General features: G+C 67.7%; 55 protein-coding genes (1 of these 55 cut by a window edge). 23 read left to right on the forward strand and 32 right to left on the reverse strand.

Translation table 11 applies throughout. The features are described 5' to 3' along the window. Window positions 1–46: 46 nt before the first annotated feature. Window positions 47–583, forward strand: a complete 537-nt coding sequence (locus tag AC1RSI_RS09735) for a hypothetical protein (protein ID WP_492322672.1) — start codon at window positions 47–49, stop codon at window positions 581–583. Here AC1RSI_RS09735 and pyrF read toward each other — a convergent pair whose 3' ends face one another. Beyond that, a complete protein-coding gene (gene pyrF / locus AC1RSI_RS09740; protein ID WP_447941261.1) occupies window positions 584–1,315 on the reverse strand; it encodes an orotidine-5'-phosphate decarboxylase in 732 nt (243 codons plus the stop codon). It abuts the gene before it with no gap. An 88-nt stretch (window positions 1,316–1,403) separates the two neighbouring features. Between pyrF and AC1RSI_RS09745 the strand changes: the two genes are divergently transcribed. Then, window positions 1,404–2,099, forward strand: coding sequence for a MarC family protein (locus AC1RSI_RS09745; protein ID WP_035310495.1), 696 nt, complete (start codon window positions 1,404–1,406; stop codon window positions 2,097–2,099). 4 nt (window positions 2,100–2,103) lie between these two features. Here the strand turns inward: AC1RSI_RS09745 and AC1RSI_RS09750 are convergent, their stop codons facing one another. Then, complete coding sequence (locus AC1RSI_RS09750) at window positions 2,104–2,514, reverse strand: metallopeptidase family protein (protein WP_035310497.1); 411 nt, start codon at window positions 2,512–2,514, stop codon at window positions 2,104–2,106. 127 nt (window positions 2,515–2,641) lie between these two features. On the opposite strand from AC1RSI_RS09750, the gene AC1RSI_RS09755 reads away from it, so the two are divergent. Beyond that, window positions 2,642–4,990 (forward strand): sensor histidine kinase, encoded by a 2,349-nt coding sequence (locus AC1RSI_RS09755; protein WP_291754833.1) that lies wholly within the window; start codon window positions 2,642–2,644, stop codon window positions 4,988–4,990. On the opposite strand, the gene AC1RSI_RS09760 is transcribed toward AC1RSI_RS09755, so the two are convergent. Together AC1RSI_RS09760 and AC1RSI_RS09765 are read right to left on the reverse strand one after the other, a co-directional pair. Beyond that, on the reverse strand, window positions 4,987–6,636 hold the full coding sequence (locus AC1RSI_RS09760) for a M28 family metallopeptidase (protein WP_291754830.1): 1,650 nt from the start codon (window positions 6,634–6,636) through the stop codon (window positions 4,987–4,989). The two genes, AC1RSI_RS09755 and AC1RSI_RS09760, sit on opposite strands and share 4 nt — an antisense overlap. 39 nt (window positions 6,637–6,675) lie before the next feature. Next, entirely contained in the window at window positions 6,676–7,890 is a 1,215-nt protein-coding gene (locus AC1RSI_RS09765; protein WP_291754827.1) for a TIGR03862 family flavoprotein, read from the reverse strand. A 63-nt stretch (window positions 7,891–7,953) separates the two neighbouring features. On the opposite strand from AC1RSI_RS09765, the gene greA reads away from it, so the two are divergent. After that, on the forward strand, window positions 7,954–8,433 hold the full coding sequence (greA, locus tag AC1RSI_RS09770) for a transcription elongation factor GreA (RefSeq protein WP_035310353.1): 480 nt from the start codon (window positions 7,954–7,956) through the stop codon (window positions 8,431–8,433). Window positions 8,434–8,439: 6 nt separating this feature from the next. Here the strand turns inward: greA and AC1RSI_RS09775 are convergent, their stop codons facing one another. The 12 genes from AC1RSI_RS09775 to AC1RSI_RS09830 form a co-directional block, all read right to left on the reverse strand. Next, complete coding sequence (locus AC1RSI_RS09775) at window positions 8,440–8,853, reverse strand: helix-turn-helix domain-containing protein (RefSeq protein WP_291754822.1); 414 nt, start codon at window positions 8,851–8,853, stop codon at window positions 8,440–8,442. 20 nt (window positions 8,854–8,873) lie between these two features. Next, entirely contained in the window at window positions 8,874–10,505 is a 1,632-nt protein-coding gene (lnt, locus tag AC1RSI_RS09780) for an apolipoprotein N-acyltransferase (RefSeq protein ID WP_291754819.1), read from the reverse strand. A gap of 2 nt (window positions 10,506–10,507) precedes the next feature. Then, on the reverse strand, window positions 10,508–10,972 hold the full coding sequence (gene ybeY, locus AC1RSI_RS09785; RefSeq protein ID WP_291754815.1) for an rRNA maturation RNase YbeY: 465 nt from the start codon (window positions 10,970–10,972) through the stop codon (window positions 10,508–10,510). Further along, window positions 10,969–11,955: a PhoH family protein gene (locus tag AC1RSI_RS09790; protein WP_035310351.1), complete on the reverse strand. Its 987-nt coding sequence runs from the start codon at window positions 11,953–11,955 to the stop codon at window positions 10,969–10,971. The genes ybeY and AC1RSI_RS09790 overlap by 4 nt, the downstream gene beginning before the upstream one ends. Further along, the gene (gene miaB, locus AC1RSI_RS09795) at window positions 11,955–13,340 is read right to left on the reverse strand and encodes a tRNA (N6-isopentenyl adenosine(37)-C2)-methylthiotransferase MiaB (protein WP_492322673.1); all 1,386 of its coding nucleotides are present in this window, start codon (window positions 13,338–13,340) and stop codon (window positions 11,955–11,957) included. The genes AC1RSI_RS09790 and miaB overlap by 1 nt, the downstream gene beginning before the upstream one ends. Window positions 13,341–13,417: 77 nt before the next feature. Continuing rightward, a complete protein-coding gene (locus AC1RSI_RS09800) occupies window positions 13,418–13,915 on the reverse strand; it encodes a Fur family transcriptional regulator (RefSeq protein ID WP_008259871.1) in 498 nt (165 codons plus the stop codon). Window positions 13,916–13,942: 27 nt separating this feature from the next. Continuing rightward, entirely contained in the window at window positions 13,943–14,386 is a 444-nt protein-coding gene (locus AC1RSI_RS09805; protein WP_291755484.1) for a GNAT family N-acetyltransferase, read from the reverse strand. Further along, complete coding sequence (gene tsaB, locus AC1RSI_RS09810; protein ID WP_492322671.1) at window positions 14,383–15,063, reverse strand: tRNA (adenosine(37)-N6)-threonylcarbamoyltransferase complex dimerization subunit type 1 TsaB; 681 nt, start codon at window positions 15,061–15,063, stop codon at window positions 14,383–14,385. Before tsaB ends, AC1RSI_RS09805 begins: the two co-directional genes overlap by 4 nt. 10 nt (window positions 15,064–15,073) lie before the next feature. Beyond that, window positions 15,074–15,481, reverse strand: a complete 408-nt coding sequence (locus AC1RSI_RS09815) for a helix-turn-helix domain-containing protein (RefSeq protein ID WP_040349165.1) — start codon at window positions 15,479–15,481, stop codon at window positions 15,074–15,076. A gap of 45 nt (window positions 15,482–15,526) precedes the next feature. Further along, window positions 15,527–16,111, reverse strand: a complete 585-nt coding sequence (locus AC1RSI_RS09820; RefSeq protein WP_492322670.1) for a helix-turn-helix domain-containing protein — start codon at window positions 16,109–16,111, stop codon at window positions 15,527–15,529. A gap of 56 nt (window positions 16,112–16,167) precedes the next feature. Then, the gene (locus AC1RSI_RS09825) at window positions 16,168–16,725 is read right to left on the reverse strand and encodes a NifU family protein (protein WP_008263738.1); all 558 of its coding nucleotides are present in this window, start codon (window positions 16,723–16,725) and stop codon (window positions 16,168–16,170) included. Between the two features lie 38 nt (window positions 16,726–16,763). After that, the gene (locus AC1RSI_RS09830; RefSeq protein WP_035309425.1) at window positions 16,764–18,311 is read right to left on the reverse strand and encodes a helicase HerA-like domain-containing protein; all 1,548 of its coding nucleotides are present in this window, start codon (window positions 18,309–18,311) and stop codon (window positions 16,764–16,766) included. 108 nt (window positions 18,312–18,419) lie between these two features. Between AC1RSI_RS09830 and AC1RSI_RS09835 the strand changes: the two genes are divergently transcribed. The 3 genes from AC1RSI_RS09835 (at window position 18,420) to AC1RSI_RS09845 (ending at window position 25,281) form a co-directional block, all read left to right on the forward strand. Next, entirely contained in the window at window positions 18,420–19,550 is a 1,131-nt protein-coding gene (locus tag AC1RSI_RS09835) for an AI-2E family transporter (protein ID WP_035309423.1), read from the forward strand. Window positions 19,551–19,897: 347 nt separating this feature from the next. Next, window positions 19,898–24,769: an NAD-glutamate dehydrogenase gene (locus tag AC1RSI_RS09840; protein WP_447941258.1), complete on the forward strand. Its 4,872-nt coding sequence runs from the start codon at window positions 19,898–19,900 to the stop codon at window positions 24,767–24,769. A 44-nt stretch (window positions 24,770–24,813) separates the two neighbouring features. After that, window positions 24,814–25,281 (forward strand): universal stress protein, encoded by a 468-nt coding sequence (locus AC1RSI_RS09845; protein WP_008263601.1) that lies wholly within the window; start codon window positions 24,814–24,816, stop codon window positions 25,279–25,281. 37 nt (window positions 25,282–25,318) lie between these two features. Here AC1RSI_RS09845 and AC1RSI_RS09850 read toward each other — a convergent pair whose 3' ends face one another. Together AC1RSI_RS09850 and timA are read right to left on the reverse strand one after the other, a co-directional pair. Next, a complete protein-coding gene (locus AC1RSI_RS09850; protein WP_447941257.1) occupies window positions 25,319–26,428 on the reverse strand; it encodes an MltA domain-containing protein in 1,110 nt (369 codons plus the stop codon). Then, window positions 26,428–27,111, reverse strand: coding sequence for a TIM44-related membrane protein TimA (timA, locus tag AC1RSI_RS09855; RefSeq protein ID WP_052005059.1), 684 nt, complete (start codon window positions 27,109–27,111; stop codon window positions 26,428–26,430). Before timA ends, AC1RSI_RS09850 begins: the two co-directional genes overlap by 1 nt. A 147-nt stretch (window positions 27,112–27,258) precedes the next feature. Between timA and secB the strand changes: the two genes are divergently transcribed. Continuing rightward, window positions 27,259–27,789, forward strand: coding sequence for a protein-export chaperone SecB (gene secB / locus AC1RSI_RS09860; RefSeq protein WP_035309417.1), 531 nt, complete (start codon window positions 27,259–27,261; stop codon window positions 27,787–27,789). A 35-nt stretch (window positions 27,790–27,824) separates the two neighbouring features. On the opposite strand, the gene dnaQ is transcribed toward secB, so the two are convergent. Genes dnaQ through AC1RSI_RS09885 form a run of 5 tightly spaced genes read right to left on the reverse strand, consistent with a single transcriptional unit; the run spans window position 27,825 to window position 31,532 of the window. Continuing rightward, window positions 27,825–28,550 (reverse strand): DNA polymerase III subunit epsilon, encoded by a 726-nt coding sequence (gene dnaQ / locus AC1RSI_RS09865; protein WP_008262038.1) that lies wholly within the window; start codon window positions 28,548–28,550, stop codon window positions 27,825–27,827. Window positions 28,551–28,556: 6 nt separating this feature from the next. Next, on the reverse strand, window positions 28,557–29,207 hold the full coding sequence (coaE, locus tag AC1RSI_RS09870) for a dephospho-CoA kinase (protein ID WP_008263609.1): 651 nt from the start codon (window positions 29,205–29,207) through the stop codon (window positions 28,557–28,559). Beyond that, complete coding sequence (locus AC1RSI_RS09875) at window positions 29,204–30,034, reverse strand: shikimate dehydrogenase family protein (protein ID WP_008260314.1); 831 nt, start codon at window positions 30,032–30,034, stop codon at window positions 29,204–29,206. The genes coaE and AC1RSI_RS09875 overlap by 4 nt, the downstream gene beginning before the upstream one ends. Beyond that, window positions 30,031–30,654 (reverse strand): Maf family protein, encoded by a 624-nt coding sequence (locus tag AC1RSI_RS09880; protein WP_008261380.1) that lies wholly within the window; start codon window positions 30,652–30,654, stop codon window positions 30,031–30,033. Before AC1RSI_RS09880 ends, AC1RSI_RS09875 begins: the two co-directional genes overlap by 4 nt. After that, on the reverse strand, window positions 30,651–31,532 hold the full coding sequence (locus AC1RSI_RS09885) for a pyruvate, water dikinase regulatory protein (protein ID WP_008262696.1): 882 nt from the start codon (window positions 31,530–31,532) through the stop codon (window positions 30,651–30,653). The genes AC1RSI_RS09880 and AC1RSI_RS09885 overlap by 4 nt, the downstream gene beginning before the upstream one ends. Window positions 31,533–31,982: 450 nt before the next feature. On the opposite strand from AC1RSI_RS09885, the gene hemE reads away from it, so the two are divergent. From hemE to AC1RSI_RS09940, 11 genes are all read left to right on the forward strand, one after another. Continuing rightward, window positions 31,983–33,041, forward strand: coding sequence for a uroporphyrinogen decarboxylase (hemE, locus tag AC1RSI_RS09890; protein WP_035308336.1), 1,059 nt, complete (start codon window positions 31,983–31,985; stop codon window positions 33,039–33,041). Further along, window positions 33,038–34,099 (forward strand): ferrochelatase, encoded by a 1,062-nt coding sequence (gene hemH / locus AC1RSI_RS09895; RefSeq protein ID WP_035308334.1) that lies wholly within the window; start codon window positions 33,038–33,040, stop codon window positions 34,097–34,099. The genes hemE and hemH overlap by 4 nt, the downstream gene beginning before the upstream one ends. Continuing rightward, entirely contained in the window at window positions 34,096–34,563 is a 468-nt protein-coding gene (locus tag AC1RSI_RS09900) for a CopD family protein (protein ID WP_035308333.1), read from the forward strand. The genes hemH and AC1RSI_RS09900 overlap by 4 nt, the downstream gene beginning before the upstream one ends. 204 nt (window positions 34,564–34,767) lie before the next feature. Then, the gene (gene rho / locus AC1RSI_RS09905; RefSeq protein WP_008263632.1) at window positions 34,768–36,201 is read left to right on the forward strand and encodes a transcription termination factor Rho; all 1,434 of its coding nucleotides are present in this window, start codon (window positions 34,768–34,770) and stop codon (window positions 36,199–36,201) included. Between the two features lie 40 nt (window positions 36,202–36,241). After that, the gene (locus AC1RSI_RS09910; RefSeq protein ID WP_035308330.1) at window positions 36,242–36,466 is read left to right on the forward strand and encodes a DUF6489 family protein; all 225 of its coding nucleotides are present in this window, start codon (window positions 36,242–36,244) and stop codon (window positions 36,464–36,466) included. Between the two features lie 48 nt (window positions 36,467–36,514). Beyond that, window positions 36,515–37,822 carry a tRNA uridine-5-carboxymethylaminomethyl(34) synthesis GTPase MnmE gene (gene mnmE / locus AC1RSI_RS09915; protein ID WP_291755469.1) on the forward strand — a complete coding sequence of 436 codons (1,308 nt, stop codon included), beginning with the start codon at window positions 36,515–36,517 and terminating at the stop codon, window positions 37,820–37,822. Between the two features lie 104 nt (window positions 37,823–37,926). Then, on the forward strand, window positions 37,927–39,819 hold the full coding sequence (mnmG, locus tag AC1RSI_RS09920; protein ID WP_291755460.1) for a tRNA uridine-5-carboxymethylaminomethyl(34) synthesis enzyme MnmG: 1,893 nt from the start codon (window positions 37,927–37,929) through the stop codon (window positions 39,817–39,819). Continuing rightward, on the forward strand, window positions 39,819–40,451 hold the full coding sequence (gene rsmG, locus AC1RSI_RS09925) for a 16S rRNA (guanine(527)-N(7))-methyltransferase RsmG (RefSeq protein ID WP_035308325.1): 633 nt from the start codon (window positions 39,819–39,821) through the stop codon (window positions 40,449–40,451). The genes mnmG and rsmG overlap by 1 nt, the downstream gene beginning before the upstream one ends. 4 nt (window positions 40,452–40,455) lie before the next feature. Beyond that, window positions 40,456–41,253, forward strand: coding sequence for a ParA family protein (locus AC1RSI_RS09930; protein ID WP_035308345.1), 798 nt, complete (start codon window positions 40,456–40,458; stop codon window positions 41,251–41,253). Window positions 41,254–41,297: 44 nt separating this feature from the next. Next, the gene (locus AC1RSI_RS09935) at window positions 41,298–42,179 is read left to right on the forward strand and encodes a ParB/RepB/Spo0J family partition protein (protein ID WP_198004257.1); all 882 of its coding nucleotides are present in this window, start codon (window positions 41,298–41,300) and stop codon (window positions 42,177–42,179) included. Window positions 42,180–42,219: 40 nt separating this feature from the next. Then, the gene (locus AC1RSI_RS09940) at window positions 42,220–42,402 is read left to right on the forward strand and encodes a hypothetical protein (protein ID WP_035308321.1); all 183 of its coding nucleotides are present in this window, start codon (window positions 42,220–42,222) and stop codon (window positions 42,400–42,402) included. Window positions 42,403–42,439: 37 nt separating this feature from the next. On the opposite strand, the gene holA is transcribed toward AC1RSI_RS09940, so the two are convergent. From holA to AC1RSI_RS09960, 4 genes are all read right to left on the reverse strand, one after another. After that, window positions 42,440–43,492 (reverse strand): DNA polymerase III subunit delta, encoded by a 1,053-nt coding sequence (gene holA, locus AC1RSI_RS09945; protein WP_008260001.1) that lies wholly within the window; start codon window positions 43,490–43,492, stop codon window positions 42,440–42,442. Continuing rightward, window positions 43,489–43,980 carry an LPS assembly lipoprotein LptE gene (gene lptE / locus AC1RSI_RS09950; protein ID WP_035308316.1) on the reverse strand — a complete coding sequence of 164 codons (492 nt, stop codon included), beginning with the start codon at window positions 43,978–43,980 and terminating at the stop codon, window positions 43,489–43,491. Before lptE ends, holA begins: the two co-directional genes overlap by 4 nt. After that, the gene (leuS, locus tag AC1RSI_RS09955) at window positions 43,980–46,640 is read right to left on the reverse strand and encodes a leucine--tRNA ligase (protein ID WP_447941256.1); all 2,661 of its coding nucleotides are present in this window, start codon (window positions 46,638–46,640) and stop codon (window positions 43,980–43,982) included. The genes lptE and leuS overlap by 1 nt, the downstream gene beginning before the upstream one ends. Before the next feature lie 160 nt (window positions 46,641–46,800). Continuing rightward, window positions 46,801–47,253 carry a DUF3576 domain-containing protein gene (locus AC1RSI_RS09960; protein WP_008259790.1) on the reverse strand — a complete coding sequence of 151 codons (453 nt, stop codon included), beginning with the start codon at window positions 47,251–47,253 and terminating at the stop codon, window positions 46,801–46,803. 369 nt (window positions 47,254–47,622) lie between these two features. Between AC1RSI_RS09960 and AC1RSI_RS09965 the strand changes: the two genes are divergently transcribed. After that, the gene (locus tag AC1RSI_RS09965) at window positions 47,623–48,018 is read left to right on the forward strand and encodes an NtrZ family periplasmic regulatory protein (protein WP_008262093.1); all 396 of its coding nucleotides are present in this window, start codon (window positions 47,623–47,625) and stop codon (window positions 48,016–48,018) included. A 43-nt stretch (window positions 48,019–48,061) separates the two neighbouring features. Here AC1RSI_RS09965 and AC1RSI_RS09970 read toward each other — a convergent pair whose 3' ends face one another. Further along, window positions 48,062–48,709, reverse strand: a complete 648-nt coding sequence (locus tag AC1RSI_RS09970; RefSeq protein ID WP_154726439.1) for a thiamine phosphate synthase — start codon at window positions 48,707–48,709, stop codon at window positions 48,062–48,064. Here AC1RSI_RS09970 and AC1RSI_RS09975 point away from each other — a divergent pair. Further along, window positions 48,708–49,406, forward strand: a complete 699-nt coding sequence (locus AC1RSI_RS09975) for a YggS family pyridoxal phosphate-dependent enzyme (protein WP_154726438.1) — start codon at window positions 48,708–48,710, stop codon at window positions 49,404–49,406. The genes AC1RSI_RS09970 and AC1RSI_RS09975 overlap by 2 nt on opposite strands. 80 nt (window positions 49,407–49,486) lie before the next feature. Further along, a complete protein-coding gene (locus AC1RSI_RS09980) occupies window positions 49,487–50,173 on the forward strand; it encodes a response regulator transcription factor (RefSeq protein ID WP_154726437.1) in 687 nt (228 codons plus the stop codon). Here the strand turns inward: AC1RSI_RS09980 and yczE are convergent. Beyond that, window positions 50,170–50,772: a membrane protein YczE gene (yczE, locus tag AC1RSI_RS09985; RefSeq protein ID WP_154726436.1), complete on the reverse strand. Its 603-nt coding sequence runs from the start codon at window positions 50,770–50,772 to the stop codon at window positions 50,170–50,172. The two genes, AC1RSI_RS09980 and yczE, sit on opposite strands and share 4 nt — an antisense overlap. Before the next feature lie 60 nt (window positions 50,773–50,832). Here yczE and yczR point away from each other — a divergent pair, with 60 nt between their 5' ends. After that, window positions 50,833–52,284 carry a MocR-like transcription factor YczR gene (gene yczR, locus AC1RSI_RS09990; RefSeq protein WP_447941255.1) on the forward strand — a complete coding sequence of 484 codons (1,452 nt, stop codon included), beginning with the start codon at window positions 50,833–50,835 and terminating at the stop codon, window positions 52,282–52,284. 3 nt (window positions 52,285–52,287) lie between these two features. Here yczR and AC1RSI_RS09995 read toward each other — a convergent pair whose 3' ends face one another. From AC1RSI_RS09995 to AC1RSI_RS10005, 3 genes are all read right to left on the reverse strand, one after another. Then, complete coding sequence (locus AC1RSI_RS09995) at window positions 52,288–53,085, reverse strand: exodeoxyribonuclease III (RefSeq protein ID WP_035308307.1); 798 nt, start codon at window positions 53,083–53,085, stop codon at window positions 52,288–52,290. Window positions 53,086–53,321: 236 nt separating this feature from the next. Next, window positions 53,322–54,005, reverse strand: coding sequence for a LolA family protein (locus AC1RSI_RS10000; protein WP_154726434.1), 684 nt, complete (start codon window positions 54,003–54,005; stop codon window positions 53,322–53,324). Window positions 54,006–54,190: 185 nt separating this feature from the next. After that, window positions 54,191–55,114, reverse strand: the final stretch of a protein-coding gene (locus AC1RSI_RS10005) for an FtsK/SpoIIIE family DNA translocase (RefSeq protein WP_447941254.1). Its footprint extends 1,491 nt past the window's final position; only the last 924 of its 2,415 coding nucleotides appear in the window; its start codon lies beyond the right edge, outside the window; the stop codon is at window positions 54,191–54,193.

Consider the following 55,114-nt stretch of genomic DNA (forward strand, 5'->3'; position numbering starts at 1 on the left):
GGACGCCTCCTTCGAGTGCTGTTCAACACCTCACTCTGGCACATAGATGCCGTCGGGGGGCGTCCACCCCATCACCTATGGCTTCGGGCGCGACTATATCGGCTGGCGCCCCTATCAGCCGCAACGCCCGGTCGATTGCGACTGCCGCCCCGCCCCGCGCCCTGCCCATCGCGAAGACCGGTACGAAGGCCGTTATCAGGAGCGGTACGAACACTATGAGCAGCGCGGCTACGAACAAGGCGGCTATTACGAGCAGCAGCGCGCCTATGTGCAGGCCCCGATCCAGGTTCAGGGGCCGCCCGTCTATGTCGCGCCGCAGCGGATCTATGTCGCCCCCTCTCAGGTGAACATCGCGCCGCCCGAGATCGTGACCGGCCCGCCGGTCTATATCGAACAGCCGCCCGTCTATGTGCTGGCGCCGCCGGTCGAAATCGCCCCGGCCCAGATCCATGTCGCGCCGCCCGAAGTTCACGCGCCGCCGCCCGTCCAGGACTATTACGGCGACCTCCCGCCCCCCGGCTATGTCGCGCCGCAAGCCCCGCCGCGCCAGCATTACGCCCAAGAGCCGGGCGAGCGCGGCTGATCAGATCAGGGCGATGCTTTCGGCGACCGCCAGGGCGGCGGCCCGGGGATCGGCCGCCGCCGTGATCGGGCGGCCGATCACCAGATGGGTGGCGCCGGCCTGGAGCGCCGCTTCGGGCGTCGCGGCCCGGGCCTGATCGTCCAGGGCCGAGCCTGCGGGCCGGACACCTGGGGTCACGATCAAAAAGTCCGGACGGCCGGCCTCGACCGCGATCTCGCGCACGCGCGCCGCCTCATGGGGGCTGGAGACGACGCCGTCGATCCCCGCTTCCAGCGCCTGTCGGACCCGGCGCTCGACCAGGTCGGCCGGCGACAGGCTGTGATCGTCGGCGGCCAGATCCTCGGCCGTCAGACTGGTCAGGACCGTGACCCCCAGCACCTTCAAGCCCGACCCCGCCACGCCGCGCGCCGCCGCCGCCATCACCTGGGGCCGGGCGTGAACGGTCAGCAGGTCGCAGCCGGCGTCCGCCAGATTGGCCGCCGCCTTCTCGACCGTGGCGCCGATGTCGTGCAGCTTCCAGTCCAGAAAGACCTTGCGTCCCTCGGTCTTCAGGTCACGCGCCAGGTCCATGCCGCCCGCCGCGAACAGCTGCAGCCCGATCTTGTAAAAGCCCACCGCGTCCTGGACCCGCGCGACCAGGGCGGCCGCCTCGGCGATGGTCGGGACGTCCAGGGCGCAGATGATCCGGTCGTCGGGACCACGATTGGGGGCGACGGTTTGGGTCTGGGTCATCGACGGACTCGCGCTGAGCGGCTATGCGAGGACGCAAGGGGTGCGTCGGCGCGGCCGGCGTGTTGAATTTCAAGAGCGAGGCGAGGCGATGAACGCGGTCGATCTGGGTGTCAACCTGTTCGTGACCCTGTTCGCCCTGCTGGATCCCATCGGCAATCTGCCGATCTTCGCCGCCGCCACGGCCGGGGCGACGCTGCGCCAGCGGATTTCGGTCTCGGCCCTGATCTGCACCTTCGCCGCCGTCTTCCTGGCCTTCTTCCTGTTCACCGGCCTGGGCCTGCTGCAGTTCTTCGGCATTTCGCTGGCGGCCTTCCGGATCGCGGGGGGCATATTGCTGCTGCTCCTCGGCCTGGACATGGCGCGCGGCGACTTCCTGGCCCTGTTCGCGGACAAGGACGCCATCGCCGACAGCCAGGATGTGCGCGGCTACGCCCGTCGCCGGTTCCAGCGCCTGGTCGTGCCCTTCGCCATACCGTTGATGATCGGCCCCGGCGCCATTTCGGCGGTCATCATCCAGGCGGGCGAGGCGGCCAAGCTGGGTTATGCCGGAACCATGGGGTCGCTGGTCGCCATCGCGGCCGCCTGCGCCGTCTCCTTCGTCTGTTTCGCCATGACCGGATCGCTCAGCCGCCTGTTGGGCGAGGTGGGCATGGCCATCATCGTGCGCGTCCTGGGCCTGATCCTGTGCGCCCTGGCGATCCAGTTCATCCTGCTGGGTCTGGGCGAGGCCATCCCCGGCATGATCTCGGGGGCGGTGACGACCCCCTACCCGGCCACCAAATAAGGCTTCAGTCGGCGTCCTCCTCGATGGCGTGGATATCGTCGTCGGACAGGCCGAAATGGTGGCCGATCTCGTGGATCAGGACGTGGGCGATCAGTTCGGCCAGGCCGACGTCGCCGCGCTCGCACCATTCGTCCAGGATCGGACGGCGATACAGGAAGACCCGCGACGGCTCCGCCGCCGGTCCCAGGCTGTCGCGTCGGCCGATGTCCACGCCATGATACAGGCCGGTCAGTTCGAACGGATCCTCGATCTCCAGATCCGCCAGGGTCTGTTCGTCGGCGAAATCGTCGATGCGGAACATCACCTCGCCCGCCGCCGCCCGGAACTCGGCCGGCAGGGCGTCGAACGCCTCGCGCGCCAGTCGGGCGAAATCGTCGAGGGAGGGGGCGAAGAGATCGGCGGTCGCGTCGGTCATGCCTCCGCTATCGCCGTCTGGGGCCCGCCATGCAACGGGGCGCGATGACGCGACGAAGACTGACTTTTTCTGGCCGGGTTTGCGGTATGGTGAACGCCGAATCAGGTCGCGGGACCCAGGGACAAGAATGGCCGAGGCCGACATCGCCTATGTCGCCACTGCGGGCGCAGCCGGGCTAGCCCTGGCGGTCAGCGCCTGGGCTCTGCGTCTGCGCGCCAGGCTGAACGCCGCCACGGCCCTGGCTGAGGGCGAGCGGGCGGCGGCCGTCGCCGATCTCAGCCGCCACGACAGCATGTTGCGCGCCTTCGACGACGTCAGCCTGGCCCTGACCCCCGAAGGCGAAGCCAGCGGCGCCCCCATCGGCCCGCCCGAACTGATCGATCGCCTGACCGAGGCCAGCGGCGATACGGCGGGACACGCCCTGCTGACCCGGCTGAAGACCTCCTATGTGGTGCTGATCGACGGTCTGGTGACGGCCGGCAAGGCGTTCGAAGGTCTGATCGAACTGGGCGACGTCGAACCCTGGCGGATCGAGGGACGGGTGGCCGGCGGCGGCGCCTGGCTGAGACTGTCACCGGCGTCGCGCGTCATGCTGACCGGGGCCGACGCGACCGAGAGCGGCCTGGCCCTGCTGGGCGACGCCTCGCCGATCCCGACCTGGGTGGTGGACGGCGCCGGCAAGCTGGCCTGGGCCAACCGGGTCTGGCTGCACGAGATCGGCGCCGACAGCGTCGAGACGGCGCGGAACAAGGGCCTGTCGTTCGACCGGGGCGCCGACGCCCTGGTCGCAGAAGCCGGGCGGCTGGGCGTGCGCCAGGAGGGCTTCCGCTGGACCACCGGCGGCGGCCATCGCCGCGCCTGGCGGATCATCGCCGAACCGGCCGGCGGCGGCGCCGTCACCGCCTTCGCCATCGAGGTGACCGAGGCGGAGGAGACGCGCGACACCCTGCGTCGCCACGTCGACGCCCATGACGAGACGCTGAACCATCTGGCTGACGCCGTGGCCATCTTCGGCCCGTCCAAGCGGCTGGCCTTCCACAACACCGCCTTCCAGACCCTGTTCGACATCGACCCCGCCTGGCTGGACGAACGCCCGACCCACGCCGAACTGCTGGATCGGCTGCGTCAGCGCCGCCGCCTGCCCGAGGTCATGGACTATGCGGGCTGGAAGGCGCGCGAGCTGGAATTCTATGGCGCGTCCCAGGCCTCGCCCGACGACAGCTGGTCGCTTCCGGACGGCCGCACCCTGCGGGTCGTGCGCCAGCCCCATCCGCTGGGCGGCATATTGCTGATCTTCTCGGACATCACCGACGAACTGAACCTGAGAAGCCGGTTCAACGCCCAGATCCAGGTCCAGACGGCGACCCTGGACAAGCTGAACGACGCCGTCGCGGTGTTCGGTTCGGACGGACGACTGCGGTTGCACAACGAGGCGTTCGAGACCTTCTGGAAACTGTCGGCGGAACAGATCGCCGGCTCGACCGACTTCGACGCCCTGGCCGAACTGTGCAAGGCCGTCCTGCCCGATCCTGCCCTGTGGCTGGGTCTGAAGGCCCGCGTCGCCGATCCCGATCCCGAAAGCCGGGTCGCCATATCGGGCGAAGGCCGCACCATCGACGGCCGGATCGCGGCCTGGCAGACGCGCCCTCTCCCCGACGGCGCCACCCTGGTCGCCTTCTCGGACATCACCGCCCGGCGCGGTCTGGAACAGGCCCTGGTTCAGCGGGAACAGGCTCTGGCCGAGAGCCAGGCGTTGAAACGCGAGTTCGTCGGCAGCGTCTCCTATGAGCTGCGCACCCCGCTGACGACCATCGTCGGCTATTCCGAGCTGCTGGAGACCATGGGCGACCTGCCGGAACGCGGCCGCCAGCACGCCGGCGCCATCCGCGTCGCCGCCAGCCAGTTGGCCCGATCCATCGACGACGTCCTGGACATGGCCCAGATCGACGCCGGCGAGATGGAGCTGTCGCTGGGCGACGTGCGCGTTCAGGATCTGCTGGAGCAGGCCGCCGAACGGGTGCGCGCCAAGGTCGAGGGCCGGGGCGCGACCCTGACCGTGACCTGCCCGCCTAGTCTGAAGCCGATCCGCGCGGACGACCACCGTATCGGCCAGGCCCTGAACCACCTGCTGGAGAACGCCGCCCGCGCCGTGTCCGAAGGCGGCGCCGTGACCCTGTCCGCCGAGATGGGCCCGTCGGAAATGCGGGTGACCGTGTCGGATTCGGGACGCGGCATCCCCTATCACCTGCAGGCCCATGTCTTCGACCGGTTCGTGCGGCGCGAGCGCGGCGGCCCCGGCGTCGGCCTGGCCCTGGTCAAGGCCCTGGTCGAGCTGCACGGCGGCTGGGCCGAGGTCGAGAGCGAGCCGGGCAAGGGCGCCGCCTTCATCCTGCACCTGCCGCTGGGCGCCGCGACCAGCGCCGCCGCGCCCGAGCTGCAGCTCGTCGTGCCCTCCTTCCAGACGGCGGCCTCTTAGGGCCGCAGAGCCTTGGACTGATCCCGCGCGGGGCCGAACTCGGCGCCGGGGTTCCATTCGGGCCAGACGTCGGACTGGGCCAGGTCGCGGCCGACGGCGTAGATCAGGGCCACGTCCGCAGCGGCGGCGTCCATGCGCCAGGTCGCATCCCATGCGTCCGACGGCTGGTGATAGCGGTTCTGGACATAGTCGCGGCTGGCGGCGCTGGCGCCGGTGAAACCGGCGGCCGGGAACAGGGCCGGCACGCCCTTCAGGGCCAGGGGGAAGTGGTCCGAGCGATAGAAGGCGCCGGCCTGGGGCGCGGGATCGGCGATCAGGGTGCGGCCGGTCGCGGTCGCATGGCGGGCCAGAACCTCGTCCAGCTGGTTCTTGCCCTTGCCGATGACGACGACATTGGGGTCGATCTCCGTTCCCGGCAGCAGACTGTCGACATTGATGTTGGCCACGGTCGTCTCCAGCGGCCAGACCGGATTGGCGGCGTAATAGGTCGAACCCAGCAAGCCCGCCTCCTCGCCCGACCAGGCGGCGAAGACCACCGAACGTTTCGGACGCGGCGCGTCCGCGAAGGCGTGGGCCAGTTCCAGCAGGGCCGCCACCCCGGTCGCATTGTCCACGGCCGCATTATAGATCGTGTCGCCCGAGGCGTCGGGCGTGCCCACGCCGTAACCGTCCCAGTGGGCGCCGTACATGACGGTCTCGTTGGGTCGTTCGGAGCCGGGTATGCGGGCGATGAGGTTTTTGGTTTCCACCCGGTCGGCGATCTGTCCGAAATCGACGTTCATCGTCATCCCCGGCAGGACGACAGGTTTGAAGTCCGCGCTGCGGGCGCTGTCCTTCAGGGCGGCGAAGTCCAGGCCGGCGGCGGTGAACAGTTCTTCGGCCTTGGCGCGCTGGATCCAGCCCTGGAAGGGGGCGCGCTCTGCGTTCGGGTCGGCGCGGACGATGTCGAACTTGGGCGCGGCCGACGAGTTCTGCAGCACCGACCAGCCATAGCCGGCGCCGGCCGTCTCATGCACCACCAGCACGCCCGCCGCGCCGCGACGGCCGGCCTCGAGGAATTTATAGGTCCAGCGGCCGTAGAAGGTCATGGCCTTGTCGTCGAACTTGCCGGCCACCGGATCCCCCGCCGGGGCTTCGAAATCCGGATCATTGACCAGGACGATGAGGACCTTGCCCCGCACGTCCACGTCCTTGAAATCATCCCACTGGCGCTCGGGCGCAGTGGCGCCATAGCCGACGAAGACGACGGGGGCGTCGGTCACGGCGATATGGTCGGTGGGACGGTCGCTGGAGACCAGGACGTCCGGACCCCGCTCCAGTGCGATCGAGCGGCCCCCGACCTGGGCGGCGATGGTCGCAGGGCCGTCCTGGCGCGTGCGCGACAGATGGGCGATCTGGACGAAGGCCCCGTCCGGGCCGCCGCCCTCGGCCCCAGCGGCGCGGAATTGTTCGACCAGCCAGGCGACGGTCTTCTCCTCACCCGGCGACGCGGGGGCGCGACCTTGGAATTCATCCGAGGCCAGCACCCGCACCGCCTCGTTCATCCGGGCGGCGTCGATGTCGGGCGCGGCGGGATCGCCGGCCTGGGCCGAAGAACAGGCCATCATCAGGGCGAGGGCGGAAACGGCGGGCAGGGCGTGACGCATCGGGAACTCCTAACGGCGAGCCCTCGACCCTGCCCCCTCTCAGCCCCGCCTGTCGAGCCAGGCCATAAGGCCGCGCGCCGCCTGGACGCCCGAGGCGAAGCTGGCCTGAAGCAGATAGCCGCCGGTCGGGGCCTCCCAGTCCAGCATCTCGCCGGCGACGAAAACGCCCGGCCGGGCGGTCAGCATCAACCGTTCGTCCACCCCGTCCAGCGCCACCCCGCCGGCGGAAGAGATCGCGCGCTCCAAACCCTGTACGCCGGTCAAGGTCAGCGGCATGGCCTTGATCCGTTCGGCCAGGGCTCGGGGGGAAACAGGCAGGGGACCGGCTTCATACAGCAGGGCGACGGCGACCGGCTCCAGCCCCACAACCTTGCGCAGATGGTTGGACAGGCTGGCCTTGCCCCGGGGTTTCGACAGCCGGTCGGTCAGCTTGCCGACCGCGACATCAGGCTTCAGATCGATCTGGACATCAGCCCGACCGTCCGCCTCCACCGACGCCCGCAGCGCGGCCGACAGGGCGTAGACGGCGCCGCCTTCGAGGCCGTAGCGGGCGATCATGGCCTCGCCGCGCGCTGTCCTGCTCCCATGCGTCACAGCGACGCCCTTCAGCGGCTGACCGGCGAACCGGTCGCGGAACAGCGGGGACCAGGCGAGGTCGAAGCCGACATTGGCAGGGCGGAAGGGCGAGACGGCGATCCCGGCGGTCTCGAGCCAGGGCTTCCAGGCGCCGTCCGACCCCAGGCGCGGCCAGCTGGCTCCGCCCAGGGCCAGGACCACGGCGTCCGACCGTTCCAGCCGCTCTCCGTCCGGAGTCTCGAACACCAGAGCCCCGTCGCGCCAACCGACCCAGCGCGACCGGGTGCGGATCTCGACGCCCAGACCCTCCAGCCGCGTCAGCCAGGCCCGCAGCAGGGGCGAGGTCTTCATTGCGCGGGGAAACACCCGCCCGCTGGACCCGACGAAGGTCGGCTGGCCCAAGCCCTCGACCCAGGCGGTGAGGTCGGCGGGCGTGAAGGCGTCGATCCAGCGCGCGACCGGCGCCTGGGCCGAGCCATAGCGGGTCAGGAACCGATCCAGCGGCTCCGAATGGGTCAGATTCAGTCCGCCGCGACCGGCCATCAAGAATTTGCGCGCGACAGACGGCATCCGCTCGTGAACCACGACGCTCAGACCCGCCTGGGCGAGGCGTTCAGCCGCCATCAGTCCTGCGGGTCCGGCACCGATGACATGGACTTGACGTTTGGATTGGGTCATCCCCCGCTTTGCCCGCTCGCGGCGACGCTGGCTATAGGGACCGGCGTCGCTATGTTCCGAACCATGAGCGTTGCATTCACCCGAGAAGAAGATCTGGAAGCCACCGCCGCCGACCTGGCGGACCGGCCGATCTCACCCCACCCCAATCTGGTCACGCCCGAGGGCCTGGCCCTGATCGAAGCCGAACTGGCCGCCGCCCGCGCCGCCTATACCGCCGCCCAGGTGAAGGGCTCGATCGAAAGCGACCGCACCGCCATGGCGCGCGCGACGCGGGACCTGCGCTACTGGTCCGCCCGCCGCGCCTCCGCCCAACTGCAGGAGCCCACCGCAGACGACGGCGGAGTGCGCTTCGGCGGTTCCGTCTCCATCGAACGCGAGGACGGCCGGACCCAGACCTGGCGGATCGTCGGCGAGGACGAGGCGGATCCGGCCAAGGGCTCGGTCAGCCATGTCTCGCCGCTGGCCCGCGCCCTGCTGGGCAAGCGGATCGGGGACGAGGCCGTGGTGGCGGGACAGTCGGTGGAGATCACCGCCGTCGGCTGATCGGGCTCAGCCCGGCTTGTCGGCGCCCTCGCCCAGCATTTCGCGCATCATGTCCAGGATCAGCTTCTGGTTCCGGGTCGGCAGGCGCGGGGCCAGGCGGGCGATCTCGACACTGTGTTTCGTCGGCTTGTGCTCGTGGTCGAAGCCGGGCGCCTCTTCTTCCCCCACGCCCGGCTGGGCGTCGTGGAAACCCTGGAAGAAGAAGGGGATGTCCACCTTCATGAACTCGGCCATCTCGAACAGCTTCGAGGCCGAGACGCGGTTGGCGCCCTTCTCGTACTTCTGAACCTGCTGGAAGCTGACGCCGACCGCGCGGGCCAGGGCGGTCTGGGTCAGTCCCAGATCCAGGCGTTTTTCCTGAACGCGGCGGCCGACGTGGCGATCAACGGGATGCGGCTCCTCGAGCTTCTCACGCGCCATGCCGTCCCCGCCCACTCAAATCACTGACCGATTCGAGGAACCCTAGTTCTTAGAATCAGCGGCCACAAGCCGGCGAGCGCGGCGGCCAGCAGGGCCGCCAGAAAAGGCCAGTCGCCCAGTCGTCCATAGGGGGTGACGCCGGTCGGGCGCGGCAAAAGGGCGTCGATCACCCCCATGACGCCGGGGTCCAGACGCTGCCCCTCCACGATCCGGCCCCAGGGGTCGATCATGGCCGAAATTCCCGTCGGCGTCGCTCGGGCGATGGGCAGTCCGGTTTCTATGGCGCGATAGCTGGCCAGGTTCAGATGCTGGCGGGGACCCGAGGTCGCCCCGAACCAGGCGTCGTTGGAGGCGTTGACGATCCAGTCCGGCCGACCCGCCGCGCCGGGGGTGAAGCCGGGATAGAGGCTTTCATAGCAGATCAGGATCTGAGCGGGCGGCGCGCCTGGAATCTGGATCGGCGCCGGGGTCGGCCCGGCGGTGAAATCACTGGGCATATGCACCAGGCTGCGCAGGCCGATGGCGGTCATGACCGAACCCAGCGGCAGATATTCGCCGAACGGAACCAGCCGGTGCTTGTCATAGACGGCGGCTATCCGAAGACCGGGCCCGCCTTCATCGGCCAGGGCGAACAGACTGTTGTAATAGCGGCCGCCTCCCGGCGCCGTCAGATCCGCCTCGCCGCGCGCCAGCCCCATCAAAAGGGTCTGACCCGGCCGCAGGGCGCCGGCGATGGCCGTCGCATCTGTCGAGGCGAAAACCTCGTTGGCCGAGGCCGGCAGGGCGCCCTCGGGCCAGACCACCACATCCGGAACCCGGGCGCCGGGCTGGCCGGTCAGGGCCACATAGCGATCCACGATGGAGCGATAGGCCTCGGGCGACCATTTCGTCTCCTGTTTCACATCGGCCTGGACCAGGCGGACCAGGGTGTCGGTGAACTGCAGATCGGCCTGCGCCAGCCGCACAGCGCCGAAGACGCCGACCGAAACCAGGGCCAGGACGCCGAGTCCTGCCGAGATCAGACGGCTGCGCGGCGCGCCAGGGCCGACCAGAGGGGCCAGGGCGGCGGTGGCCGCGACCGTAACGAGGCTCAGTCCATAGACGCCGACGATCGAGGCGAATTGCGACATGCCGCCCCCTGCCCTCCAGGTCGCCCCGGCTGGGTTCCAGGGAAAACCGGTCAGGACATGGCCGCGCAGCCATTCGGCGGCGCAGAACAGGGCGGCGAACAGCAGGACCCGGACCACCCCGACGGGGGCGAGCCGGCGATAAAGGGCGCAGGCGGCCCCCCAGAACAGGCCGATCCCGGCGGGCAGCAGGCTGGCCGCGAAGGGCGCCATCCAGGCCTGCTCCGGATTGACGAAAAAGGCTTCCGCCACCCACCAGCAGCCGATGAAGAAATAGGCGAAGCCCGCCAGCCAACCCATCCAGAAGGCGCCGCGCGTCGTGTCCGACCGCTCGGACAGGATCATCAGCAGCGGATAGCCCAACAGGCCGAACAGCAGGCCGAACGGCGGATGGGCCAGGGCTGTTCCCGCCCCGGCCACCAGGGCCAGGCCGATGCGGATCAACCGCCAGGTCAGGGCGCGCCGCCGCTCGGGCAGGACGCGGATACGGGCGGCGAACCGGTCCAGGGCGGCGTCGGGAAACATGATCAAACGTCCTGCCCAAGGTCAGCGGATTCGGCGGCATAGGGATCGGCGACGCCCAGTTCGGCCAGGATCTCGCGCTCCTCGGCCTCCATTTCCTCGGCCTCCGCATCGTCCTCGTGGTCACGCCCCAGAAGATGCAGGACGCCGTGGACGACCAGATGGCTCAGATGGTCCGACAGGGTCTTGCCCTGGGCCTGGGCTTCGGATGCACAGACGCCGTAGGCCAGGACGATGTCGCCCAGGTGCGGGGCGGCGCTTTCGGGTGCGGGGAAGGACAGGACATTGGTCGGCCGGTCCTTGTCCCGGAACCGGGCGTTCAGTTCCCGCACCGCCTCGTCGTCGGTCAGAAGTACGACCACATCGCCCGCGACGGCGCCAAGCGCGGCCTCGGCCGCCTTCGTCACCACCGCCTCGGTTTCCGGCAGGGCGCCGGTCCAGGCCTCGGCCTCGACTTCGATCTCGATCATGCGGGGTCTTCGAGGTCCGGAGCTGGACGCCCTTTTGCGGCGTCGGCGTCATAGGCGCGCACGATCCGCTCGACCATGGCGTGACGAACCACGTCCGAGGCCTCGAACTTCAGGATGCCGACGCCCTTGACCCCGTCGAGAATGCGCAGGGCGTGGGCCAGACCGGAATCGCGCGGGTTCAGCAGGTCGATCTGCGACGGGTCGCCCGTCACCACCATCCGCGCCCCCTCGCCCAGGCGGGTCAGGACCATCTTCATCTGCAGGCGCGAGGTGTTCTGCGCCTCATCGACGATGACGAAGGCGTGGCTGAGAGTGCGGCCGCGCATGAAGGCGATGGGCGCGGCCTCGATCTCGCCCTTGTCGCGGCGGCGCTGCACGTCTTCGGCGCCGAGGATGTCGTTCAGGGCCTCCCAGATCGGGGCCAGATAGGGATCGACCTTCTCGTTCAGGTCGCCGGGCAGGAAGCCCAGTTTCTCGCCCGCCTCGACCGCCGGCCGGGTGATGACCAGCCGATCCACCTGGCCGCGCCGCAACAGGGAGGCGCCATAGGCGGCGGCCAGGAAGGTCTTGCCGGTGCCGGCCGGGCCGACACCGAAACTGAGTTCGCACCGGCCCAGCATGTCCAGATAGGCGGCCTGGGCCTTGGTCTTGGGCACGATGGCGCCGCGCTTGCCGCCCGGAAGCGACACCCCCGCCGCCGCCATGCCCGGCGTGCCCTTGCCGCCCCGCGCCTGGCCCAGGGCCGCGCGCACATCGGCCTCGGTGACCTCCGCGCCCAGGGCCGCGCGCTTGGCCAGATCCTCGATCACCTGGCGGGCGTCCGAGCGGTCGCGGGTGCCGCCGTTGACGGAGACCCCGCCGCCCGGCGCCTCGACCAGCACCTTGAAGGCGTCCTCGATCAGGGCGACGTGACGACTGTTCGGCCCGATGACGGCGCGCAGTTCGGCGTCGTTCAGGGGGACGAACTCGGATTCTCGCGCCATCAAGCGGCCTTTTCTGCTGGGGCCGCCGCTTCCGGGGCGACAAGCCGACCGGTCAGGCTGTTGTGCTGGCCGGCGATGATTTCGACCGGAACGATCCGGCCGATCAGATGATTCGCGTCATCGACGTGAACCGACTGAAGATATGGGGATCGTCCGACCGCTTGACGACGGCTGCCGTGACGGCCCTTGCGATCAAACAGCACATTCAGGGTCCGGCCCGCCTGCGCGGCGTTGAAGGCGATCTGCTGTTCGGTCAGCAGTTCGATCAGACGGTGCAGCCGATCCTTGGCGACCTCCGGCTCGACCTGTTTGCCCATGCCGGCGGCCGGTGTGCCGGGGCGGGGCGAATACATGAAAGCGAAGGCCGAGGCGTAGTTCACCCGCCGCACCAGATCCAGCGTGTCCTCGAACTCGCGGTCCGTCTCGCCGGGGAAGCCGACGATGAAGTCGCCGGCCATGGCGATGTCGGGTCGCGCGGCGCGGATACGGTCGATCAGGTCGAAATAGGTCTGACGCCCGTGTTTCCGGTTCATCAGCCGCAGAATCCGGTCGGAGCCCGCCTGAACCGGCAGGTGCAGATAGGGCATCAGGGCGTCCAGATCGCCGTGGGCCGCGATCAGGTCGTCCGACATGTCGTTGGGATGGCTGGTCGTATAGCGGATCCGGTCAAGGCCGGGGATCTCGGCCAGGGCGTAGGCCAGTTCGACCAGGCTGGACTTGCGGCCATCGGGCCGTTCGCCGTCATAGGCGTTGACGTTCTGACCCAGCAGGGTGACTTCGCGCACGCCGCGGCCGGCCAGGGCCCGCGCCTCCTCCAGCACAGAGGCCAGGGGCCGCGACCATTCGGCGCCGCGCGTATAGGGCACGACGCAGAAGGTGCAGAACTTGTCGCAGCCCTCCTGCACCGTCAGGAAGGCGGTCGGGCCTTCGGTCAGACGCGCGGCCGGCAGGGCGTCGAACTTGTCGTCCGGGGCGAAGTCGGCGCCGATCCGCTCGCCCCGCGCCCGCGCCGTGCGGGTCAGAAGTTCGGGCAGCTGGTGATAGGCCTGGGGGCCGACGACGATGTCGACCGCGGGCTGGCGCTTCATGATCTCTTCGCCCTCGGCCTGGGCCACACAGCCGGCGACCGCGATGGTCAGGTCGCCGCCGGTCTCGCGCTTGATGTCGCGAAGTTCGCGCAGCTTGCCCAGCTCGGAATAGATCTTCTCCGCCGCCTTCTCGCGGATGTGGCAGGTGTTCAGGATGACGAAATCGGCGGCCCGGACATCCTCGGTGACGGCATAGCCCAGAGGGCGCAGGACGTCGGCCATGCGCTCTGAATCATAGACGTTCATCTGACAGCCGTAGGTCTTGATGAACAGGCGCTTTGACGGCGCCTCCAGCATCGCTTCGGCTTCTTGAACCCGGATTTCGGTCATGCCGGGCTTATGATCGCCCGGACAGGCGACGACAAGGCCGAGGCTCAGCCCGCATCCACGTCTGCGGGCAGATCGGCGGGGTTTACGCGGGCGGCATGGCGTTTGAAGATCAGCCCCTCGCGCTTGGACGGTTCAGCGCCCTCGATCGGCACGCCGTACAGTTCCAGCTTGTGACCGATCAGTTCGAAGCCCAGCCGGTCGGCGATCTCGGTCTTCAGCTTCTCGATCTCGGCGTCGAAGAACTCGATCACCTCGCCCGTCTTGGTGTCGATCAGGTGGTCATGGTGGTCGTCGCCCGCCTCCTCATAGCGGCTGCGTCCGTCCCCGAAGTCGTGCTTCTCGACCACGCCCGCCTCTTCGAACAGGCGCACGGTGCGATAGACGGTGGCGATCGAGATGTGCGGATCGATCGAGGAGGCGCGGCGATACAGCTCCTCCACATCCGGGTGATCTTCCGCCGAGGACAGCACCCGGGCGATCACCCGACGCTGTTCGGTCATACGCATGCCGCGGTCGGCGCAGAGTTTTTCGATCCGGTCCATGACCCTAGAATAGGACGTCGGACCGTTTCAGGGAAGCGCCGGCTTTTCAGGATCTGCCGCGAGGTCCAGACTCAGGACCAGGGCGTCGGTCCGTCCCCCGTCCGGCGCGGTGTAATAGGCCTTGCGACGGCCCAGGGGCCGAAAGCCGGCTCGGTCGTACAGGGCGCGGGCGGCGACATTGTCTTCGGCCACCTCCAGAAACAGACGCGACGCTCCGGCCTGGGCGGCGGCCACCGCCCCCCGCCCTGTCAGACGCCCGCCCAGACCGGCCCGGCGCGCCTCGGGCCGGACCGCCAGGGTCAGGATTTCGGCCTCGTCCAGCACGACCCGAACCAGGATGAAACCGTCGGGTTCGACCACGGCGAAGACCCCGGCCTGGCCCAGAAGGTCCGCAAACTCGGTCTCGCTCCACGGCGCGGCGAAGGCCTGGGCATGCAGTCGCGCCAGCAGGGCCGGGTCGGCGGGCGTCATGGGACCGACTGGCGCGGCTGGCCCGGCAGACGGGTGGGCGGCGTGGCGTCCGGCGCGCGAAGATACAAGGGGCGGGGCGGATGGTCGGCGGGATCGGCCGCGGCGACCAGTCGCCCCAGGGCCTGGGCCGACGGCGCGACGCAGGGGTCCAGGGACGCCATGCTCAAGTCAGGAAAGGCCTCGACCAGGACGGCGGCGCCGGAGCCGACCAGTCGAACCTCTTTCCCCAGGGCGGTGATTCGTCGCGCCGCCTCGTCCAGCGACAAGGCCTCGTCCGGACCGACGGCCGCGCCGTCGATGAACAGCTTGGCGTAGACCTGGCCTCGTCGGGCGTCGATCAGGGCCGCGACCGGCGGTCCGGCCGAATCCACAGACGCGGCCAGTCCATCCAGGGCCGACACCCCGACCACCGGCCGATCCAGGGCCGCGCCCAGCCCCTGGGCGAAGGCCAGACCGACCCGCAAGCCGGTGAAGGAGCCGGGTCCGACAGTGACCCCGATCCGATCCAGGGCATCGAACCCCCCGCCGGCCTCGGCCATGACGTCGCGCACCAGACCGCCCAGGCGTTCCTGATGACCCTTGGCCATGGGTTCGAAACGAACGGCCAAGGGTCGCTCGTCCTCGAACACCGCCGCCGTGCAGGCGCCGAGCGCCGTATCGATCACCAGAAGTCTCATGGCGCGCCTTCTAGGCCGCGCGAGACAGAACCTCCACCAGTCGCGTCAGGGCCTGACGCACCGCGCGGTCTTCGATGCGGGAAAAACCGGCGGCCATCGCCCGGCCTTCCGGTGTCGCAGCCATGGTCCGCATCATCGACAGTTCGGGGATTTCGGCCTCGTCCGCCGGCTCGGGAAAGAAGGCTCCGACGGGCAGTCCAAGGGCCAGAGCCAGATTGTGCAGCCGCGAGGCCGAGATCCGGTTCTGCCCACCCTCGTACTTCTGAACCTGTTGGCAGCTGACCCCGATCAGGGCGCCCAGGGCGGTCTGCGACAGACCCAGGGCCGTGCGTCGTGATGCGATCCGGGCGCCGACGACGGCGTCCAAGGGTTCCGGCGCGCGGGCCGTCTGGCGAGCAGTAGGGGGCGTCCTGTCCATGCCGGAACGATCTCACAACCTTTCCGCGCATGCAACCTTTTCGTTTCATGATTCGCGGCGGGCGATCACGGCCGAGATGCGGGCCACGGACTGGCGGTCGATCACCTCCGCCCGGTCCAGCGCGCCCGCCCCCCGGACATGGAGGCGGTCGTCCTCGGACCGGTCAAAGAGGCGCGGGCGTAGATCGCCGTCCTTCATCTCGATGACGCAGCCTTGGCCGCTCCTGGGCCACAGGTCCGGTTGGTATTCGAGAATGACGCCCGGTTCGGCCCAGGGGGAGAGGGCGTCGTCGCGAACCTTCAGGTGTTTCACGACGACAGGCGGCGGGCCGTCGAAGCCGCGTCCCCGGCTTTCCAGGCCTGTCGCGGCCGGATTGACGTGCGGCGTCTGGGCGCCCGAAACGAGCAAGGCCAGGGCTTCGGGCGTGGCGTCCAGCGCCCCGGTCAGGCGACGCTGAACATCGGGCCGGAACAGGCCGGGCCGGCGACCGGATTCATAGAGGCCCCAGCCCTGGCTGGTCATGTCCAGACGCGCTCCGGCCTCGGCCTGGGACAGGCCACGCCGATGGCGCAGGGCGGCCAGGGCCTCGCCCAGACGAAGGACTTCAGGATCAGGAACGAAACGCGGCATGGAGGACGAGGATGGCGCCCCGCCGCACGTCTGGCGAGAACGAAAACGTCAGTCGGTCAGAGGGTCTGCTCGACGCGCGTCACCTCGGGCACATAGTGGCGCATCATCTGTTCGACCCCGGCCTTCAGCGTCGCCGAAGAGGAAGGGCAGCCGGAACAGGCGCCGCGCATCCGCAGGCTCAGCACCCCGGTCGCCTCATCGAAGGCGTCGAACAGGATGTCGCCGCCGTCCTGGGCCACGGCGGGTCGGATGCGGCTGTCCAGCAGGGCCTTGATCTCGGCCACGATCTCGCTGTCGTCCTCGGCATGGGTCTCGGTTTCAGACCCCGCGACGGTCAATGGCCGGCCCGAGACGAAATGATCCATGATGACGCCCAGGATCGGGGCCTTCATCTCCGACCAGTCCGGCCCGCGCTCCTGTCGGGTCACCGACACATAGTCGGCGCCGAAGAAGACGCCGTCGACGCCCTCGAGTTCGAACAGGGCCTCGGCCAGGGGCGAGGCGGTCGCCGCGTCGATGGTGCGGTAGTCCAGCACGGCGAGCGGAGAAACCTCGCGGCCCGGCAGGAACTTCAGCACATTGGGATTGGGCGTGGGTTCGGTCTGAATGAACATGGGCGGGAGATGCGCTCGCCCCCGCCCCGTTGCAAGACCTAGCGCCGCTTCAGCCCGCCCAGCAATCCCCGCAACAGTTCGCGGGTGAGGGTGGACCCGGCCGTGCGCAACACCGACTTGGTCAGGGCCTCCATCGGGGTCTGACGATTGGAGGTTCTGGCGCGCGGCGTCGTCCGGGCCCGTTCCCTGACGTCCGCCCTGACCGCCTTCTCGTTCGATTTCGCCTGAGCTTCGGCGGCCTTGGCGGCCTTGGCGGCGTCCGACTGCGCCCTGGCCTGAGTCTCGGCCCGATCGGTGGCGGCATGGCGGGCCGCGAGGATTTCCTCGGCGGATTCGCGGTTCAGCGTCTGGTCGTAGAGGCCGCGCACCGGGCTGGCGGCCATGACGGCGGCGCGCTCGGCCTCGGTCGCCGGGCCCAGGCGCGAGGCCGGCGGGCGGATCTTCGTGCGGGCCACGACGGTCGGGGCGCCTTTCTCGTCCAGGACCGAGACCAGGGCCTCGCCCACGCCCAGGCCCTGGATGGCCTCGGCCGTGTCGAAGGCGGGATTGGCGCGGAAGCTCTGCGAGGCGGCCTTCAACCCCTTCTGTTCCGACGGCGTATAGGCCCGGAGCGCGTGCTGGATACGATTGCCGAGCTGGGCCAGGACGCTGTCGGGAATGTCGGCTGGATTCTGGGTGACGAAATAGACGCCCACCCCCTTGGACCGGATCAACCGCACCACCTGTTCGACCTTGTCCAGCAGGGCGCGCGGGGCGTCGTCGAACAGCAGATGGGCCTCGTCGAAGAAGAAGACCAGGCGCGGCCGGTCGGGATCGCCCACCTCCGGCAGCTGTTCGAACAGCTCCGACAACAGCCACAGCAGGAAGGCCCCATACAGGCGCGGGCTGTTCATCAGCCGCGTGGAGTCCAGCACATTGACCTGACCGCGCCCGTCGAGGCCGACGCGGATCATGTCCTCCAGCTTCAGGGCCGGTTCACCGAAGAAGGCGTCGCCGCCCTGTTGCTCAAGCTGCAGCAGGGCGCGCTGGATGGCGGCGATGGAGGCGGGGGCGACATTGCCGACCTCGCGGCCGATCCGCTCGGCGTTCTCGCCCACATAGACCAGCAGACTGCGCAGATCGCCCAGGTCCAGCAGCAGCAGGCCCTCCTTGTCGGCGATATGGAAGACGACGGTCATCACGCCTTCCTGCACCTCGTTGAGGCCCAGCATCCGGGACATCAGCACCGGACCGATCTCTGACACGGTGGTGCGGATCGGGTGGCCCTTCTGTCCGTACAGGTCCCAGAAGACGGTCGGAGCCGCTCGCGGCGTCAGGGTCAGACCCATTTCGGTCGCCCGGGCGATCAGCTTCTCGTTCGGCGTTCCGACCTGGGAAATGCCCGAAAGGTCCCCCTTCACATCGGCGCAGAAGACCGGCACCCCGGCGTCAGAGAAGCCCTGAGCCATGATCTGAAGGGTGACCGTCTTGCCGGTGCCAGTGGCGCCGGCGACCACGCCGTGTCGGTTGGCGCGGTGAAACAGCAGGGCTTCCGGCTGGGCGGCGTCGGACTGGCCGAGGAATAGGCCGGCAGGGGCGTCGGACATGAAAAGTCTCCAGAGAACCGGCTAGGTCTAGCGCAGAGCCCCGCGCGTCGGAACCGTCGCTGTTCGTGCGTGTTGACGCCGCTCGGCCCGCCGCCGACAAGGATCGCCATGAAGAACCCCCTCACCATGCAGTCTTCGGCCGTATCGCGGAACGCCGCCGCCCTGATCGCGACCGTCGCGGCGGGCGCGGCCGTCTACTGGCTTCGGGACATACTGACGCCTCTGGCCATGGCCCTGTTCCTGCTGATCATGATCGACGGGGTGAAGCGGACCGTGGCGGCCCGGACCCCGCTGAACGACCGCTGGGCCGGTGTCGCCGCCCTCGTATTGGTGGTCCTGGCCTTCTTCGCCTCCATCGGCATCATCGTGAACGGTGCGGCGGGCTTCTTCGGCGAAGCCTCGGGCGTTTCGCAGAATATCGGGCCGCGCATCGATCAGATCATCCGCGACGTCTACGGCATGGCGCGCCTGAACAATCCGCCGACGGCCCAGGAGCTGATCAACGGCGTCGATATTCGCGGCTATGTCGCCTCCATCGCCATACAGGCCCAGGGCATCGCCTCCGGGGCCTTCTTCGTCATGGTCTACCTGGGCTTTCTCCTGGCCTCGCAGATCGGCTTCCGACGCAAGATCGTCACCATGTTCCCGCAAAAGCGCCAGCGCGACGAAGCGATCGCAGTGTTCGAACGGGTTCGCGGCGGGGTCGAGGGCTATATCTGGGTCCAGACCGTCACCGGCGCCATGATCTGCGTCGTGGCCTGGATCCTGATGCGCGCCGTGGGGCTTCAGAACGCCGAGTTCTGGACCTTCGTCATCTTCATCGTCGGCTTCATTCCGGTGCTGGGCGGGGCCGTGGCGGGACTGGCGCCCCCCCTGTTCGCCCTGGTGCAATTCCCCAGCTACTGGCCGGCCCTGATCCTGCTGGTCGGGCTTCAGACCATATTGTTCATCGTCGGCAATATGATCCAGCCGCGGATGCAGGGCGACAACCAGAACATCGACCCCGTCGTGGTCCTGCTGTCCCTGGCCTTCTGGGGCAAGCTGTGGGGCGTTGTGGGCATGTTCCTGTCCACCCCTCTGGCGGTCATGGCCATGGCGATCCTGGCTGAATTCCAGGGATCACGCTGGATGGCCATCCTGCTGTCGGGCGACGGCGAACCCTATGCCGACGAGGGCAAGTCGAACCGGAAGAAGGCGGGCGAGACCGAGACGGAAACAGAGGGCAGGGCCGGAGCCTGAACCTGCGGCGCCGCGCCACATCGAAAGCCGTGTTTTCGTCTCTTGAACCTCAAACAAGGCTTCCCATCTGATCCTTACCGCTGCGGGACATTCCCCTCCGAACCGCAGCGAAGCGACCGACGCACACTCCCCTCCCCGAGCGTCGTTCGCGCAGGCCGCCGAGTTCCCCCGCTCGGCGGCCTTCTCGTTTGTGGCGCCGCACAATTCTTCCAACCTGAACGCTGTTCATGAGAATCTTCGATCATCGGGGGCTTCCCGCGCGACCGGACCTGGCCTAGTCAACGCTGTGGCGCCTCGTCGCGCCGTGCCCCTTGCGGCCAAGGCCGCGTCGCCCGAGACTGTAGTCCATGACCGCCCTCGATCCGCGCCCCGTCCCGGTTCAGCCGATCTCCTCGGCCGCCCTGGAAACCTCATTCGCGCGGATTCTCGGCACCAGCCCCGGCAAGCCGGAGCAATCCTTCCTCGCCCAGGCGCACGAGGACTACGCCGCAGACGAGACCCCCGAGCTGGACGGCGAGGATCTGGCCGCGCTCCTGGCCGCCTCGTGGCGGGCGGCCAAGGACTATCCGGCCGGTTCAGCTCCCCTGATCACCGTCGGCCCCCTGGCCGGCGCCGACGGCCAGGCCCTGGACTATGACCTGGTCCGCATCGTCCAGACGGACGCCCCCTTCCTGGTCGACAGCGTCATGGGCGCCCTGGCCGAGGCCGGGGTCTCGGTGCGCGCCCTGTTCCACCCGGTGGTCAAGCTGGGTGATCGCCGTCTGTCGGTGATCATGCTGGTGATCGACGGCGCTCCGCAGGAGCGGCGTGACGCCCTGGGCGAGGGCCTGGCCGAGTGCCTGACCGACGTCCACGCCGCCGTGGCCGACCACGAGGCCATGACCGGCCTGATGCGTCAGGCCATGCAAAGGCTGGAGGCGACGCCGCCAAGCGTCGATCCGGCGGTTCTGGCCGAAAACATCGCCTTCCTCAAATGGCTGAAGAGCGATCATTTCGTCTTCCTGGGCGCTCGCGACTATAACTACCCCCTGAAGGCCGACGGCGACTACGAGGCCGAGGCTCCGTTGAGCCAGTCGAGCGCCGGTCTGGGCATACTGGCCGACCCCGACCGCACCGTTCTGCGTCGCGCGTCGGAACCCGCCGTCCTGACCCGTCAGATGCGCCGGCAGCTGGATCTGAGCGACCCCGTCACGGTGGCCAAGGCCAACGCCCGGTCCCGCGTTCACCGGCGCGCCTACATGGATTATGTCGGGGTCAAGCGTTACGGCGCGGACGGCAAGGCGACGGGCGAGACGCGGTTCGTCGGCCTGTTCACCTCCGACGCCTATGACCAGCTGGCGATCGAAACGCCCCTGATCCGCCGCAAGGTGGCCAATGTGCTGAGCCGTGCCGACAAGGCGCCTGGCAGCCATAACGAAAAGCGGCTGCGCAATATTCTCGAGAATTATCCGCGCGACGAACTGTTCCAGATTGGTGAGGACGAGCTTCTTTCCATCGCCCTGGGCATACTTCACCTCTACGACCGGCCGCGCATCCGCCTGTTCACCCGCCAGGATCCGTTCGACCGGTTCGTCTCGGTCCTGTGCTTCGTCCCGCGCGAAAAATTCGATTCCTCGGTGCGCGAGCGGATCGGCCAGATCGTCGCCCGCGCCTGGGGCGGCCGGATCTCGGCCTGGTATCCGCAACTGTCGGACGCCCCCCTTGTGCGGGTCCATTTCATCATCGGCGTGACGCCGGGCGACCATCCGGTCCCCGACGCCGCCCAGCTTGAACATGATGTGGCCGAGGCCGGGCGCGGCTGGGTCGAGCGGTTCGAAGCCGCCTTGCGCCGCGCCGACGTGGCCGATGTCGAGGTCGGGCCGCTGAGCACCCGCTGGGCCCGCGCCTTCGGCGCCGCCTATCGCGACCGCTATGACGCCGACGAGGCCGCGATCGATCTGGGCGAGATGGACCGGCTGAACGCGACGGGACAGGTCGGAGCCGGAGAATCGGTGGCGGTCCGCGCCTTCCGCAACGCCGACGACAGCCGTCTGCAGTTCCGCTTCAAGCTCTATCGCCGCGGCCCGTCGGTGCCCCTGTCGGACGTCCTGCCGATCATGGCCGACATGGGTCTGAAGACCCTGGAGGAGTACGGCTATCCGATCCGGCCGCTGGGCGAGGAAGAGATCCACGTCCACGAATTCCTGATGGAGGATCCCCGCGGCGAGGCCCTGGTCTTCGCCGATGTGAAAGGCCCGTTCGAACGGGCCTTCGCCGCCGTGTGGAACGGCCGCACCGAGAGCGACGGTTTCAACCGTCTGGTGGTCGAACTGGGCATGGAATGGCGCGAGGCCGCCCTGATCCGCACCCTGGCCCGTTATCGCCAGCAGACAGGCCTCGATCCGTCCCAGTCGGTGCAGGAAGAAGCCCTGCGCGAATATCCCGACCTGTCGCGAGCCCTGCTGTCGCTGTTCAAGGCCCGGTTCGACCCTGCGGACGGCGCCGTTGAGGCCCGCGAAGGCGCGGTAGCCGAACTGAACGCCAAGATCACGACCCTGTTGCAGGACGTGAAGAGCCTGGACCACGACAAGGCCCTGCGCCGGATGGCCGCCCTGATCGGCGCGATCAAGCGAACCAACTATTTCCAGCTGGGTTCCGACGGCCTGGCCAAGCCGCACATCTCGATCAAGATCGCCTCGAGCGAGCTGGAAGATCTGCCGCTGCCCAAGCCCTATCGCGAGATCTTCGTCTGGGCGCCGCACGTCGAGGGGGTGCATCTGCGCTTCGGACCGGTGGCGCGGGGCGGTTTGCGCTGGTCAGACCGGCGCGACGACTTCCGCACTGAGGTGCTGGGCCTGGTCAAGGCGCAGCAGGTCAAGAACGCCGTCATCGTTCCGGTCGGCTCCAAGGGCGGCTTCTATCCCAAGCAGCTTCCACGCACGACCGATCGCGAGGCCATCCAGGGCGAGGCCATCCGCGCCTATCGCACCTTCCTGTCGGGCCTGCTGGACATCACCGACAACATCGCCGCCGACGGTTCTGTAGCCCGCCCCGCCCATGTCGTGGCCTGGGAAGGCGACGACCCCTATCTGGTCGTCGCGGCGGACAAGGGCACGGCGACCTTCTCGGACATCGCCAACGGGGTCTCGGCCGCCTACGGCTTCTGGCTGGGCGACGCCTTCGCCAGCGGCGGGTCGATCGGCTATGACCACAAGGCCATGGGCATCACCGCGCGCGGCGCCTGGGAGGCCGTCAAACGCCACTTCCGCGAGATCGGTCCGCGCGCCAAGGTCTGGGACATCCAGACCGAACCCTTCACCATGGTGGGCGTGGGCGACATGTCGGGCGACGTCTTCGGCAACGGCGCCCTGCTGTCCAAGGCGACCAAGCTGATCGCCGCCTTCGATCACCGCGACATCTTCATCGATCCCACGCCCGACCCCGCCGCCAGCTGGACCGAACGCAAACGGCTGTTCGACCTGCCGCGTTCGTCCTGGCAGGACTATGACAAGGGTCTGATTTCCCAGGGCGGCGGCGTCTTCTCGCGGTCCGCCAAGTCGATCCAGCTGACGCCTGAAATCAAGGCGGCGCTGGACATCACGGAAGACGAACTGGATCCGGTCAGCCTGATCCGGGCCATCCTGAAGGCGCCGGCGGACCTGCTGTATCTGGGCGGCATCGGCACCTATGTGAAATCGGCGGCCGAGACCGACGCCCAGGTCGGCGACAAGGGCACCGACGCCCTGCGGATCAACGCCGACGAGCTGCGGGTCAAGGTGGTGGGCGAGGGCGCGAACCTGGGCTTCACCCAGGCAGGCCGCATCGTCTTCGGCCAGGGCGGCGGCCGGATGAACACCGACGCCATCGACAACTCGGCCGGGGTCGACACCTCGGACCACGAGGTCAACATCAAGATCCTGGTCGGGTCGGCCGTGACCAACGGGGTCCTGCCGGCCGAGGACCGCGCCCCGCTGCTGGCCTCGATGACCGAGGAGGTGGGCCTGAAGGTGCTGGCCCATAATTATGACCAGACCCTGGCCCTGACCTTGCAACAGGCCGAAGGCGCGACCGCCCTGGACGCCCAGCAACGCTTCATGCAGGCCCTGTCGGCGCGCGGCAAACTGGACCGCAAGGTCGAAGGCCTGCCGAACGACGCCCGCATCAAGGAGATGATGGCCGCCGGGATTCCGCTGGCCCGGCCGGAACTGGCGGTGCTGACCGCCTACGCCAAGCTGGAGCTGTCGGAAGAAATCGTCGCCTCACGCGCGCCGGAAGACCCCTTCTTCGAACAGACCCTGGTCCGCTATTTCCCGCAGGCCCTGGCCCGGTTCGAGCCGGAGATGAAGAGCCACCGTCTGCGGCGCGAGATCATCGCCACCGTCATGGCCAACGAAGTCGTCAACATGTGCGGTCCGACCTTCCCGGACCGGCTGCGCGGCTCCGCCGAGTGCGACACCACCGCCCTGATCATCGCCTTCGAGGCGGCGCGGCGCGTGTTCCGCCTGGACGAGGCCTGGGACGCAGTCTCGGCCCTGGACCTGAAGATCTCGGCCGAGGCCCAGACCGCCCTCTATCGCGAGATCGCCGTGGTGCTGCGTCGCCAGACCTTCTGGCTGGCCCGTCGCGCCAAGGCCGGGGCTTCGGTCCAGGGCCTGATCGACCGCTATCGTCCGACCGCCGACGCGCTTCAGGCCGAGGGCGCGCCGGTTCTGTCGCGGTTCGAACAGGGCCGTCTGGATGATCGTGTCGCCATCTTCGCCCATCATGGAGCGCCGCAGGATCTGACCCGCCGCATCGCCATTATGCGCCCCCTGGTGGCCGCCGCCGATATCGGCGATCTGGCCCAGGAGAGCGGTTGGCCGGTCGCGGCCATGGCGCGGCTGTATCACCAGGTCGGCGCCGCCTTCGACTTCGACCGGTTGCGCGCCGCCGCCGGTTCGATCCCGTCGATCGATCATTTCGACCGGCTGGCCGTGCGTCGCATGATCGAGGACCTGATGAACGAACAGTCGACCCTGACCCGCGCCGTGGCCCGGGTCTCGGACGCCGCGGTCGGGGTCAGCGAGGATGCGGCCGAGGGCGCCGTGGACGCCTGGATCGGTTCGAAACTGGCCGTGGTCGAAGGCGTGCGCGCCTCGGTGGACGAGATCGAACAGTCCGGATCGGGCTGGACCTTCGCCAAGCTGACCATCGCCAATGCAGCGATCCGCGATCTGGCGTCCGCAGCGGTGAGTTCTTGAAGACGTCTTCGGCGCTGGGCCGATAGGCGGGCAGGGGAGCCGGCATGCCGAGAAAATTCCTGGTCGTCGTCGATGACAGTCCCGAGTTCGAGGCGGCGCTGCGCTTCGCCTGCCGACGCGCGCGCTCGACCGGCGGACGGGTGGTCATGCTGCGGGTTCTCCCGTCCAACAGCGACGCCCACTGGTCTGGCGTTCGTGAGGAAATCGAACGCCAGCAGCGGGAAGAGGCCGAAACCCTGCTGAACCGGCTGGGGGAGGAGGCGCTGGAGCGATCCGGCGCACCGCCCGTCTTCCTGATCGAACAGGGCGAGGCCCAGGGCGCGATCAAGAAGGTGGTCGGCGACGATCCCGACATCAAGATTCTGGTTCTGGCCGCCGGGACCGGGTCGCGGGGACCGGGGCCGCTGGTGTCGGCCATCATCAAACAGGGGGCGCAGCTGGGCGGGCGCAAGCTGCCGGTCACCATCGTTCCCGGCGAGCTGACCGAGGCCGAGATCGAGGACCTGGCCTAGACGTAGCCGGGGCTTAGGCCGAGGCGGACACGGTCGCCTAGCCTTTCGGCACCAGTCGCCACATGTGCAGAGGGTGACGCACTGTGCCTGCCTCGGCCCCGGCGGCGTCGCCCCGGCCCATATAGAGGTCGGCGCGGACCGGGCCCCGAATGGCTGAACCGGTGTCGAGCGCCATGGCCAAGCCCCGATACGAGGCCGTGGCGCCGCGCAGGTTTCCGCCATCCGCGTCCAGCCACACCAGTTCGCCATAGCGCCACTGGGACGGATCGACGGCGACAGCCCGACGCTCGGTCAGGGGCACGCCCGCCGCCCCGGCCGGATGTCCGTCGTCATCCGGGTCGAGCCGGAAAAAGATGTAGCGTGGATTCAGCGCCATGACCGTCTGGGCTTCATAACCCCGGTGTTCGGCCAGCCAGGCGCGGATGGCGTCCCCCGAGGTTCCGTTTTCCGGCAACAGGCCCTGGCGCGCCATGGGTCGGGCGATGCCGACGAAGGGCCGGCCGTTGTCGGCGGCGTAGGCGGCGCGGGCGCGCGACCCGTCCTCGAACGTCAGATAGCCGGAGCCCTGGATCTGCAGGAAGAACAGGTCCTCGGCCCGCATCCAGGCCAGGGCCTGATCGGGGCGGGCGTTGGATTCCACCATGGCCCGGTCGCCGGCGCCGCGCGGATCGGCGGGCTTGGGCAGCACAGGCGCAGAAAACTCGTCGTCCGGGACACGGCGCGCCGGATATTCCGGCGCGAAATAGGCCGTCAACAGGCCCGGGCGGCCGTCGGCGGCGGCGGGAACGGCGCTGAAATTCGCTTCAAAAAAGGCGCGGGCGCTCGACGGGGTCACGCTCGTCGTGGCCGCCATGGTCTTGGCCTGGCCGCAGACCCCCCGAGCGGCGCCGTCGCGCGCCGCGCCGCATCCGTCGAGATAGGCGCGGAAGGCCGCCAGATGATCTTCGTCGTTCCAACCCGGCAAGACGGCGGGACTGAGAGCGTCGGACGGCGAGGGCGGGGGAGCGGCCGGACCGGGCGAGGGGACATAGGGCGTGGGCCCTGTTCCCGGAACGGTCGGCGTCGCGGGGCCGGTGGAACAGGCGGCGACGGCCAGGACCGACGCCAGAAGGGACGTCTCCCGGACCCGCCGCAGAACGGCCGACATCAGGCGTTGGCCGGCTCGACGCGGGCCAGGACCCAGTTGGGATCGGCGGCGCCCAGGGTGCGTTCGAAGGTCCAGTGTTCGGCGGTGCGGCGTTCCTCGACCAGGGGCTCGCCGGTGACGGAATCGGCGGTGTCGCCCGAGGCCTTGGTCACGCGGCTGCGCAGTTCGGCCAGGAAGCGGACCTTGGCCACCGCCTTGTCCCCCTGGACGGTGGCGCCTTCCAGGTCCGCGCGGGGCGGGAAGAGGAATTCGACGGTCTCGGTCTCGCCGCGCGTCTCGCGCGCCGCGATGCCGGCGTCGAAGGAGGCCATGACATTGGGCGTCAGGAGCGGCGTCAGGGCCGCGCGGTCGCCGGCGGCGTAACCGCGGACGATGGTCTCATAGGCCTGACGCGCGCCCTCGACGAAACGATTGGGGTCGAAGGCCGGATCGCGCGCCTTCAGCCCGGCGATGGAAGCGAGGGTGGCGGCGTCCAGGGCCGGGGTTTTGGAGACCTCGGCCGTGGCCGTCTGCGACGAGGGGAGGACCTTGGCGTCCTCCTGCGGCTGACGGCCGACTCTCTTGCCCAGCACATTATAGAGCTGGAACAGGACGATCGCCGCGATGACGGCGAAAATCACGATCTGGAACTGGACCGGCAAGGGGACTTCCTGACTGTCGGCGCGTGAGCGAGGGTGCGCCATGGAGACGATTACGGGCTCATATAGGACGGCGCAAGGCGGCGCGCGCCCCCTGTCGAGCAAGCGACGTTGCGGCCAAGCGTCTCGGCGTGGTAGTCGCGGCGCCTTATTCCCGGCCCAATCGGCCTTTTTCCGCAATCGAAGACGCCCATGACCGACGCCGCTCCGCCCGCCGACACCAACGCCCAAAACGGGGCCCCGACCGGGACCCAGCCGCAGCAAGGCCAGCCCGCCGGTCCCGGCTTCCGCATTCTGGCGCAATATGTCCGCGACTTCTCGTTCGAGAACCCGCGCGCGCCGGAATCCCTGCGTATCGACGGCAAGCCGGCCATCGACCTGGGCGTCGAAATGTCGGCCCAGGGCCGTCCCGACGGTCTGTTCGAACTGGACCTGAAGCTGTCGATCAAGGCCAGCCACGAAAACCAGGCGGTCTTCCACGTCGAGCTGGTCTATGGCGGCCTGTTCCAGCTGGCCAATGTCCAGGAGCAGGACATCGAGCCCCTGCTGCTGATCGAATGCCCGCGCTATCTGTTCCCGTTCGCCCGCGAAATCATCTCGCGCGCCACCGCGGACGGCGGCTTCTATCCGCCCTTCATGCTGGACCCGATCGACTTCGCCGCCATCTATATCGCGCGCCAGCAGCAGATCGCCCAGCAGCCGGTCGAAACGGGCCAGGCGTAAGCACAATTCCCCCTCCTCTCATGGGGGGAATTTGACTAAGCCGCCTCTTCCTCGACCCTGACTCCATAGGCTTCCCACAGGGCGCGGTCCTTCAGAGCCTTAGCCAGGAAGGCGATGTGGGCGGCCTGTTCCTCCGGGCTCGAACGCAGGGCCAGCGGCTGGGGACGCGGGCCGTAGGCGGCGGTCGGGACGGCGACGCCTGCCGAACGACCCGCGACCGGCGCCGACGACAGGTCCAGCACCCGCTCCTTGCCGCCGCGAAGCTCCAGATAGACCTCGGCCAGCAGGCGGGCGTCGATCAGGGCGCCGTGAAGCGTGCGTTCGACCAGCGACACCTTGAACCGCTTGCACAGCGCGTCCAGCGAATTGGGCATGCCCGGGAACCGGGCCTGAGCCAGTTTCAGCGTGTCGATCCAGCGCGTCTCGCCCGTGATCGGCCGGCCGCACAGCTTGTATTCGAAGTCGATGAAGTTGCGGTCGAATCCGGCGTTGTGGGCGATCATCGGCGCGTCGCCGATGAATTCGATCAGATCGTCGGCGATCTCGTGGAATTTGGGGGCGTCCTTCACCTTGTCGTCGGTGATGCCGTGAACCCGGATCGCGTCGGGAGGGATCAGGCGTTCCGGATTGACGAACCGGTGAAAGGTGCGGCCGGTCGGCAGCAGGTCCTGAATCTCGATACAGCCGACCTCGATCAGCCGGTCGCCCGTCTTGGGGTCGAAGCCGGTGGTTTCGGTGTCCAGAACAATCTCGCGCGCCATTGGCTCTTAATGGAGTCGTTCGTCGCTTTGCGGAAGACCGGCTTTACCGTGACGCGGAGATATCCACGCCGGATCCAGCACGGTCTCGACTATGGCCGCCACATCGGCACGCGCCGCTTCGAGCCCACGGCCCGTATCGATGACGAAATCGGCGCGGGCGCGCTTTTCGGCGTCCGGCATCTGGCGGGCCAGAATGGCTTCGAACCGCTCGCGGGTCATGCCGGGGCGGGCCAAGACGCGTTCGGCCTGGATCTCTGGGTCGGCGGTGACCACGACCACCGCGTCCACATGGGCGTCGCCGCCGGTTTCGAACAGCAGAGGGATGTCCAGCACGGCCAGCTTCACCCCCATGACCCGGGCCGCCGCCAGATCGGCCGCCCGCCCCCGCGTCACCAGGGGATGGACGATGGCCTCAAGCCGGCGGAAGGCGGTTTCGTCCCGGCCCAGGGCCTCGGCCAGGCGGGTGCGGTCCACGGCCCCCTCCACGACCACGCCCGGAAAGGCGGCGCCGACCGGTTCGACCGCAGCGCCGCCGGGCGCATAGAGCCTGTGCACGGCGTCGTCGGCGTTCCAGACGACCGCGCCCAGATCGGCGAACATGGCCGTCGTGGTCGACTTGCCCATGCCGATGGAGCCGGTCAAACCCAGCAGGATCATGTCACTTCGCCCAGATGGGCCGTCAGCAGGGCGCGCAGGTCCAGCGGCGGGGGCGGACGACGGAACAGGGCCTGGAACGAGGGCGCCGCCTGACCGATCAGCATGGCCAGACCGTCCACCGTCGGCAGGCCGCGCGCCCGCGCCGCCGTCAGGAAGGGGGTGGCCAGGGGCTTGTAGGTCATGTCCATCATCACCGTGCCCGGGGCGACGGCGTCGAAATCCAGATCCGGCTGGATGCTGAGGGCGTTGATCACCAGGACGGCGCCGTCGAGAGCCTCGGACGCCGGCATGACCCGGACCGAAGGGCCCAGATCGGCGGCCAGGGCTTCGGCCCGGTCGCGCGACCGATTGACGATCCGAACCTCGGCCCCAGCCTCGATCAGGGCGCCTGAGCCGGCCCGCGCCGCGCCGCCCGCCCCCAGCATGACCACCGGTCGACCTGCCAGGGTCAGATCCGGCGCCTGTTCCTTCAGGCCCAGCATCAGGCCGATCCCGTCCGAACTGTCGGCCGAGACCCGGCCGGCGTCGAAGGTCAGGATATTGGCCGAGGCTGTCAGCCGGGCCGCCGGGGTCGCCTGATCCGCCAGGGCGAAGGCCTGTTCCTTAAAGGGCGCGGTGACGTTCAGACCCAGGATCAGTCCGGCGCGGCCCGCCGCGACCAGGGCCTCGAACCCCGCCGCATCGGCGGGGGCGAAGGGCGCATAGACGCCGTCGATGTCGCCGGCCGCCAGCCAGGCGTTGTGGATGACGGGGCTGAGGGAATGGGCCACCGGATTGCCGGCGATCCCGGCGACCAGGGCCGCGCCCGTGATGCGATGACGGCTCATGCGGACAGGACCCCCGCCCGGCGCAGCTCGGCCAGGACCGGCCACAGCGGCAGGCCCAGGACGGTGAAATAGTCGCCGTCGATGGCCGCGAACAACTGGGATCCCATGCCCTCGAGCCGATAGGAGCCGACACAGGCCAGCAGGGCCTCGCCCTCGGCCGCCAGATAGGCGTCGAGAAAGGCGTCGGAAAAGTCACGCATCCGCATCTCGACCGTGTCCACGCCCGACCAGACGATCTCGCCCTTCACCGCCAGGGCGGCGCCGGAATGGAGGTGATGGATGCGGCCGCGCATGGATTTCAGCCGTTCGCGGGCGGCGTCGAGCGATTTCGCCTTGGAAATCAGCCCGCCGTCGAAGGCCAGGGTCTGATCCGAGCCCAGCACCCAGGCGGTTTCGTCATCGCGCGAAACGGCCAGGGCCTTGGCCTCGGCGAGCCGCACCGCCAGGCCGGCGGGATCCAGGTCGGTCGAGACGGCCTTGATCGCGTCTTCGTCCACGCCGGCGACGCGGACCTCGAACGGCACGCCGGCGTTTTCCAGCATCGCGCGGCGGGCGGCGCTCTTGGACGCCAGGATCAGGGTCTCGCGCCCTCCCGGGCTGGACAGGGATATGTCGCTCACCAGCTTGTCCCGATCTTTTGGTTGCGATGCTCGCTGAGCAGGTTGGTGATGGCGGCGGCCGTTTCCTCCACCGACCGACGGGTGACGTCGATGGTCGGCCAGCCGCGCCGGGCGAAGGCGCGCTTGGCCTTGATCGTCTCGTCGCGGACGGCGTCCTGATCCGTATAGCTGGAGGACTGGCTGGCGTTCAGATTGTCGATCCGGTTGCGCCGGATCTGGATCAGGCGGTCGGGCGATACGGTCAGGCCGACGACCAGAGGATTCTTCAGCCGCGTCAGCCGCTCGCCGTCCTCCTGTCCAGGCACCAGCGGGACATTGGCGGCGCGGATTCCCCGATGGGCCAGATAGATGCAGGTCGGGGTCTTGGAGGTCCGGCTGACCCCGCACAGGACCACATCGGCGCCTTCCAGCTGTTCGGTCGTGCCCTGGCCGTCGTCATGAGCCATCGCGAAGTCCAGCGCCGCGATCCGGTTGAAATAATCATGATCCAGGGCGTGCTGAGCCCCGACCCGCGTCGACAAGGCCGCGCCCAGATAGCGGGACATGGCCCCGACCAGAGGATCAAGGGCGCCGATCTGGGGCATGTCTAGTCGCCGGCAGCCGTCCTCCAGCTGTTCGCGCAGATGGCGGTCGACCAGGGTGTGCAGAACCACGCCCGGCGCCGCCTCCACCTCCTGCAGCACACGCTCCATCTGCTTCTCCGATCGGACAAGGGCGTAGATATGTTCGATCGGAATGACGCCGTCGAAGCGGGCCGTCACCGCCTTGGCCATCGCGTTCAGGGTCTCTCCGGTCGAATCCGAGACCAGATGGACGTGAAAATAGGTGGCCAGACGGGTGGGGCCGGGTCGGGGGCCGGAAGGTCGCGCGGGGCTCATTCGGTCTGTCGACTCCCTGTTGAAAAATGGGGGACGGCGGGGGACCGTCAGGGCGCCGTTCTCCTTAGCGGGTCATCGACAAGGCGGCGAGCGGGGATGACGGTGGACGGCGCCTTCGGTTCGAGGATGGTTCATCCCAAGGCGGACAACAGGTTTGGGCTTGGCTGTGGAAAATCCTAATGGAAGGTTAACGTCGCTTAACCCCGTTCACAGCCCCGGACCCCCGCAAAGCCTTGGGCGTTAAGGTTTCATTAGGGATTGTCCACCGAGGGGATAGGGCTGTTCGACATCCCTGGTAAGCCTTGGCGCGGCGTGGATATCCGGTTTTGTTCCGCTGGCGTCGGCCAAACCGTCCCCGCCGTTCCACCGTCCTACCTGCCACTTCGAATCTTTTAATTCTTAATCTGATTAGGGATTGAGAGCGGGGGCCTGTGACCTTAATCGTCCGGCATGACCGATCCGACCCAGAACGACGTTCAGACGCCCCTGATGATCCGGGCTCTCCGAGGGGAGACGCTGGATCGTCCGCCGGTCTGGTTCATGCGCCAGGCGGGACGGTACCTGCCCGAATACCGACGGCTCCGGGCCGAGGCGCCGGACTTCATCGCCTTCTGTCTGAACCCCGAGATGGCGGCCGAGGCGACGCTTCAGCCGATGCGTCGGTTCGGCTTCGACGCGGCCATCGTCTTCGCCGACATCCTGCTGATCCCGCGCGCGCTGGGCCAGGACGTCTGGTTCGAGACGGGCGAGGGGCCTCGATTGGGCGAAATGCCTATTCCCGGTCGGATGGCGGAACTGGCGCCGGATGCGGGCGAGCATCTGTCGGCCGTGGGCGAGACCCTGTCGATCGTGCGCAAGGCCCTGGAGCCGGAACGCGCCCTGATCGGGTTCGCCGGCGCGCCCTGGACGGTGGCCACCTATATGCTGGACGGCGAGCACCGGACCATCGGCAAGGGCGAGCGCGCCCAGGCCCGGACCTACGCCTATGCCGATCCCAGGCGGGTCGACGAAACCCTGGAGGTTCTGGTCGAGGCCACGGCCCGATATCTGAAGATGCAGGCCGACGCCGGCGCCCAGGTGTTGAAGATCTTCGAGAGCTGGGCCGAGGGCCTGCCGGACGACCTGTTCGAAAGATTGGTCCTGAAGCCCCATCAGGCGCTTGTGAGGCGTACGCGGGAGCTGGGCGTCACCGTGCCCCTGATCGGCTTCCCACGGGGCTCTGCGGCGCTTGCAGAGCGGTATGCGGAGGAGGTCGAGGTCGACGCCGTCGCCCTGGACACCGCCTGCCCGCTGGAGGTCGGCAAACGGGTGCAGCAGATCAAGCCGATCCAGGGCGCGCTGGACCCCCTTTTGCTGCGCGCCGGCGGCGAACGGCTGGATCGCCGCGTGGATCAACTGATGGAGGCCTGGGGCCAGGGGCCATGGGTGTTCAACCTGGGACATGGCATATTGCCGGACGTGCCCATCGACCATGTCGAACGGGTTCTGAAACGGATCGGCGCCCAATGACCCAAACTCTGAAAGGCCGCCGCATCGCGGTGGTGCTGTTCAATCTGGGCGGACCGGATGATCAGGCCTCGGTGAAGCCGTTCCTGTTCAATCTGTTCAATGATCCGGCCATCATCGGTCTGCCGGGCGTTCTGCGCACGCCCCTGGCCAAGCTGATCTCCAGCCGGCGCGAGACCAGCGCCCAGGCCAACTACGCCCTGATGGGGGGCGGTTCGCCCCTGCTGCCGGGCACGCGCCGCCAGGCTGAGGCCCTGGAGGCCGAGTTGAACGCACGTCTGGCCGGAGACGAGGTCCAGGTCTTCATCGCCATGCGCTACTGGCGGCCGTTCACCGAGGAGACGGCGGTCGAGGTGGCGGCTTTTGGACCCGACGAGGTGGTCCTGCTGCCGCTCTACCCCCAGTTTTCGACCACGACGACCGAATCCTCGCTGAAAATCTGGAATGAGACCTACGCCGGGTCTGGCGTCAGTCGCGCGGTCTGCTGCTATCCCAGCGCTACGGGCTGGGTCGAGGCCCAGGCCCAGGCCATCGGGTCGAAGCTGGACGAAGCGGGCGAGGGGCCGGTGCGGGTCCTGTTCTCGGCCCACGGCATCCCCGAGAAACTGGTCAGCGGCAAGGGCGACCCCTATCAGGAACAGGTCGAAACGACCGTCGCCGCGGTGGTCGCCGCCATCGAGCGCGACCGGGGCCCCATCGACCACGCCCTCTGCTACCAGAGCCGGGTCGGGCCGATGAAATGGCTGGGCCCGTCCACGCCTGAGGCCATCGCCCAGGCCGGCGCGGACGGGGTGGGCGTGGTCATCACCCCCATCGCCTTTGTCTCCGAACATATCGAGACCCTGGTGGAGCTGGATATCGAATATGGAGAACTGGCCCACGAAAAAGGGGTAAGTCTCTATCTGCGGGCGCCGGCCGTCGGGATCGCCCCCCCGTTCATCGACGCTCTGGCCGATGCGGCCGTCGGCGCCCTGGGTCGGACGGGCGTCGCCCCGTTCGGTCAGGGCTGCAAGGCGGACTGGAAGGCCTGTCCGTATCGCAAAGGGAAACACGCGGCATGAACCCCTATGACCTCGCACGCGGCCTGCACATTCTGGCGGTGATCGCCTGGATGGCCGGCCTGCTGTTCCTGCCGCGGCTGTATGCCTATGACGTCGAACAGAACGCCAAGCCCGAGCCGCTGCGCAGCGAGATGCAGGCCTTGCTGAGGCTGTGGCAGACGCGGCTGCTGCGGATCATCGTCAATCCGGCCATGATCCTGGCCTGGGGTTTCGGGCTGTGGCTGATCCATATCGACGTCTCGGCGCGCGGCGCGGCGTTTCTGGCTGAGCCCTGGATGGTCACCAAGCTGATCGGGGTGTTTCTGTTGAGCGGTTGGCACGGCTTCCTGGCGGCGCAGCGGAAGAAGATTGCGGCGGGGACGTCGAAATATTCGGGCAAGTTCTGGCGGATGACGAACGAGGTTCCGTTTGTCCTGGCCATCGTCATGGTGCTCTCGGTAACGACCGAATGGACGTTCGGTTGAGCGGCTCCGCTTGACCTGAACCGCCGCCTGTGGTTCCGCTGACAGTGAACCGTTCGGCGTTTCGTCGGCGGTCCCTCTCTCTTCGCGACGCCTGCAGGTTTTGACCAGCGGGAGCCCGCCGCGCCTCCCTTCGGCCTCTCGGCCAGACATTTTCAGAGACATGACGCCGCGACATGCCGTTGCGCGCGCCTGCGAGCCTGTACCATGACCGACGTCCGCGACACCGATCCCACCGCCCCCGAGACCGAAAACCTCGAGGTCCAGACCCCCACGCATCACGGGGACGAACACGAAGCCGGCGACGTCGCTGGTGCGGATTCCGGCGTGGACACCACGGCCGACGACGAGGACGACGGCGAACCCGTCGTCGCCAACGGCCGGATCACCCTGGCTGAGCTGAACGAGAAGACGCCGGCCGACCTGGTCGCCTTCGCCGAACAGCTGGAGGTCGAGAACGCCTCCAACCTGCGCAAGCAGGACCTGCTGTTCGCCATCCTGAAGGCCCTCGCCGACGAGGAAGTGGAAATCATCGCCGACGGGGTGCTGGAGATCCTGCCCGACGGGTTCGGCTTCCTGCGCAGTTCGGACGCCAACTATCTGCCGGGACCGGACGACGTCTATGTGTCGCCGTCGCAGATCCGCCGCTTCGGCCTGCGCTCGGGCGACACCGTCCATGGCGCGGTGCGGGCGCCGCGCGAAGGCGAGCGTTATTTCGCCCTGTTGAAGGTCGACACGATCAATCTCGAAGACCCCGAGATGGTCAAGACCAAGGTCCTGTTCGACAACCTGACGCCCCTCTATCCCGAAGAGCGGCTGCACATGGAGATTCAGGATCCGACCCTGAAGGATCGGTCGGGCCGGGTCATCGACATCGTCGCGCCGCTGGGCAAGGGGCAGCGCTGCCTGATCGTGGCGCCGCCGCGCGTCGGCAAGACGGTGATGCTGCAAAACATCGCCAAGTCGATCGAGAAGAACCACCCGGAAGTCATCCTGATCGTCCTGCTGATCGACGAACGGCCGGAAGAAGTCACCGACATGCAGCGCACGGTCAAGGGCGAGGTCGTGGCTTCGACCTTCGACGAGCCGGCCACGCGCCACGTCGCGGTCGCCGAGATGGTGATCGAAAAGGCCAAGCGCCTAGTCGAGCACAAGAAGGACGTGGTGATCCTGCTCGACTCCATCACCCGCCTGGGCCGCGCCTACAACGCCACCGTCCCGTCGTCGGGCAAGGTGCTGACCGGGGGCGTGGACGCCAACGCCCTGCAACGGCCGAAACGCTTCTTCGGCGCCGCGCGGAATGTGGAGCAGGGCGGGTCGCTGACCATCATCGCCACGGCCCTGATCGACACCGGCAGCCGGATGGACGAGGTGATCTTCGAAGAGTTCAAGGGCACCGGCAACTCGGAAATCGTGCTGGACCGCAAGGTCGCCGACAAGCGCATCTTCCCCGCCATCGACGTGCTGAAGTCCGGCACCCGCAAGGAAGACCTGATCACGCCGAAGGATCAGCTGGCCAAGACCTATGTCCTGCGTCGCATCCTGAACCCCATGGGTCCGCAGGACGCGATCGAATTCCTGCTCGACAAGCTGCGCCAGTCGAAGAACAACTCGGACTTCTTCCAGTCGATGAACACCTGATCCGTCTTCGGACGTTTCACGTGAAACAGGAGACGGTTCGATGAAGGTCAATGTCGAAGTGGACTGCACCCCGGCGGAGGCGCGCGCCTTCCTGGGGCTGCCGGACGTCACGCCGCTGAACGACGCCATGGTCGCCGAGATGCAGAAGCGGATGCAGGCCAATGTCGCCGCCATGCAGCCCGACGAATTGATGAAGACCTGGACGAGCTTCGGCCTTCAGGCCCAGGACCAGTTCCGCAGAATGATGGACGCGGCGGTGAAATGAAGACGCCGCGTCTCCTCCCGACCGGAGGGGAGGAGGCATAATTCGATGATGCAAGATACGATCTTCGCGCTTGCGACGCCGCCCGGACGTGGGGCCATCGCCGTCATGCGTCTGTCGGGGCCGGGCGTTGATGCGGCCTTGACGGCGCTTGGCGCCACTCGATTGAAGCCTCGAATGGCCTCGGTACGAGACCTGGCCTACGCCGGCGACCACATCGACCAGGCCCTGGTGCTTCGGTTCGTCGCGCCTCATTCCTATACCGGCGAGGACTCCGCCGAACTCCATCTGCATGGCGGCCGGGCGGTCGTGGAAGCGGCCAGCGGCGCCCTGATCGCTCTGGGCGTACGGCCGGCCGAGCCGGGGGAGTTCACCCGCCGCGCCTTCCAGAACGGGCGGATGGACCTGGCCCAGGCCGAGGCGGTGGCTGACCTGATCGACGCCGAGACGGCCGCCCAGGCGCGGCAGGCCCTGGGCCAGCTCGACGGGAAGCTCAGCGAGACCTATGCGGGCTTTCGCCGGGATCTGCTCCGCGCCATGGCCTTGGTCGAGGCGGAGATCGATTTTCCGGATGAGGACGTACCCGACAATCTGGCCCGGACGGCCGGACCGGTTCTTGACCGTTTGGCCGAGGATTTGCGGCGCGCCGTGGATACGGGGCGACGGGGCGAGCGGGTGCGCGACGGCTATCGCATCGTCCTGATCGGCGAAACCAATGCCGGCAAGTCATCGCTGTTCAACGCCCTGGTCGAACGTGAAGCGGCCATCGTCACGCCCATCGCCGGAACGACGCGGGATGTGCTGGACGCCGACCTGGTGATCGGCGGCTATGCCGTGACCCTGTCCGACACGGCGGGCCTGAGAGAGAGCGCTGATCCTGTCGAGGCGGAAGGCGTGCGGCGGGCGCGGATGCGGGCCGAACAGGCGGATCTGCGTCTTTGGGTCAGGGCGCCAGGCGATCCCGATGGCGTGGCGGCGGCCTATGCCAGACCAGGCGATCTGGTCGTGGCGAACAAGGCCGACCTCGGTGGGTCTGTTCCAAGCGGGGGCTTCGACCGAATCGAGGTCAGCAGCCGCAGTGGGGAGGGTCTGTTGCTTCTGCACGACTGGATTGCGACGCGGCTGGCGCAGGATCTATCGGGCGCCGATTTTCCGGCGGTTACGCGGGAGCGTCACCGTCTGCGCCTGAATGAGGCCCTGGAGGCGGTGGAGGCCGGGCGGCGTGCCTTGGATGCCGGGCCAGAGATGGCCGGCGAGGACCTGCGGCGTGCGGCCGAGGCCCTGTCGCGGGTGACGGGGGCGATCGGGGTTGAAGATATCCTTGGCGAGGTGTTTTCGACCTTCTGCATCGGCAAGTAATACCGGTGTTTCACGTGAAACACCTTAGGTAATACCACCGATCGTCGAACCGGGCGCCGGTCTGTGGTGTAGCGAAAACCGTCCAACTGGACTATGTGGCGGGGATGAACTCCCCCATCGAGATTTCCTACGACGTTGTCGTCATCGGCGGTGGTCACGCCGGTTGTGAAGCCGCTGCCGCTTCAGCCCGTGCTGGCGCGCGGACTCTGTTGCTGACCCAGAAGCTGGAAACCATCGGCGAAATGTCGTGCAATCCCGCCATTGGCGGCCTGGGCAAGGGCCATCTGGTGCGTGAGATCGATGCGTTGGACGGGATCATGGGACGTCTGGCGGACGTGTCAGGAATCCAGTTCCGCCTCCTGAACCGGTCCAAGGGCGCGGCCGTGCGCGGTCCCCGGAGCCAGATCGATCGCCGTCTGTACCGCGAAGCCATGCAGGCGGAGCTGGCCCGGACGCCGAACTTGAGCCTGATGGCGGGAACGGCTGAGGGTTTGATCCTGGACGGCGATCGCGTGGTCGGCGTGACGACCGGGACCGGGGAGAGGGTGAGGGCAGGGGCCGTGGTCTTGACGACCGGCACCTTCCTGAACGGCGTCATCCACCGGGGCGATGAAAGAACTCCGGCAGGCCGTCACGGCGAGGATCCCTCGACCGGTTTGGCCGCTGATCTTCACGCGGCCGACCTGATGATGGGGCGGCTGAAGACCGGAACGCCGGCGCGGCTGGACGGACGAACCATCGCCTGGGACGGGCTGGAGATGCAGCAGGCGGACGAAACGCCGTCCGCCTTTTCCTTCATGACGGACCGGATCGACGTGCCGCAGATCGCTTGCGGCGTTACCCATACGACTGAGGAAACTCATCGCATCATCGCCGAGAACCTGGGCGAGAGCGCGGTCTATGGCGGCAAGCTGTCGGGCCGTGGACCCCGCTATTGCCCGTCGATCGAGGACAAGGTCGTGCGGTTCGCCGACAAGACGAGCCATCAGATCTTCCTGGAACCAGAAGGTCTGGATGATCCCACCGTCTATCCCAACGGTATCTCGACTTCGGTGTCGGAACCGACCCAGTTGGCGTTCCTTCGGACCATCCCCGGCCTGGAGGCGGTGGAGGTGTTCCGCTACGGCTACGCCATCGAATACGACTATGTCGATCCACGCGAGCTGAGCCCCGCCCTTGAGGTCAAGAAGCGGCCGGGTCTCTATCTGGCCGGCCAGATCAACGGCACCACGGGATATGAGGAGGCGGCGGCCCAGGGCTTGATGGCCGGCCTGAATGCGGCCCGCACGGCTGGGGGGGATGCGCCGGTGATCCTGGGCCGTGACCAGGCCTATATCGGTGTGATGATCGACGATCTGGTGACGCGGGGGGTGACGGAACCCTATCGGATGTTCACCAGCCGGGCCGAGTACAGGCTGACCCTGAGGGCGGACAACGCCGATCAGCGACTGACGCCGCTGGCAATTGCGCTTGGGATCGTCGGACCTGAGCGCCGGAAGCGTTTTGAGCTTAAGGCCCAAAAACTGTCCGAGGCCGGCATTGTTTCACGTGAAACCCTGTTCACGCCGAAGGAAGCCAACGCCATTGGAATTCCAGTCAACGCGGATGGCAGACGGCGTTCCATGCGGGAACTGTTGGCGTTTCCTGATGTGACGCTGGATCATTTCGTCCAGACCCATCCGGTCGTCGCCTCCTGGGACGCCGAGGTGCGCGAGCAGGTGGAAATAGACGCCGGCTACGCCAACTACCTCGACCGGCAATTGATCGACGCCGAGGCCTTGCGAACCGAAGAGGGCCTGCTTCTGCCCACCGATCTCGACTATGCCGCCATCGGCAGTCTTTCAAATGAAGTGAAGGAAAAGCTGGCGCGAGTGCAGCCCCGCACCCTCGGCCAGGCGGGCCGGATCGAGGGCATGACGCCTGGCGCTCTCACGGCCCTGCTGGCGCATGTGAAGAGGGCGCCCAAGACCTCGGTCCAGGGAGGGGTGGCGGCCTGATGCTGAATGCCGAAAAGACCCTCTTTCAGGGCAAGGCCGGCGCGACGCCGCAGCAGATGGCGGATCTGGAAGATTTCCGTATCCGGCTGAGTAAAGCCAATTCGGTGATGAATCTGGTCGGCCCGGACAGTCTCCCGGATTTCTGGAACCGCCATGCCTGGGACAGCGCCCAGCTGTTGACCCATGCGCCTGTGGCCCGCACCTGGGCTGATCTCGGCGCTGGGGCGGGGTTCCCGGGCGTGGTTCTGGCTATTCTGTTGAAGGACGCTCCGGATGCGCATGTCTGGCTAATCGACAGCCTCGGGAAACGGTGTCGGTTCTTGCAGGAGATCGTCGATGTCATGGATCTGCCGGCGACCGTGATCAACGGTCGGGCGGAGGAGCAGACGGTCAAATGCGATATCGTCACCGCCCGTGCCGTCGCCCCGATGGAGCGATTGCTGGGTTATGCACAGCCCTACTTCCAAAGGGGTGCACAAGGTCTGTTCCTGAAGGGGGAGAAGGCCGAATCCGAGTTGATTGAGGCGCGGAAATCCTGGCATCTCGACGCTGAACTGGCCCCGTCGCAAAGCGACCCGCGCGGCCGCATCGTGACAGTCCGGAGTGTTCGACGTGCCCGCCCCAAGCACTAACAAACTGCCTGCCCGCGTCCTCGCCGTGTCCAACCAGAAGGGCGGCGTGGGCAAGACGACGACCGCCATCAACCTCGGCACCGCCCTGGCCGCCATCGGCAAGCGCGTGCTGATCGTGGACATGGACCCCCAGGGCAATGCCTCGACCGGTCTGGGTGTTCCACGTGAAACACGCCGCGTCACCATCTATGACGTGGTTGTCGATCAGCGCTCAGTCGATGACGCTGCCGTGCAGACGACAGTGCCCGGCCTGTGGATCGTGCCGGCCGACGCCGACATGTCCGGTGTCGAGATCGAATTGAGCCAGGCCGACCGTCGGTCCTATCGTTTGCGCGACGCCTTGCGGGCCCATGATCACGGCCCTACCGCGTATGACTATGTGTTGATCGACTGTCCGCCCTCTCTGAACCTGCTGACCCTGAACGCCATGGCGGCGGCCGATGCGGTCCTGGTGCCGCTTCAGTGCGAGTTCTTCGCTCTGGAGGGGCTCAGCCAGCTGATGCGGACCATCGACATGGTCAAGCAAAGCCTGAATCCCGCCCTTGAAATCCAGGGTCTGGTTCTGACCATGTATGATCGCCGCAGCGCCCTGTCGGGCCAGGTGGCCAATGACGTGCGGGCCCATTTCGGCGACAAGGTCTATGACAGCGTCATTCCCCGCAACGTCCGGGTGGCGGAGGCGCCGTCCTTCGGCAAGCCGGCCCTGATCTATGATCTGAAATGCGCGGGCAGCCAGGCCTATCTGCGTCTGGCCAAGGAAGTGGTGAAGCGCGAACGCCAGCGGCTGAAGCTGGCCGCCTGATCCCGACCGGTCCACGAGTTTAAAAGAAGAAACGGAACAGTATCTTGGCTGAACGACAAAGAGGTCTTGGACGGGGTCTTTCGGCCCTGATGGGCGAGGCTGTCGAAGCGCCGACAGCGGCGGGCGCGACCCTGCCTTCGGGCGTTCAACGCGTGCCGATCGAGAGCCTCAAGCCCAATCCTGATCAACCGCGGAAGATCTTCACCCAGGAACATCTGGAAGAGCTGACGGCCTCGATCCGCGACAAGGGCGTGCTGCAACCCATTCTGGTCCGGTCGCAGCCCGGCGAGGACGGGGTCTGGCAGATCATCGCCGGTGAGCGCCGCTGGCGTGCGTCCCAGGCCGCTCGGCTGACCGAGGTGCCGATCGTCGTCCACGAGATGGACGACGTCGAGGTGTTCGAAGTTGCGATAATCGAAAACGTCCAGCGCGCCGACCTGAATCCGCTGGAAGAGGCCGACGCCTATCGGGTGCTGATGGAACGGTTCGGCCGCACCCAGGACCAGGTGGCGGGCATCGTCGGCAAGAGCCGCAGTCATATCGCCAACACCCTCCGGCTGCTGCAGTTGCCGGAGGAAGTGCTCTGGTACGTCCGAAACGGCAAGCTGACCGCCGGTCACGCCCGCGCCCTGATCACCGCGCCCCACGCCGCCGCCCTGGCTGAACAGGCCTATAATGAAGGGCTGAACGTGCGTCAGGTCGAGGCCCTGGCGCGGCGCGCGGCGGAAGGCCCCAAGCCGGTCAAGCCCAAGCCGGCCGAGGGCGGGGAGGGGGCGGCCGATGTCGCCGCCCTGCAACAGGATCTGGCCGACGCTCTGGGCCTGAATGTCCAGCTGAACGACCGCAGCGGCAAGGGCGAACTGACGATCCGCTACGGCTCGCTGGAACAGTTGGACGACCTTTGCCGGCGGCTGATGCGCGCCTGAGACGCCAGACTCATCGCCGAGGACGTGCTAGGATCAATCCATGACCGACGAAACCGCCCCCTCCGCCGCCGACAAACTGAAACAGGCCCTGGCCGCCAAGAAGGCCAAGGCTGGTCATGGCTTTAACGCCCAGGTCGGCGCCAAGGCTGAGGAAAAGAGCGTCTCGGCGCGGAATGTCGCCATGGCCCAACCGGCCTTCCGAAAGGCTTCGAAGCGGGGCTGAGGCTTCGTTTCCTCCCGTTTCGTGGGAGGAGGGACGTTTAAAGACCGAGCCTGCGCGCGCGGCCGGCGATTTCCAGCAGCAGGCGTTCGGCGATCAATTGATCCGGCATTCCGGTCGTCTTGGTGGCGACGTCGGCGGTGTTGATGCTGTCCAGCACCTCGTCCAGCGCCTCCAGCCGCCAGGCCCTGGCCTGGCGCAGCATTTCAGCCTCCTGCTTCCAGAAGACCCCAGCCGCCTTGGCCGCCTCCTTGGCCCCCGCTCCATTGGCTTGCAGGATATTGATCCGGCGCAGCCGTCCCAGATGAAGGGCAGCGGACCGCACCGCCAGCACCGAGGATTCGCCTTCGGCGAAGGCCCGTCTCAAACCCGACTGCGCAGGTCCGGGCCGGGCGCCGAAGGCCTGAAGCGCCGCGTCGGACAGGGAGGCGTCGGGTTCGACGCCCAGATGCTGCTCCAACTCCTCAACGTCGATGGTCCGGCCCGAGCCGGGGCCGATGAACAGGGCCAGGCGCTCGATCTCCTGGCGCATCAGGCCCCGCTCGCGCGGCAGTCGGCCGACAAACCGGTCCAGGGCGTCCGCCGTCAGCCCCACCTTGTCGGCGGCCAGGGCCTCGCGGGTCATGCGGGCGATGTCGCCGGTCTCGTCCTCGTAGCAGACGATGCCGACGGCCCCGGCCTCCTTCTCGGCGGTCTTGCGCAGGGCGGATTCCCGGCCCAGCTGGTCGGCCTCGACCACCAGCATGGCGTCGGGATTATAGCCGCCCTCGGCATGGATCTTCACGGCGGCGGCGACCGCCTTGTCCACCCCGGGCTTCAGCGCCGACAGACGGATCCGCACCAGACGACGCCCGCCCATCAGGGACATGGCCGTCAGGGCCTCCTCCAGCTTGCTTTCGTCGCTGTCGATGTCGCTGTCGGTCAGGACCGTGACGTTGAACGGATCATTCAGGTCCGGCGTGATCGCGCGGCACAGGACCTCGGCCCGTTCGGCGACGCCCGACCGGTCCTTGCCGTGGATGACGGCCGCCCGGACAGCCGGATCGGGCGCCTTCAGAAAGCGATCGATCTCTGGGCGTTTGGCGAGGATCACCGGTTCGACAGCGCCTGCATGAGGTCCAGTCGGATCAGGCGGGCCAGTTCCGCCGCGGCGCGCTCCTCGCCGTCCTGCTGGGCGGCGATGGCGGCATAGGGCTGGTCGGCGGTCGCATAGGTGGTGGTGACGGTCTCCACGCCGGTGACGGGCGTTCCGCCTGCCGCCGGCGTCAGGGTCCAGGCGGCCTTGACCGTCAGTTCGTAGCGGGTGGCCGTATCGTCGATCCGACGGCCCAGCGAGCGGCGGCTCTGTTCGACCTGTGTCGTCAGGCGATACAGGGGCGTGGCCGACTGATCCCAGGCCAGGGCGTCTTCCAGCTGTTCGCGCAGACGATAGCCCAGACGGTCATCCTGAGTGGATACGGCGATCCGGCGCAGGGACGACCCCATGGCCGGCTCGGCGTAGATCGGGGTGAAGCCGCAGGCCGAGACGGCCAGGGACGCCCCCAGCACAGTCAGAGCCGCAAAGGCCGCCGCGCCCCGCATCAGCCGGCCACCAGATTGACGATCCGGTCCTTGACCACGACGATCTTCTTCACGCTCAGACCCTCCAGCCGCGCCTGCACGGTCTCGTCGGCCAGAACCATGGCCTCGACCTCGGCGGGCTCCATGCCGCGCGGCACGCGGATTTCCGCGCGACGCTTGCCGTTGATCTGGATGGGCAGAACCACCTCATCGTCGGCCGCCAGCGCAGCGTCCCACACAGGCCACGGCGCGTCCAGAACCATCCCCTCTTCACCCAGCTGGGTCCAGCATTCTTCGGCCAGGTGCGGGGTGAAGGGAGCGATCAATCGCGCCAGGGCCGACAGGGCCTGACGCTTGGCGTCGCCGCCGGCCTGGGCGCTGTCGCGGACGGTGGCGACGAAGGCGTACAGCTTGGCGATGGCCGAGTTGAAGCGGAAGCCCTCGACCCCTTCGGACACGGCCTTGATCGCCTTGTGCGTCTCGCGCAGCAGTTCGGCGTTGGCCTTGTCCTCGCCGGCGAAGCCGGCGTCATAGGCGTCAAACAGGGTCCAGGTCCGCTGCACGAACCGGCTGGCGCCCTCGACCCCGCCGGGGGTCCATTGCACGTCCCGCTCAGGCGGGCTGTCGGACAGGACGAACAGACGGCCGGCGTCCACGCCGTGCGATTCCAGGATTTCCTGGGGCGCGACGACGTTCTTCTTGGACTTGGACATCTTCTCGATGTCGCCGATCACCAGGGTCTCGCCGGTCGACAGCTGGCGGGCGGAGCGGACGCCGTCAGCATTGGTCAGCTCGACGTCGGTAGGCTCGACCCACTGGCCGTTCTCACGACGATAGGTCTCGTGGACCACCATGCCTTGCGTGAACAGGCCGGCGAAGGGCTCCTTCACCGCCAGCATGCCGGCGTCGGACAGGGCGCGGGTGATGAAGCGGGCGTACAGCAGGTGCAGCACCGCGTGCTCGACCCCGCCGATATACTGATCCACAGGCAGCCAGCGGTTCGCCGCCTCGGTGTTGATCGGCTCGGCCGCCGTCGGGTCGGTGAAGCGGGCGAAATACCAGCTGGAGTCGACGAAGGTGTCGAGCGTGTCGGTCTCGCGCGTCGCGTCCTGGCCGCAGGACGGGCATTGGACGTGTTTCCAGCTGGGATGGCGGTCCAGCGGATTGCCGGGCACGTCGAAGGTCACGTCGTCGGGCAGGACGACCGGCAACTGATCGGTGGGAACCTCTACCGGTCCGCAGGACGGGCAGTGGATGATCGGGATCGGGCAACCCCAGTAGCGCTGGCGCGACACGCCCCAGTCACGCAGGCGATAGATGGTTTCGGCGCGGCCAACCCCATCGTTCTGCGCTCGATCAACAATTAAGCCGATGGCATCCTTAATTGTGATGGGTAACTCAGGCCCAGAAAGCGCCAGCAAACTCGCCAACCTATTGTCGAGATATTCTTGTTCATCGGAGGACGCAGAGGAGACGACAAGCGCCTCCTTGTTGAAGTCGTGGTACAGTGAATTTTCAACCGAGCCGTCTTCTCTGAAGTCAGTCTCATATGCGACCATCGATTCAGGGTCGTAGAAAATACCTGCCGGGATATGCTGTGGCAGAATCGGCAAACCGTACTTCTTCGCGAAATCGTGGTCGCGCTGGTCATGGGCCGGGCAGGCGAAGATGGCGCCCGTTCCGTATTCCGACAGGATGAAGTTGGCGATCCACACCGGAACCTCGGCGCCGGTGAAGGGATGGAGAACCTTCAGGCCCGTGTCCCAGCCGATCTTCTCGGCCTGGTCGATATCGGCCTGGGACGTACCGCCCGCGCGGCATTTGGCGACGAAGTCCGCCACCGCCGGATCAGCCTCGGCCAGCTGTTTCGAGATCGGGTGATCAGGGGCCAGGCCCAGGAAGCTGGCGCCGAACAGGGTGTCGGGCCGGGTAGTGTAGATTTGGACGCCGGCTTCGTACCCCTCGGGAGCCGCGCCTGCGAAGGCCCAAGTCATCTGCAGACCCTTGGACCGACCGATCCAGTTCTCCTGCATCAGCCGGACCTTCTCGGGCCAGCGGTCCAGGGTCTTCAGACCCTCGATCAGGTCGTCGGCATAGTCGGTGATGCGCAGGAACCACTGGTTCAGCTTGCGCTTTTCGACCACCGCGCCCGAACGCCAGCCGCGCCCGTCGATCACCTGCTCATTGGCCAGGACGGTGTTGTCGACCGGGTCCCAGTTGACCACCCCGTCCTTGCGATAGACCAGGCCGCGCCGATACAGCTCCAGGAACCAGGCCTGCTGCTTGCCGTAATATTCCGGGTCGCAGGTGGCGAACTCGCGCGACCAGTCCAGCGACAGGCCCAGCAGTTTCAGCTGGTCGCGCATCTGGGCGATATTGTCGTAGGTCCAGCCCTTGGGGTGGATGCCGCGTTCCATGGCCGCGTTCTCGGCCGGCATGCCGAAGGCGTCCCAGCCCATCGGGTGCAGGACGTCATAGCCCTGGGCGCGCTTGGACCGCGCCACCACATCGCCCATCACATAGTTGCGGGCGTGGCCCATGTGGATGTTGCCCGACGGATAGGGGAACATCTCGAGCACATAGTATTTCGGCCGGCCGGTGTCCTTCGTCACGAAGGCGGAGGCCTCGGCCCAGCGGGCCTGTTGGCGGGGTTCGGCGGTCTTGGGTTCGTAACGGGCCACGGTCGTCCTGAAGTCAAAAGGGCGCTGCCGCCCTCCGTGCTCAACTAGCCCGAAGGACGACAGCGCCCAAGAAAAATGCGTTCTCGTCGCCTCAACGACGACCGAACTCAGACCAATCGGCGCTCAACTCGCCCGAAGGGCGGTAGCGCCAACCAGAAAGTCAGCCTGCGTTAGACAGGTTCAGTTGGCGCGCCTTGGTCAGAATGGCGTTTTCCAGGTCCGCCTCGGTCTGGGCGGCGACCGGAGCGGCGGTCCATTGACCGTCCGCGCCCTTCACTTCCTTGGTCACCGTGACGTTCAGCGCATCGGCGCGCAGACGGGTGTCCAGGATGAAGACGGTCGCCTTGAAGCGCTCGTTCGGCGTCTGGGGATTGGTGTACCAGTCGTAGTTGATCACGCCGCCCCAGGGATCAGCGGTCAGCAACGGCATGAAGCTGAGGGTGTCGAGCGAGGCGCGCCACAGATAGCCGTTGACGCCGATGCCTTGCTGCACGTTCGTCTTGGGGGTCTTCTTGTCGCCGCCGACGAAGGGGATGCTCGAGCAGGCGCTCAGGGCGACGCCCGAGACCAGGGCGATGGCGACGCCGCGAACCAGGGCCTTGTTGAGGCTCATCAAGGAAGTCTCCGTAAACTCAGGGACGTGAAGGCCCTCGCCCACACGCGCGCAGGGCGCCGCGCGTAAGTTCGCGCCGCTGCGTGGCTCTATAACACGGGCAAAAGGGGCGATGACAAGGCGAAGTGCGGCCCCGCGGCGATACGAGTTGCGCCGTTCCGTGACAGGTCGCTGACAGCAACGCTCCATTTGGCTCAAATCCCGTGACGCTTGAGCCACATCGCACTGCAACAATGCAGCGGAACCCCGACATCAAGACCACGTTGCGTTGACCGGGCGGACCCCCGGTGTCTAATCGCGGCGTCCACGACCATATAAGGTCGGTTCAGGGTAGGACGTCTTCACTCGAGGGCGTTCAAAGGGTTCAGAATGCGTTTCGGCGATGTCTCGGCTGTGATTTTTGCGACGATGGCGCTCGCCGTCTCTGCGCCGGCGCTTGCCCAGAACGCTGCGCCGACTCGCGCGCCGAGCGTCACCCTGTCGGAAGCCCAGGCCGCCCAGCGCAATGCGCCGTCGCAACAGCGTCGCGGTCTGCGCCTGAACGACCAGGGCCGGTGGGGTCTGGATTTCAATCTGAACCAACCGGTCGGGCGCGAGACTGACTGGGGCGATGTCGAGGCGGGCGCCTATTACCGTCTGAACGATCGTCTGCGCGTCGGCGCCGCCGCCGCTGTGGCGTCGCGCGAAGCGGATCCGGCCCGGGCGCCTGAGACCAATGGCCGAACCCAGCCCCGCGTGCGGCTCGAGACCATCTTCAACTTCTGATTCGCGATCGACGGCGCGGCTTCTGCGAAGCGTCGAGACGGGCTCAACTACGGAAGGCGGACTGTATCGCCTCCACCCCGGCCAGTCCGCAGGCCCCCGATCCCGTCAAGGACGCGACATTATCCGGTCTGATCCCGCCCAGGGCATAGACCGGCAGATCGACATCCTGAATCCATCGTCCGAATTCGGCGACGCCCAGCGCGGGCTTTACCGCCGAAGCGCCGCCGGCCGGAAACACCGGCGACAGAACCAGGGCGTCCAGACCTTCGGTCATGGGCCGGCCCCCATGCCAGGCGGCGGTCAGCAGCCAATGGGGATGAGCCCGGCCAACCGATCGCGCCTGTCTCGCCTCGCGCTCGGGCAGATGCAGCCCGTCCGCTTCCAGCGTCTCCGCCAGGTCAGCGTCTCGCCCGACCAGCAGTTTCACCCCGGCGCCCCGCGTCGCCTCCCGCAACCGACGGCCCGTCTGGATGGCGTCGGCGGCCCCGAAGGCGCGATAGACCACCCCCGATCCGGCCGGCAGACGGGCCGCGGTCTCCCACGGGCGGGACGTGCGGTCCGGGTCGGTGAAGAACAGCAGCGGCGGCAAACGGGCGACGCTCGGGCTGACAGCGGCGGCGGCGCGGTTTAGAGCGGTCGCCGCATCCCAGAGCGCGCGCGCGTCGTCGCTGTAACCGGCCGGCAGGATCATGACCCCTTCTTCCCCCGCTTCGCCCCTCCCGTCCATCGCCGAAAGGGTCGCCGGCGTCCGCGCCCGGATCGACGCGGCCTGCCACGCCGCTGGACGAGATCCCGCCGCCGTGACCCTGACGGCCGTCTCCAAGACCCAGCCGGATGAGGCGATCGACGCCATCCTGGCGACGGGTCAGCGGGTGTTCGGCGAGAACCGGGTGCAGGAGGCGCAGGCGCGCTGGACCGAACGGCTGTCGGGTCTGGACGGATTGGAGCTGCGGTTGATCGGCCCCCTGCAGACCAACAAGGCCGAGGACGCCGTCGTCCTGTTCGACGTGATCGAGACCCTGGACCGCGAGAAACTGGCCCGCGCCCTGGCCGAGGCGGCGCAGAAGCGCGGCCGATCGCCGCGCGTTCTGGTTCAGGTCAATACCGGCGCCGAGCCGCAAAAGGCCGGCGTCCTGCCCGAGGCCGCCGCCGCCCTGATCGAGACGGCGCGCCGGACCTACGGCCTGACGGTCGAGGGTCTGATGTGCATTCCCCCTGCGGATCAGGAGGCCGAACCGCATTTCGCCCTGCTGCGCGACATGGCCGAACGCAACGGCCTGTCGGTCCTGTCGATGGGGATGAGCGGCGACTACGAGACTGCGATCCGCTGCGGCGCGACCCATGTCCGGGTGGGAACGGCGTTGTTTGGGGAACGAAATCGACCTTAAACCGCCTCTAGGCCGTAACCCGACGTGAATTCGCACCCCCAAGCCTTGGCGCGGGGGCCAAGCCTCGCCATTGTCTGAACATGCCCACGCCCAAGACCATATTGATCATCGACGACGACGACGACCTGCGCGAGGCCCTGGCCGAGCAGTTGAACCTCCACGAGGAGTTCAAGACCCAGCAGGCCGCGACCGCCTCGGACGGGGTGAGGATGGGGCGCGAGATCCGCGCCGACCTGATCCTGCTGGACGTCGATCTGCCGGACATGGACGGGCGCGAGGCCTGCCGCCTTCTTCGCAAGGACGGGGTCTCGACCCCCGTCATCATGCTGACGGCCCAGTCCGCCGACGCCGACGCCATCCTGGGTCTCGACGCCGGCGCCAACGACTATGTCACCAAGCCTTTCCGGTTCGCCGTGCTTCTGGCCCGCATCCGCGCCCATCTGCGCAGCCACGAACAGTCGGAAGACGCCGTCTTCTCCATCGGCCCCTATGAGTTCCGACCCGCCGCCAAGGTGCTGATGGACGCCAAGGGCAAGAAGGTGCGGTTGACCGAAAAGGAAACCAACATCCTGAAATACCTCTACCGCGCCGGGGCCAAACCCGTGTCGCGCGAGGAACTGCTGACCGAGGTCTGGGGCTACAACGCCGGCGTCACCACCCACACGCTGGAAACCCACATCTATCGCCTGCGCCAGAAGATCGAGCCCGAGCCCGGTCAGGCCCGGCTGCTGCTGACCGACGCGGGCGGCTATCGCCTTCAACCCTAGGCGTCCGCGCCTCGGCGGTGGATCGTGAAAATCGGCAGGAACAGGTGGACCAGCGGGCCGATGGTCACAGCGTAAAGCACCGTGCCCACGCCGACGGAGCCTCCCAGCAGCCAGCCCAAGGCGATGACGCTCAGCTCGATGGCGGTCCGGACCCATTTGACCGGCCAGCCCGTGCGGGCGACGATGCCGGTCATCAGGCCGTCGCGTGGGCCTGGCCCCAGGCCCGCGCCGATATAGGCCCCGCTGGCGACGCCGTTCAGCACCACGCCCGCGCCCAACAGGCCCGCCCGGACCGGTAGGCCCAGGTCAGACGGGATCCAGTCCAGACCGAAGTTCGCGACTGTGCCGATCACCAGAACATTGGCCACAGTCCCTACTCCAGGCCGCTGGCGCAGGGGAATCCACAGCAGCAGCACGGCCATACCGATCAGATTGACCACCAGGCCGAAGCTGATTCCAGCCGGGCCGGCGAACCGCTCGAACACCCCCTGGTTCAGCACATCCCAGGGATCCAGCCCCAGATCGGCCCGAACGATCAGGGCGATGGACAGGCCGTAGAGGACGAGGCCAGCGAAGAGTTGAAGAAGGCGGTGGGTCATTTCGACGGTTTGCGCATAACTGGCCGCGCAAAAAAGGGCCAGTTATGGCATTCTGGCTTCATGTCCCCTCGCTCCATTGGCCTAGGCCCCCTTGTCCGCCATCTCGGCGTCTGGCGTTCGTCGGGGGCGGGCGCAGCCTACCGGCAGCTCGCCGCAGCGGTACGACTTCTGATCCTCGACGGGCGTCTGCCGCTGGCCGCCCGCCTGCCGGGCGAGCGCGAAGTGGCTCAGGCCCTGGGTTTGAGCCGTACGACCGTATCGGCCGCCTATGGGCGACTCCGGGATGACGGGTTTTTGGTCGGCGGACAGGGGGAGGCGGCGCGCACCAGTCTTCCGGCCGGGCCTGCCCCTCGCCAGCCGCAGCCAGACGGGTCGCCAAAGCCGGGGATGATCGATCTGACGGCCGCCGTCCTTCCCGCCGACCCCAATGTCCACGCCGCCTATGTGCGGGCGCTGGAGCGACTTCCCGCCAACCTGCCCGGCCATGGCTATGAGCCGGAGGGCCTCGAGGAACTCCGCGAGACCGTGGCCCAGGGCTATCGACGACGGGGCCTGGCGACGTCGCCGGGTCAGATTCTGATCACCCACGGCGCCCACAACGGGCTGGTTCATCTGTTGCGCCTGACCGTTCGACCCGGCGCCCCCGTGGTTTTCGACCACCCCACCTATCCTCAGGCGATCGACGCCATCCTGGCCGCTGGGGGGCGGCCGACGCCGGTCGCCTTGTCCGACGATGGCGACGGCTGGGACGTGGACAGCCTGGTCTCGGCCTGTCGGAGCAGCGGCGCGCCGATGGCCTATCTGGTGCTGGACCACAACAACCCGACGGGCCGGATGATGCGCGCCCCGGACCGCGCCCGACTTCTGGCCGGGCTGAAGGGGTCGGAAACGCTGCTGGTGCTGGACGAGACCCTGGTCGAGCTGACGCTCAGCGGCCCGCCGGCGCTCAGCGCCTCGGCCGTGGACGCCCCGCGCGTCGTGCGGCTGGGCTCCATGTCCAAGAGCGTCTGGGGCGGTCTTCGCATCGGCTGGATTCGCGCCGACCGCGCGGTGATCCAGCGCCTGGCCCAGAGCCGCGCCAGTTTCGACCTGGGTGTGCCGATCCTGGAGCAGTTGGCGGCGGTTGAACTGCTGAATGACGGCGGTGCGGCCCTGGCGGCGCGTCGCCCCCTTCTGCGAGCGCGGCGAGACCATTTGCGTGCGCAGCTCGCCCAGCGCCTGCCCGACTGGACCTGCCCCCGTCCCGCCGGCGGCCTGTCGCTCTGGGTCCGCCTGCCCGCGCCGATCAGCTCCGCCTTGGTGGTGCGAGCCGAGGCCGAGGGGCTGCGGCTGGCGGCGGGGCCTCGCTTCGGCGTCGACGGCGCCTTCGAACGCCGCCTGCGCCTGCCCTACACCCTGCCCGAACCGGTCTTGGACCAGGCCGTAGATCGACTGGCCAAGGCGGCCAAGGCTCTGGGCCGACGCCCCAAGCCCGCCACCGCGATCCGCGGACGCCTGCTTCCCGTCTATTGAGGGTCAGACGTCCAGATCGACCGTGACCGGGGCGTGATCCGACGGGCGGTCCCATTCGCGGACGTCGTCGTGGATTCGGGCGGTGTCCTTGACCACGGCCGGGGTGAGGCCCGGCGAGGTCCAGATGTGGTCCAGGCGGAGGCCGCGGTTGGACTTGCGGAAGTCGGCGGCGCGATAGCTCCACCAGCTGGCCAGTTTCTGCGGCTCGGGGAATCGGTCCCGCAGCACGTCGGCGAAGCCGCCAGTCGCCTGCAGCCGGTTCAGGGTCTCGACCTCAATCGGCGTGTGGCTGACGATCTTGGACATGTAGCGATGATTGAAGACATCGCCTTCGCCCGGCGCAATGTTGAAGTCTCCGGCCATGACCAGAGGGCGGGCCTTGTCCTGTCTGGCGACGATGGCCGTCAGCTGTTCGTAAAAGTCCATCTTGTGATCGAACTTGGGGTTCAGGGTCCGATCAGGGACGTCCCCGCCGGCCGGGATATAGAAGTTCTGAACGTCGATTCCGGCGACCTGGGCCGAGACGCAGCGCGCATGGCCCAGTTTGCAGACCTGGAAGGTGTCGCTGTCCTCCAGCGGCAGGCGCGAGGCGATGGCCACCCCGTGCCAGCCCTTCTGGCCGGCCACGCGCAGGTGGGGCATTCCCATGTCCTCAAAGGCGGCGCGCGGAAATTGATCGGTCGTGCACTTGATCTCCTGCAACAGCAGGACGTCGGGCGCGCGTTCGGCGACGAACCGGGCGACCTGGTCGATGCGCAGGCGGACGGAGTTGATGTTCCAGGTGGCGAGGCGAAGGGTCATGCCCCGCCATAGCAGGCCTCGGCGCATAAAAAAGGCCCGGCCGCTACGGGCCGGGCTTATAAAAGGTGATCGTCTCTCTCGCCGCCGGGAGGGGGATGCATCCGAGGCGGTAGAACGGCCGCCGCCGCTCTGTGCTTCTAATGTCACGGCAAAAAGAAAAGGTCAAATTGTCATATTTGATGTTTGGCTGTGATTATCCGGCAACGGACGGATAGTGTTGATCCTTGAAGCCAGACTCAGTTGCGACCGGGGCGACGGGTCGGATCCCGGAGCTGAAACAGGCTGGAAGCCAGGTTCGAGGCCGGCTGAAGCGCTGTCAGCTGGGTGCGGGTGCGGGCGCCCTGTGCGTCCGTAATGGTCCATTCATGCAGCCGCATCGGATCGCCGGCGAAGGCCAGAACGACCGCACCGTCGTTGGGACGACCGGAATCGCGCGCGGTGATCGCGAAGGCGCCGGAGCTCATCCGCGTGACACGGTCGATGCGGACGCCCTGGTCCAGACGGACATTGCGCGCCAGGAAGGTGGACAGGGGCGTGCGGCCCAGAGGCACCTGCTGGAAATTGTTGAGGCGCGGGTCATAGCGTTTGACGTTGTAGCCGTCCGACACCACCAGAAGTCCGGCCGGACTGGTGTATTCGAACCTCATCTTGCCCGGACGCTGCAGATAGAAACGGCCTTCACGACGTTGACCGCCCGGACCCGTCTCGACGAAGGTCCCCTGGGCCGAGGTCAGGGCCTGCAGATAGGCTTGAGCTTGCTGCACCACGGCGCGGTCTTCGGCGGACAGGTTGGACTGGGCCTGGGCCGCATCGAAGACGCCAAGCGCTGCAAGGCCGGTCAGGAGGCCTGCGCCCAGCAGCAGCCGACGGCGCTGGAAATCGGCGGGGGCGAGGGCGAGGGTCTTGGCGTGGGCGGTCATGAAGTCAGTCTCCCGTTCGGGACGGTTGTCGATCCTGCCATCTTGCCCGGTCGGCTTGGCGTCGGAATGACGCGAGCCTGACCATATTCCGGCGCTCCGATGAAGTCCTGTTCATCGAAATGCTGAAGCTTGCGACGGCAGCGGGAGGGGTAACGGGCCTGGACGCCGCCTGTTCCGAAGCGGCGTCACGCCATCGGCGGCGGGCCGGCCAGGACATCGCGCTTGCCCGCGTGGTTGGCCGGGCTGACCACGCCTTCCTGCTCCATCCGCTCGATCAGCGAGGCGGCGCGGTTGTAGCCGATCTGCAGCCGGCGCTGGACGTAGCTGGTCGAGGCCTTGCGGTCGCGCGTCACCACGGCCACGGCGCGGTCATACAGGTCGTCGCCGGAGCCGCCGCCCCCGTCATCCATCGCCCCGTCTGCATCGCCGTCCGGTTCGTCGGTGATCAGGTCCAGATAGTCGGGCTCGGCCTGGGCCTTCAGATGTTTGCAGACGTCCTCGACTTCCTTGTCGTCCACGAAGGGGCCGTGCAGGCGGGTGATCCGCCCGCCGCCGGCCATGTACAGCATGTCGCCCTGGCCCAGCAGCTGTTCGCCGCCCTGTTCGCCCAAGATGGTGCGGCTGTCGATCTTGGAGGTGACCTGGAAGCTGATCCGGGTCGGGAAGTTGGCCTTGATGGTGCCGGTGATCACATCGACCGACGGGCGCTGGGTGGCCATGATCAGGTGGATGCCTGCGGCGCGGGCCATCTGGGCCAGACGCTGGACGGCGCCTTCCACATCCTTGCCGGCGACCAGCATCAGGTCGGCCATCTCGTCCATGACCACGACCAGGAAGGGCAGGGGCTCGGGCCGGATCTTCTCGGACTCGTAGACCGGGCGGCCCTGGTCGTCGAAGCCGGTCTGGACCGTGCGTTCGAAATGCTCGCCCTTGGCCTGGGCTTCGCGGGCGCGTTCGTTGTAGGAGGCGATATTGCGCACGCCCAGTTTGGACATGCGGCGATAGCGATCCTCCATCTCGCGCACCGTCCATTTCAGGGCCACGACGGCCTTCTTCGGATCGGTGACGACCGGCGCCAGCAGGTGCGGGATGCCGTCATAGACCGACAG

This window comes from Brevundimonas sp. GW821-FHT10E09 (assembly GCF_058809375.1).

What these genes read in the sequence shown, in the direction of transcription:
- AC1RSI_RS09735 (WP_492322672.1), top strand. Translation starts at nt 47, where the DNA reads ATGCCGTCGGGGGGCGTCCACCCCATCACCTATGGCTTCGGGCGCGAC.
- pyrF (WP_447941261.1), bottom strand. Translation starts at nt 1,315, where the DNA reads ATGACCCAGACCCAAACCGTCGCCCCCAATCGTGGTCCCGACGACCGG.
- AC1RSI_RS09745 (WP_035310495.1), top strand. Translation starts at nt 1,404, where the DNA reads ATGAACGCGGTCGATCTGGGTGTCAACCTGTTCGTGACCCTGTTCGCC.
- AC1RSI_RS09750 (WP_035310497.1), bottom strand. Translation starts at nt 2,514, where the DNA reads ATGACCGACGCGACCGCCGATCTCTTCGCCCCCTCCCTCGACGATTTC.
- AC1RSI_RS09755 (WP_291754833.1), top strand. Translation starts at nt 2,642, where the DNA reads ATGGCCGAGGCCGACATCGCCTATGTCGCCACTGCGGGCGCAGCCGGG.
- AC1RSI_RS09760 (WP_291754830.1), bottom strand. Translation starts at nt 6,636, where the DNA reads ATGCGTCACGCCCTGCCCGCCGTTTCCGCCCTCGCCCTGATGATGGCC.
- AC1RSI_RS09765 (WP_291754827.1), bottom strand. Translation starts at nt 7,890, where the DNA reads ATGACCCAATCCAAACGTCAAGTCCATGTCATCGGTGCCGGACCCGCA.
- greA (WP_035310353.1), top strand. Translation starts at nt 7,954, where the DNA reads ATGAGCGTTGCATTCACCCGAGAAGAAGATCTGGAAGCCACCGCCGCC.
- AC1RSI_RS09775 (WP_291754822.1), bottom strand. Translation starts at nt 8,853, where the DNA reads ATGGCGCGTGAGAAGCTCGAGGAGCCGCATCCCGTTGATCGCCACGTC.
- lnt (WP_291754819.1), bottom strand. Translation starts at nt 10,505, where the DNA reads ATGTTTCCCGACGCCGCCCTGGACCGGTTCGCCGCCCGTATCCGCGTC.
- ybeY (WP_291754815.1), bottom strand. Translation starts at nt 10,972, where the DNA reads ATGATCGAGATCGAAGTCGAGGCCGAGGCCTGGACCGGCGCCCTGCCG.
- AC1RSI_RS09790 (WP_035310351.1), bottom strand. Translation starts at nt 11,955, where the DNA reads ATGGCGCGAGAATCCGAGTTCGTCCCCCTGAACGACGCCGAACTGCGC.
- miaB (WP_492322673.1), bottom strand. Translation starts at nt 13,340, where the DNA reads ATGCTGGAGGCGCCGTCAAAGCGCCTGTTCATCAAGACCTACGGCTGT.
- AC1RSI_RS09800 (WP_008259871.1), bottom strand. Translation starts at nt 13,915, where the DNA reads ATGGACCGGATCGAAAAACTCTGCGCCGACCGCGGCATGCGTATGACC.
- AC1RSI_RS09805 (WP_291755484.1), bottom strand. Translation starts at nt 14,386, where the DNA reads ATGACGCCCGCCGACCCGGCCCTGCTGGCGCGACTGCATGCCCAGGCC.
- tsaB (WP_492322671.1), bottom strand. Translation starts at nt 15,063, where the DNA reads ATGAGACTTCTGGTGATCGATACGGCGCTCGGCGCCTGCACGGCGGCG.
- AC1RSI_RS09815 (WP_040349165.1), bottom strand. Translation starts at nt 15,481, where the DNA reads ATGGACAGGACGCCCCCTACTGCTCGCCAGACGGCCCGCGCGCCGGAA.
- AC1RSI_RS09820 (WP_492322670.1), bottom strand. Translation starts at nt 16,111, where the DNA reads ATGCCGCGTTTCGTTCCTGATCCTGAAGTCCTTCGTCTGGGCGAGGCC.
- AC1RSI_RS09825 (WP_008263738.1), bottom strand. Translation starts at nt 16,725, where the DNA reads ATGTTCATTCAGACCGAACCCACGCCCAATCCCAATGTGCTGAAGTTC.
- AC1RSI_RS09830 (WP_035309425.1), bottom strand. Translation starts at nt 18,311, where the DNA reads ATGTCCGACGCCCCTGCCGGCCTATTCCTCGGCCAGTCCGACGCCGCC.
- AC1RSI_RS09835 (WP_035309423.1), top strand. Translation starts at nt 18,420, where the DNA reads ATGAAGAACCCCCTCACCATGCAGTCTTCGGCCGTATCGCGGAACGCC.
- AC1RSI_RS09840 (WP_447941258.1), top strand. Translation starts at nt 19,898, where the DNA reads ATGACCGCCCTCGATCCGCGCCCCGTCCCGGTTCAGCCGATCTCCTCG.
- AC1RSI_RS09845 (WP_008263601.1), top strand. Translation starts at nt 24,814, where the DNA reads ATGCCGAGAAAATTCCTGGTCGTCGTCGATGACAGTCCCGAGTTCGAG.
- AC1RSI_RS09850 (WP_447941257.1), bottom strand. Translation starts at nt 26,428, where the DNA reads ATGTCGGCCGTTCTGCGGCGGGTCCGGGAGACGTCCCTTCTGGCGTCG.
- timA (WP_052005059.1), bottom strand. Translation starts at nt 27,111, where the DNA reads ATGGCGCACCCTCGCTCACGCGCCGACAGTCAGGAAGTCCCCTTGCCG.
- secB (WP_035309417.1), top strand. Translation starts at nt 27,259, where the DNA reads ATGACCGACGCCGCTCCGCCCGCCGACACCAACGCCCAAAACGGGGCC.
- dnaQ (WP_008262038.1), bottom strand. Translation starts at nt 28,550, where the DNA reads ATGGCGCGCGAGATTGTTCTGGACACCGAAACCACCGGCTTCGACCCC.
- coaE (WP_008263609.1), bottom strand. Translation starts at nt 29,207, where the DNA reads ATGATCCTGCTGGGTTTGACCGGCTCCATCGGCATGGGCAAGTCGACC.
- AC1RSI_RS09875 (WP_008260314.1), bottom strand. Translation starts at nt 30,034, where the DNA reads ATGAGCCGTCATCGCATCACGGGCGCGGCCCTGGTCGCCGGGATCGCC.
- AC1RSI_RS09885 (WP_008262696.1), bottom strand. Translation starts at nt 31,532, where the DNA reads ATGAGCCCCGCGCGACCTTCCGGCCCCCGACCCGGCCCCACCCGTCTG.
- hemE (WP_035308336.1), top strand. Translation starts at nt 31,983, where the DNA reads ATGACCGATCCGACCCAGAACGACGTTCAGACGCCCCTGATGATCCGG.
- hemH (WP_035308334.1), top strand. Translation starts at nt 33,038, where the DNA reads ATGACCCAAACTCTGAAAGGCCGCCGCATCGCGGTGGTGCTGTTCAAT.
- AC1RSI_RS09900 (WP_035308333.1), top strand. Translation starts at nt 34,096, where the DNA reads ATGAACCCCTATGACCTCGCACGCGGCCTGCACATTCTGGCGGTGATC.
- rho (WP_008263632.1), top strand. Translation starts at nt 34,768, where the DNA reads ATGACCGACGTCCGCGACACCGATCCCACCGCCCCCGAGACCGAAAAC.
- AC1RSI_RS09910 (WP_035308330.1), top strand. Translation starts at nt 36,242, where the DNA reads ATGAAGGTCAATGTCGAAGTGGACTGCACCCCGGCGGAGGCGCGCGCC.
- mnmE (WP_291755469.1), top strand. Translation starts at nt 36,515, where the DNA reads ATGCAAGATACGATCTTCGCGCTTGCGACGCCGCCCGGACGTGGGGCC.
- mnmG (WP_291755460.1), top strand. Translation starts at nt 37,927, where the DNA reads ATGAACTCCCCCATCGAGATTTCCTACGACGTTGTCGTCATCGGCGGT.
- rsmG (WP_035308325.1), top strand. Translation starts at nt 39,819, where the DNA reads ATGCTGAATGCCGAAAAGACCCTCTTTCAGGGCAAGGCCGGCGCGACG.
- AC1RSI_RS09940 (WP_035308321.1), top strand. Translation starts at nt 42,220, where the DNA reads ATGACCGACGAAACCGCCCCCTCCGCCGCCGACAAACTGAAACAGGCC.
- lptE (WP_035308316.1), bottom strand. Translation starts at nt 43,980, where the DNA reads ATGCGGGGCGCGGCGGCCTTTGCGGCTCTGACTGTGCTGGGGGCGTCC.
- AC1RSI_RS09960 (WP_008259790.1), bottom strand. Translation starts at nt 47,253, where the DNA reads ATGAGCCTCAACAAGGCCCTGGTTCGCGGCGTCGCCATCGCCCTGGTC.
- AC1RSI_RS09965 (WP_008262093.1), top strand. Translation starts at nt 47,623, where the DNA reads ATGCGTTTCGGCGATGTCTCGGCTGTGATTTTTGCGACGATGGCGCTC.
- AC1RSI_RS09975 (WP_154726438.1), top strand. Translation starts at nt 48,708, where the DNA reads ATGACCCCTTCTTCCCCCGCTTCGCCCCTCCCGTCCATCGCCGAAAGG.
- AC1RSI_RS09970 (WP_154726439.1), bottom strand. Translation starts at nt 48,709, where the DNA reads ATGATCCTGCCGGCCGGTTACAGCGACGACGCGCGCGCGCTCTGGGAT.
- AC1RSI_RS09980 (WP_154726437.1), top strand. Translation starts at nt 49,487, where the DNA reads ATGCCCACGCCCAAGACCATATTGATCATCGACGACGACGACGACCTG.
- yczE (WP_154726436.1), bottom strand. Translation starts at nt 50,772, where the DNA reads ATGACCCACCGCCTTCTTCAACTCTTCGCTGGCCTCGTCCTCTACGGC.
- yczR (WP_447941255.1), top strand. Translation starts at nt 50,833, where the DNA reads ATGTCCCCTCGCTCCATTGGCCTAGGCCCCCTTGTCCGCCATCTCGGC.
- AC1RSI_RS09995 (WP_035308307.1), bottom strand. Translation starts at nt 53,085, where the DNA reads ATGACCCTTCGCCTCGCCACCTGGAACATCAACTCCGTCCGCCTGCGC.
- AC1RSI_RS10000 (WP_154726434.1), bottom strand. Translation starts at nt 54,005, where the DNA reads ATGACCGCCCACGCCAAGACCCTCGCCCTCGCCCCCGCCGATTTCCAG.